The following is a 57,671-nucleotide window of genomic DNA, read 5'->3' on the forward strand; positions in this document are numbered from 1 at the left end:
AAACTAAACGTAGTTCCTTTTTATCAGGGAGAGGAGCATTATCTGCGTTTACCCAAAGAGAAAATTGCCACCTTTGTTTCAAACGAAGACAAGATTTATGCCTATGTGGCTTACCAATCGCAGAACAAAACCATTCCGGTTCAACTGGCGATGAGGACAGCCCCAAGAGCCAAATACATGGCGAAAGCCAAAGAAAAAGAAGAATCCTCTAAAGAAATTCAGTTTTACAAAGTTCGGAAAGGTGATAATCTGGGAGCAATTGCCGAAAAGTATAACGTAAGCATTGTAGATCTGAAGAAGTGGAACAATCTGAAATCAAACTCAGTGGCCTTTGGAAGAAATTTAAAAATTAAATCTGAAATAGAGGCAGTTGTTAAAAATCCTAAAGAAGCTAAAGCAACATTGGCAATAGATAAAAAATCAGAGGAAGCTATTGCTTCAGCAGATGATAAAGATAAAAATAATGCACAACCACAGGAGTATGTAGTAGCTGCCGGAGACAATTTAGGCAGCATTGCAAAGAAATTCGGTACGACTATTGCGGAGTTGAAAGAACTTAATAGTCTAACTTCAAATAATATTGGTTTAGGGAAAACATTAGTGATTTCTAAAGCAGTTCCTGAAATTGTAGAGGAGAATGCTGTAACAACCGCTATTGCGTCAAACAATTCAATTGATTCGTTTAAGAAAAAAGCAACGTCAAAAGCTTTGGGTGAAGACTATTATGTTAAAAAAGGAGATTCGTTGTATAGTATTTCTAAAAAATATCCAGGAGTGACTATTTCTGATATTAAAAAATGGAATAATATTAAAGACGGAGACATTAAACCCGGAATGAAACTTAAAATAAACGGATAATTCAAAATCTTATATAAATTTGGGTTTTATTTCATAACTTAAGAGAATGAATAAAACCCATTTTTTATTAGTACTACTTCCGCTGCTGTTCATTTCATGTTTTAAAAATGACAAGCAGACTGAAACTGTGTCTGGAAAAACCAATACCATTTCCGTCATTATAGACGATCAATTGTGGTATGGCGAAGTGGGCGACAGCATTCGAAATAAATTTGCCTCACCGGTTTTAGGACTTACACAGGAAGAACCCATATTTACCATCAATCAGTATCCGGCTCGTTTGCTGGAAGGTTTTGTTACCGACAGTCGTAGCATTATTGTGGTAAAAAAAGCCACCGCTGATAAGTTCGAAGTCACACACAGTGCCTCGCTGCCTCATAATACTTTTAGAATTTACGGAAAATCGGTAGATGATATCATTTGCAGTATCGAACTCAATTCCGCACAAATTATCAAAATAATCCGCGATACCGAGATCAAAAAAATTCAGGAGGACAACAGTAAATCCCTGTTGAATCCGGCCATTATAAAAAACAAGTTTCATATCGATCTTCAGATACCCGTTGGATATGAATACATGTTGCACAAAAAGAACTTTATCTGGCTTAAAAAAGACATCATTAGCGGAAATACCAGTCTGCTCATCTATCAAATTCCGATTCGCAGTTTTGAGAAAAGTTCAAATGTAGTAGACAACATTATCCGAATGCGGGATTCGGTTGGATATTATATCAAAGGGAAAGAACCCAAAACACGTATGATTACAGGAGAGGCTTATGCTCCCTATTTCTCGACGATTTCATTAGATGGAAAAAAAGCTTTTGAAACCAAAGGTACCTGGGAACTTAAGAATGATTTTATGGCCGGACCCTTTATTAACTATGCCATTGTCGACGAAATGTACAACCGAATTCTGGTAATCGAAGGATTTTGTTATTCCCCCTCCAACGAAGAACGTGATTTAATGCTGGATCTGGAAGCAATTATAAAATCGGTTAAAATTGATAAAAGGTAAATCCGTCGCTCCGAAAGAGCTTCAGCTAAAGCATAGTGCAACGCGCTATGAAGCATGTAAAAGTTTGTTTACGCCCTGAAAGGGCAAAAGCCCAATACCAAAATTATCAATTTGTAGCTTTTTATAGAAATACTGTTAAGTTTTTAGTAATGAGGTGACAAACTAATTTTTCTTAATTTTGTTTTACAACTAACATTAAAACAGAACATTATGAAAAATTTAATTGCAGTATTAGTACTAGTCATGTGTTTTGCCTCCTGTAAAAAAGAGGCCAAGACAGCAACTGAAACGGTCGGCTCTTCTGATAGTATTAAAAAAGAAGAACCAATAGCAGAACAGCCGGTTGATTCGGCTGCGCAAATGAAAGCCTGGCAGGAGTATGCAACCCCGGGGGCTCCTCATAAATTAATGGCCGATGAGGTTGGAACCTGGAATTGTGACATGACTTTCTGGTCTGAACCAAACGGGAAACCCGAAAAAGCCACTTCAACAGCAAACGTTAAAATGATTCTTGGAGGACGTTATCAGGAATCGAACTATCAGGGAACCATGATGGGACAAGCTTTTGAAGGTAAAAGTACATTAGCTTATAACAATGCCAGTAAAGAATACACCACCACTTTTATCGACAATATGGGAACCGGTATGCTGGTGGCCATGGGTAAGTACGATGAAAGCACCAAAAGTATGGAGCTAAAAGGAGATATGATTAATCCCGTAAACGGTAAAAAGACCCCCTACAGAGAAATTTATACCATTGTGGATGCTAAAACACGTAAAATGGAAATGTTTGATGTAAAAAATGGTGAAGAGTTCAAGAGCATGGAAATCATTATGAAGAAAAAATAAGATTCTCCTTCCATCATAAAGTATAAATCCCGATTGCAGTTTGTAATCGGGATTTATAGTTAAGAATATTTGGTATAATTTTGTTTTTAGTGTAAGTTAGAACCGTAAACAATAAGACAAAACAATAAACAAAGATCAAATGGAGCTAAAATGGAAAATAAAGCCTTTTGAGGCGTTAAATGTAAACGAGCTATACGATTTGCTCAAATTAAGAAGTGAGATCTTTGTAGTCGAGCAAAACTGCGTTTATTTAGATCTTGACGGTAAAGACAAGAAAGCATTACACCTGATTGGCGAGTACGATGGAAAAACAGTAGCGTATGTGCGTTTATTCGATGCGGGGATTAGTTTTGACAATGCTTCGATCGGACGTGTGGTGGTAGATGCCAATTACCGCGACCGAAAATGGGGACACGATCTGATGCGCGAAGCGATTGCGGCTATAAAATCAAATTTTGATAAAGATGCGATTACGATTGGAGCTCAATTGTATTTAAAGAAATTCTACGAAAGCCACGGATTCGTGCAAACCAGTGAAATGTATCTGGAAGATGATATTGAGCATATTGAAATGGTAAGAGGTTGACCAAAGACTCAAACTACCGATTATAGTAGTGGTATCTTTATCTTTTAAAATTCTATCAGGAGTATAAACCCTTATTTACTTACTTAAGTAGATAAGGGTTTTTTTTATGATTTAGATAACAGTTTCGAGTACTGGATTTATTTAATTTAGGTTTTGGTAGAGGTTTAGTAAAAAGAATAATAAATGAAAAGAAAAGTACTGGTGTTTGTGTTTTTAGTTTTTGGTGTCTTGAGCTTTGGGAACGGTAAAGGGATAAGTAGCAATGAAAATCAACGTATCGAAAATCTATCGAGTCTGGCAAAAATTTGGGGATTTCTAAAATACTACCACCCTAATGTCGCTAGAGGCAATTTCAATTGGGATGAGCAATTGATTATGATGATTCCAAAAGTGGAAGGGGCAAAGAACAGAGAAGATTTATCAAAAATCTATCTGGATTGGATTACAAGTTTGGGGGTTGTCAAAGAATGTAGATCATGTCAGAACATATCTGGAAAGAGTTATTTTGATAAAAACTTCGATCTTTCCTGGATGGATAATTTAGCTGTTTTTACACCAGAGCTTTCTCGAAAACTTAGATACATTGAAGAAAATAGAGCACAAAGTAATAGCTTCTATGTCACCAAAAGCCCAAGAGAAAATGTTGAAGTCAGAAACGAATCAAAATATAAAGATTTTGAATATCCGGAAAAAAATTATCGGTTACTAAGTTTGTTCAAATATTGGAATACCATTGAATATTTCTTTCCGTATAAATATTTAACGGATCAAAAATGGAGTACAGTTCTGGAGGAAATGATTCCAAGGTTTGAAAAAGTTAATAACGCAACTGAATATCAATTGGTGTTGCTTGAAACAGTTATTAAAATCGACGACACACATGCAAGTTTGTATACGAATAAGAATTTTGAGTTTTTTGGTAAAAAGTACATTCCGGCCTTCAGTAATGTGATAGAGAATAAAGTCGTTATTGTTGGGATTTACAATGATTCACTCGCGAGAATAAATGATATCAGAAAAGGTGATATTATTGAAGAAATTGACGGTAAGAATGCATTGGAAATAATGGCTGACCGAAAAAAATACGTAAACGGTTCAAATAGTAATACCAAAGCTAAGAATTATAACTACCAGTTGTTTAATGGTTCAACGGATTCAGTAAAAGTTAAAATAAGAAGAGATAATGATTTTGTATTAAAAACAGTAAAACGGTATAAAGGATCAGATTTAAAATCAAATTTGAGCCGCACCAAAGAAAAATTTAATCTGGATGCAAACGACATTGGATATATCAATTTGGCTAATATAGAAGTAAATGATCAGGAAGAAATTATGGATAAGCTGAAATCGACAAAAGCTTTAATCATAGATCTTAGAAACTACCCTCCATTGATGCCTTACAGAATCGCCAGAAGATTAAGTTTTGAAAGTAAGGAGTATGTGAAGTGTATAGCGCCAGATTTAAAATATCCGGGAAGATTTTTTTGGAAAAAATCTCTTGTGATAGAGCCATTAAAAAAATCATATTATAGAGGAAAAGTAGTTTTGCTAGTTAATGAAGAGACCCAAAGCAGAGCAGAGTTTGTGACTATGCTTTTACAAGCGGGTGATAATGTTACTACTATTGGTAGCCAGACCGCAGCAGCGGATGGTGATGTGTCCCGACTTGAATTTTCTGGCTTTGTAACGGCTATAAGCGGACTAGGTGTTTTTTACCCCGATGGAACTGAGACACAAAGAAAAGGGGTCAAGATCGATATAGAGGTTCGTCCAACAGTTAAAGGAATTCAGGAAGGGAAAGATGAGGTTTTGGAAAAAGCAAAAGAATATTTAGTAACAGAAAAGAGCTAGAAGATTATTGTTTTTAAATCTTAGTAATCAAAAATTCAACACGACGATCTAGATTTTCACCTTTTCCCAGCGGGTATTTATTTCCGCAACCCTGATAAGTCATTCGGTTTTTGGAGATTTTTTTTGAGCTGAGGTAGTGAAAAACAGTTTTGGCACGGTTCCAGGAAAGTCTTCTTTCATTGGTGGCTCGGTCAATTCCGTCGGAGTAGATATCAGGGGTACAGCAAACATGACCTCTGATTTCGAATTTTAAACCCTTTTGTTTTTCTAAAATTGCGGCAACTTTATCTAATTCTTTTTTAGAATTTGGAGTAAGTTTTGAACTTCCAATATCAAACAAAATATTGTCTAAGAAGATCTTGTCACCAATTTTAAGTTTGTTAGGGAATGAGTTGTAAATTCCTTTACCAAAGCTGTTTTTCTTTACAGCAATTAAGTCAACCCGCCGATTTCGGGAACGGGTTTCGTGTAAATTTTCGATAGTGTCAGGCCTTAGAATCACACGGCCTTTGCCTTCTAAAATAACAATTTTGCCATGGTTGAAGCCCGCGCGAACCAAGAAGTTCTGAATGGTTGCCGCCCGATTGTTAGACAAACGAAAGTTGTATTCGTCGTTTCCGCGATCATCACAATAGCCATATATTTGTACCGACTCAACTTTAGAGGTGTCGATATTTTTAATAAAACGGTTTACAACTTCGGTTTGTTTTGGTGTAAGATCGAACTTGTCAAATTCGAAATAAATGGTTTCAATAGGTTTTTGCTGTGCCGATAAATTGTAAATAAGAAACAGAAATAGGGGTCTGTAAAGTTTCATTCTTTTACATTTTTAAAATCGTTTTATACTCGGTTTGGTTATTTAATACATTTACTGCTTTTTTAATTTCTGAATTATTTTTAATGTAATATTGATACAAGCCTTCCTGATACTGATATCTTTTAATCAGTTCTTCCAGTATCAGGTTTCTGATTTCCTTTTGATTTTTATCCAGTAAAGTACTTTCACTTTTTTCAAGAGCTGCCTGTAACTGTTGGTATTCTGTAGCAATAGTTTCGTCGATTTTTTCATTTTTGGCTGCAGCCATCATATTTTTTAACGCCACTTCTGATTCCGTGTCAAAACTAATTTTGTTGGTTTTCAGGAACTGCTTGAAACTACTGTAATCAGCATCAGTAAGGATTGGTGTTTTGTCTCCTAAGTTTGGATTCTTGTAATAGTACGTAGTAGCATAATCAAAGATCCCGTCATTTTTTAGCAAGGCCGTTGTAATCGGACTCATTTTAGTTTCGTCCAGTTCGATATCCGGTAAAACACCACCACCATCATAAACCGTTCTTCCTTTTCGGGTTTTAAAAGCATTAAAGTTTTTAGCATCCGTTTTTTGCGCTACACCATTTTTGTCTTTGTGAGCATAATCCAATGCCTGAATACAACGTCCGGAAGGCGTGTAATAACGGGAGATTGTCACTTTCAACTGAGTTCCGTAAGTTAAATCAACAGAGCGCTGTACCAAACCTTTTCCGAAACTGCGGCTTCCCAGAATCACGGCACGGTCTAAATCCTGTAAAGCTCCAGAAACAATTTCTGAGGCTGAAGCACTTCTGCCATTGACTAAAATGGCCAAAGGAATCGAAGTATCAACAGGTTCTTTAGTTGTTTTATAAATGTTGTTGTGCTTTTCGATTCTTGATTTTGTCGTTACAATAACCTCATTCTTCGGAACAAATAAATTACAAATATCAATAGCTTCATTGAGCAAACCACCCGGATTCCCTCTTAAATCAAGTACGATTTGTGTAGCGCCGTCCGCTTTCAGTTTTTCCAATGCATCTTTCACCTCATTGGATGCCTTTCTGCTAAAGTGCGCCAGAACAATATAGCCTGTTTTAGCATCGATCTTTCCAAAAAACGGAACCGACTTAATATCCACTTCGTCCAAAACCAGTTGAGTGGTGAAGGTTTGTCCTTGTCTGAGGTATTTGATGTTGATTTTCGTGTTTTTAGTTCCCTTCATTAATTGCGAAGCGTCATCTTTAAAGTCGGCGATCAAAACATCACCGATCTGAATGATCTCATCTCCGGCTTTCAGTCCGGCCTTGTCGGCAGGATAGTTTTTATAAGGTTCACGAACAATCAAACGGTCTTTTTTTCTTGAGATCAAAGCTCCAATTCCGGTATATTCTCCCGTATTGTTGATTTTAAAATTCACAACATCCTGTTCGTTAAAATAAACCGTATAAGGATCCAGACTGCTCAGCATGCTTTTAATGGCTTTGTCCATCAGGTCACCCGGGTTGGTCTCGTCAACATAATTTGTGTTTACCGCTTTAAACAGAGTCGTGAAAATTTCGATTTGTTTGGCAATTTCGAAAAAGTCGTCTTTGAAACTGGTTCCGATAAATAAAAACCCTGCAGCAACAGCAGGTATGATGAATTTCTTCTTGAAATAAGGATACATGATTATATTTTTTTTCTTTTAAATCTTTTTCTAATAAAGTAGACAAGTACGCAAAATACGATTATAAACGGCCATATACTAATGATCGAAATTAAAAAATCGGACAGGCTGAAAAATCCGGATTGAATAGCAGTCCATATTTTGGAACCATAAGAAATCTTAACGCCTTGTTTTTGAGCTATGGTTTTGTAAAATGATATCGTTACAGTACTTTCTGAAACGCGGCTTTCGAGATATTTCAATTGCCCTTCTTTGGCTTCAATTTCTTCACGAATAGCCGAAATCTGTTTTTCAATTTCCAGAATTTCACTAATCTTAGTGGCTTTTTGTAAAATCTCCAAATAGCGGGCTTCAAGTTTGCGTTTTGTGTTTAATCTTGAAGTTAAGTCAATGTATTGTTCGGTAACATTTTCTGCAGAAATCTCTTTTTGTTCAAAGTACGAAACACCCTTAGAAACCGCATTTATAAAAGAATCAAAGTTTGCACTGGGAACGCGAATCGTTAAGGTTCTGTAAATGTTGTCATATTCTTTGCCTTCAGAATCATTTTGAATGGAGGCTTTATTGGCAACAATCGCAGTTTGGATTTGTTTGAAAGTATCTTCTAAATCATTGGTTTCAAATCGAAGAGAAGCCTGTTTGATAATTTTTTGTGTAATCTCCGGAGCAGCAGGGTCATACTGTGCATCTGACGCTGGAGCGGATTCATTTTTTGGAGTAAGCTTGACAGCGCTAATCCTCATATTAGCAGAAGGTTCTTCATTTTTACTGCAACTCGAAAAGCCTAAAAAAAGCAAGAATAAAAAGAAAATATAGCGCATAATATTTCAAATTAAATTTAAAACTACAATTTTTTTATAATTTTTCGTATAATTTGATAAATAAAGTTGTCGTAAACGAATTACAATTCTGTTTTATTTTCAGAATCAGAGCTTTTGTTTACTTGCTGAAGGAATTTTTCAAACAGCTGAATGGTCTTGGTGTTGATTTCTTCATAAGGCAGTCTGTCTTTCGTTTGATAAAAAAACATCAAGGAGTAGGGCTGTGGAATGTTATCCAAAAGTAAATGTTTGTTGAGTCGGTACGTTTCTCTTAGAACGCGTTTGAAGTAATTTCGGTCTACGGCTTTTTTGAAGTATTTTTTAGAAACCGAAACGCCAATTTTGATTTTTTCTGGTGAATTTTCTTCCACCGGAGCATAAACCAAACGCAAAGGATATTTTGAAACCGATTTCCCTTCAGAAAACAGTAAACTTATTGTGGTTTTGCTCTTTAAGCGTTCATTTTTAGGGTAAGTGAAGTTCATTTAATTCAGAAAAAATTTGCAAATTTTAGGGCAAAGGTACAATAGCTGTTTTTATATGAAGTGATTTAATACAAATTCTTTGAACCAATTTGGAAAATCTTCTTCATTTATATGAAGTTTTAATGAATTACCATTGTTTATTTCAGCTATTAAAGTGAGTTTTTCGCCAGAATTATCAAATAAGAAGGTCTTGTTTGAAATTTCGATTGCGGGAAACAAATTGTTTAAAGTTCGTTTGTATCTGTTTTTTATAATTTCACTGTCAACGGCGTGTCCACCTTTTTGAACTCTGTTTTCAACACGAGAGATATTTACTTCCGGATCGTCTATACACACAAAATATAAGTATGAAGTATAGCCCAGAGCATTTGCTATACTAATATCTTCTAGTTTTGAAATATGGCTCATAACCGTTTCAAAGCAAAAGCTTTTATTTTCTTTAAGAAGTTTTTCTCTTAGAAAAGAGGAAATAAGTGAGCCTTCATAACTATTAGGATCTTTAGAAACTGATACTATAAAGTTTTCTTTTATCTCAAGAGATATTTGAAAACCTTTTTCATTGGCAGTATTTATTAGCGTTTTTGTGTTTTCTTTTTTGTAGAAATTTTGTAATTCTTTCTGAGAAGATTTTAGTTCATACGAATCTAAATCTATTAAGCCTTTAGTTCGCAAGATCTTTTCGAGGTAATCTGCATTTATAAAATAGCCCGTATTGTAATGTTTAGAAAATTCTTCAAAAAGAGTGCTTTTTCCAGATCCGTTCGGTCCGGCAAATATTCTCAGTCTTTTCTTTATTTCCTGCATAAAATCATTCCTTTTTTCAAACCTTTATCAGTATCTTTCTTTTGTTGAAGATTTCGAATGATCTTAATTTCTCCATTTGGGAGCCTTTCAATTATTTTTCTGTCTGATATTGATTTTATAGTTAGTCCCAAAGCTTTAGATTCTCTAATGGCATAACTTGAACTTCTCGAAGCAGATCTTATTAGAATATCTGTTTCATTAGCGCTAAGTTTTTCTTTATGTTGCTTTATTACAAAGCGGGCGATCTTATTTCTCATGACTTACTTAAAAAGAAGTTTATTGTCAAATTTACGATTTTTTTATCTGATTCTAAACAATTAAACAACGTGTAAGAACTCCATTTAATTCAGAAAAAATTTGCAAATTTTAGGGCAAAGGTACAATAGCACCAGAAAAACGGTTATTGTTTTCAATTTTTATACCGCTAAATATTTATTTATTACTTTTGGGCATTAATTTTTTAAGCATGCAAAAGATAATTTCGTACCCCATTTCCGTAATTTATTACTTGTGTTTTGGTTTTTGTCTGGCGGTATTTCACCCGATACAATGGTTCTGCCTGAATGTTTTTGGGTACCAGGCGCATAAAAAAAGCGTAGATTATCTGAATTTCTTCCTGTTAAGATGTACCAATCTGGTGGGAACAAGGTACACTGTTACCGGAGTAGCCGATATACCAAAGGGAGTTCCAATCATTTTTGTTGCAAATCACCAAAGTATGTACGATATCGTAACAATGATTTGGTACTTTAGACGATTTCATTGTAAATTTGTAAGTAAGAAAGAGTTAGGAAGCGGAATTCCGAGTGTGTCTTTTAATTTACGCCACGGAGGATCTGTCTTAATCGACCGAAAAGACCCTAAACAAGCGATTCCGGTAATCAAAGGCTTGTCTGAATATATCGAAAAAAATACCAGAGCTGCTGTAATTTTTCCTGAAGGAACAAGAAGTAAAACAGGAAAGCCCAAAGAATTTGCACAAAGCGGTTTAAAAATCTTATGTAAATATGCACCGTCTGCTTATGTAGTGCCGGTAAGTATCAATAATTCATGGAAAATGGTTCGTTTTGGAATGTTTCCGGTTGGATTAGGAAATCATTTAACCTTTACAGCACATAAAGCAATGGCCGTAAAAGATTATGATTTTGCCGATTTAATGGCTTTGACAGAAAAAGCGGTGGTAGAAGGAGTAAATGAGTATAAATAGATTTTTGTTGTAGTACAAACGAAAACTTAAATCCCAATCTTAAATAAGTAATGTCTATAAAAAACATTAGATTAGAAGTAATGCAGTTTTTGGAAAAAAACGTGGATAGCTTCGTTGAACAGTATTTAATTCCAGTGGAAAAAATTTGGCAGCCGTCAGACTTTTTGCCTAATTCTGAAGGAGAAAATTTCTTTGAGGAGGTAAAAGAGTTACGTGAAATTGCTAAAGAATTGCCTTATGATTTCTGGGTAACTTTAGTGGGGGATACCATCACTGAAGAAGCTTTGCCAACATATGAGTCATGGTTAATGGATGTAGAAGGAGTCAATCAGATAGAAAACGGTGGAAATGGCTGGTCGAAATGGATCAGACAATGGACCGGAGAAGAAAATCGCCACGGAGACCTTTTAAATAAATACTTGTATTTGTCCGGTCGTGTAAACATGCGTGAAATCGAAATGACTACTCAGCATTTAATCAACGACGGTTTTGATATTGGAACCGGATCTGATCCGTACAAAAACTTTGTGTACACCAGCTTCCAGGAATTGGCTACTTATGTGTCGCACAACAGAGTGGCACAAATGGCAAAGAAATTTGGTGATAACAAACTGTCTAAAATGTGTAAAATGATTGCAGGCGACGAAATGCGTCACCATCATGCTTACAGCGAGTTTGTTACCCGTATTTTTGCTGTTGATCCAAGTGAAATGATGTTGGCGTTTCAATACATGATGAAACAAAAAATCGTGATGCCGGCGCACTTTTTAAGAGAATCAGGTCAGAAAATAAGCAGTGCTTTTGAGCAGTTTTCAGATTCAGCACAACGTATAGGGGTGTACACCGCTAACGATTATGTTGATATTATGCAAAAGCTAATCAACAAATGGGAAATTGATAAAATTTCAAATTTGACAGACGAAGCAGAGAAAGCGCGTGATTACCTGATGAAATTACCAGCTCGTATGGCAAGAATTTCTGAAAGACTTGTAATTCCTGCAGAATCTCATATCTTTAAATGGGTTGAGCCTGCCAGATTGTAAAGTACAGATTTCTGATTTTAGAGTTTAGATTTGTAAAACTTTAAGCAGAATAGCTGAAAAACATATTGTTGATTGTTGAAGTTTCAAAGCTTTGACAATCAACAATTTTTATTTAAAGTACAAAATACCAGAGTAAATCTTTTTCACCTGCTTGAGGTGTATGACATTTACCGCAAACTATAAATACTATGAATAACTCCGAACTTATAAATAAAACGATTGCTTTTGTAAAAGAGAAATTAAACGATGCCGAAGGTGGGCACGATTGGTTTCATATTGAACGTGTTTATAAAAATGCACTTTTAATTGCCAAAGGAACTGACTGTGATCTTGCCATAGTGCAATTGGGAGCTTTGCTTCATGATATTGCCGACAGTAAATTCCACAATGGAGATGAGACCATTGGCCCTAAAACAGCTCGTTTATTTCTGGAATCAGAGAAAGTTGCAGAGGAAATAATTCAACATGTGGTAAACATCATCGAAAACATCTCCTATAAGGGCGGAAATTTTGAAAAGAGGTTTTCTTCTGTAGAATTAGATATCGTTCAGGATGCGGACCGTTTAGACGCAATTGGAGCCATTGGAGTAGCAAGAGCATTTAACTATGGCGGATTTAAAAACAGAACGCTTTATGATCCTGCAATTGCACCCGTAACCAATATGACAAAAGAGGAATACAAAAAGAATACGGCACCAACGATCAATCATTTTTATGAAAAGCTTTTGCTTTTGAAGGATAAGATGAATACCGAAACCGGTAAGCAAATTGCCGCAGAAAGACATCGTTTTATGGAAACATTCCTGGCACAGTTTTATGCGGAATGGGAGGGGGCTAAGTAGAGATTTTTTTCCGCCGAGACACACTAAGAAAACACAAAGCTTCACAAAGGATTTACAATCTTTGTGAAGCTTTGTGTTTATTTGGTGAAGCTTTGCGAAATAATTCACTCATGAACATCCGCAATTATGATCCCCACAGTCTTTTTTCTTCTTAGATTTCCAAAAGAACTTTTTGATGAGGTACCCAACGGCAATGAATAATATGATAAAAGCGATAATTTCCTGTACCATGATCGTTTATTTTAAAAGTTGATACGCTATTAATGCAACAAAATAGGCAAGACCACTCATCAGGACAAGCTGCATGGCAGGCCATTTCCAGGAATTGGTTTCCTTCTTGGTGATGGCGAGCGTACTGGCACATTGCATCGCAAAAGCATAAAAGAGCAATAATGAGATACCGGAGGCAAAATTAAATATTTTATGACCCGTTTCCGGATTGATCTCTTCCTGCATTTTACTTCTTATGGTAGATTCGTTATCCGTGTCTCCAACACTGTATATGGTTGCAAGAGTTCCCACGAACACTTCACGCGCGGCAAAGGAACTGATTAACGCAATTCCGATTTTCCAGTCGTAACCTAAAGGCGAAATAACAGGCTCTATGGCTCTTCCCATCAAACCGATATAGGAATTTTCCAGTTTTTGAGAAGCGACTTCATTTTCAAACTGAGTTTCGTCTAAAGTAGTATCTGCAAATCTCTCTTTTACAATAGTCTCGGCTTCATTAAAATCTTTTCCGGGACCATACGAAGCTAAAAACCATAAGATCACAGATATGGCTAAGATAATTTTACCGGCACCCACTACGAAAGCTTTTGTTTTCTCCACAACATTAATCGCAACGTTTTTGAACAGCGGCAATTTATAACTTGGCATTTCTACCACAAAATAGGTCTTCGAACTAATCTTCAGTATTTTGTCCAGGATATAAGAAGCAAGAATTGCAGTTGCAAAACCTAGTAAATACAATAACATCAAAGCTAATCCCTGCATGTTTAAGATTCCAAAAAGGCGTTCGTCCGGAATTACCAATGAAATAATGATCGTGTAAACAGGCAGTCTGGCCGAGCAGGTAGTAAAAGGAGTTACCAGAATTGTAATCAGTCGTTCTTTCCAGTTTTCGATATTTCGGGTAGCCATAATGGCCGGAATAGCACAGGCCGTTCCTGAAATTAAAGGCACGACACTCTTTCCGGACAAACCAAATTTTCGCATGATTTTATCCATCAAAAAGACCACACGGCTCATATAACCACTTTCTTCTAAAATCGAAATGAACAGAAACAGAAAGGCAATTTGTGGAATAAAAATGATCACACCGCCAATTCCCGGTACAATTCCCTGAGAAAGTAAGTCGGTGAGAATTCCGCTTGGCAGTTCTGCGGCAACCCAGCTGCTTAAGGAAGCAAAAGAGCTGTCTATGAAATCCATAGGAATAGTTGACCAACTGAAAATAGACTGGAAGATCAGAAATAAAATAGCCAGGAAAATGACATAACCCCAAACTTTATGGGTTAAAACACGATCCAGTTTCGCTCTGATATCCTTCGCCATTGAGGCATCTACTTTTAAACCTTCTTTTAAAACATCGTTTATAAACTGATATCGCTTGATCGTTTCTTTTTGCTGTAAGCGTTTTAGTTCCGAATGCGACTTGGTAAAAGTACTTCTGATTTCATTACGATCCAGGTTCGAAAAATTCACATCCTGCGTAATTACCAGCCAAAGTTTGTACAACAACTGATTCGGAAAAGCTTCCTGTAGTTTTTCAAAATACGCCTGATCAATAACTGATGCGTTCAGGCAAGGCTCGTGCGGAATATTTTTATACGAAACAATTAGTTCTTTCAGTTCTTCAATTCCCAAACCTTTTCGGGAACTTACCAAAGCAATTTTTGTTTTTAGTTTTTCCTCCAGATACGGAATATCCAAAGTAATACCCTTGCTTTCCATGCGGTCTGACATGTTAATGACCAGAATTGTCGGAATTTCAAGATCTTTAATTTGAGTGTAAATCAGTAAATTACGTTTCAGATTTTCGACATCTGTAACCACTACCGCTACATCCGGATATAATTTGTCGTTTTTGTTCAATAACAATTCGATAACCACACTTTCGTCCATAGAACTGGCATTCAGACTATAGGTTCCCGGCAAATCCAGAATGTTGGCTTTGATATTGTGTGGTAACTTACAGAAACCGATTTTTTTCTCAACGGTAATTCCGGGATAATTCCCAACCTGTTGATTTAATCCGGTTAGCTGATTGAAAACAGAAGTTTTTCCGGTATTCGGATTCCCAATAAGGGCGACGTTGATATTTTGAATGCTCATTACAAATTGGTTTTGATAAGTTCAACTTCAATTTCACGAGCAGTTTCAACGCGAATGGCTACATGTGAGCCATTAATGTCTAAATACAGGGGGTCGCCAAAAGGCGCAATTTGCAGTAATTCAACTAAGTTGCCCGGCAAACAACCCATTTCTAGTAGTTTTAGAGGAATAAGATCGATATCAAAATCTTTGATAATGGCTTTTTCGCCTTTTTTCAGAGTGTGGATAGTATTTTGCAAGCTTATTTAGATTGAATTTAGATTGCAAAAATAGGCAATTATTCTTTATTTCAAGGTATTTAACACTTGCGGAAATGCTAAATCTTTCTAAAAATAAGGGATTTTAGACTGAATTTAATGAATTTCGCGATTGTTCTTTTGAGGGACTACTCCTGGCACAGAAAATTAATGTCTTCTAAAAGACGTTTAATTTCTTCTTTATTTGTTCCGTCATAAAAACCACGAACACGTCTTTTTTGATCCACCAAAACAAAATTCTCGGTATGCACCATATCGTAAAGCTGATCAGGACGTCCGAGTTTTACAGCTAGATATGATTTTCGTGCCATCGTATAAATTTCTTTTTTATCGCCCGTAACCAGATTCCATTTACTGTCGACCACAGCATGTTTTATAGCATAGGCTTTCAGTACGGGAATACTGTCAACCTCAGGAAATACTGTATGAGAAAGCAGCATCACTTTCGGATTGCTTAAAACTGCTTTTTGAACATCCTCCAGATTGGTCGTCATTTTTGGGCAGATTGAACCGCAGGTGGTGAAAAAAAAGTCGGCCACATATATTTTTCCTTCGTAATTCTTCTGGGTAATAGTATCTCCGTTTTGATTCACAAACGAAAAATCGGCAATTGTATGGTATTTGCTTTTATATTGAACCGTGCTGTCTACCAGTTCCGGATTTACATCGGCAGGATTGTAAATAGGTAACGTTTTTTGCGGTTTTAAAGCCGAGTAAAATAAAGATATTGTAACGGTTGAAAATACAATAAGAACAATAAAGAATTTACGGTATTTGTATAGAAAAGATTTCATAAAAGCAATTTGGGTGCAAAAATACGAAAAGCACTTCTCAAAATCCTAAGAGCGCTTAGTTTTTAACAGGTTATAGGGAGTAAAAAAGGGCTGAAAGCCCAAAAGCACGAGCATGGCGCAACGCGCTATGTATGAATAATAATAATACCCAATGCCCTGTAAGGGCTAAAGCAGATTGACACCAATAAACAAATTTTTTATTTTTTGGTTTTCCGAATAGTCTTATTTACCAAATACAGTCCCGTTAAGGTTACGATGGTACCAATCGCGATCGCCTGCGTAAGGGTTTCTCCAAAGATGAACGAGCCTAAAATCATCGCAACAATTGGATTGATGTACACATAAATACTGCTGATCTCTGTTGGAAGATGCTGCAGCGAATAGATAAAAGCGATGAAAGTTAAAACCGACCCAATAAGAACCAGATAGGCAATAGACCACAAAGAAGGCAGTGGAATTTCGCTTAGGGGAATATTAACTCCTGCAGCTTCCGTAACTCCAAAAAGAAAAACACTGGAAATCAGCATTTGCAACCCTAAACTGAAATAGGGGTTAAAACTGGATGCTTGTTTCTTTGTTTCGAGTATTCCGAAAGCCCAGGTTATGGTAGAAGCCGTCATCAGTATAATTCCAAATTGAAAATCAGGTCGGAGAAAATCAGAGATATAGTCCATAAAAATAATACAGACCCCTCCAAAACTGATCAGGATGCCTATCAAAGCCATTTTGGCAATTTTTTGACCGTTAAAGAAGTTGATGATAATAATCCAGATCGGAAATAAAGCACTAATGATCGCTCCAAGTCCACTGCTCATGTATTTTACACCCCAGGTGCTTAAACCGTTGCTGCATACAAAATTCAAAAAGGACAAAATTAGGATCGTACGCCACTGTCTGCCTTTTGGCCAGGGCTGTTTTTTCAGAAGAAAATATCCGACATATAAAATTCCGCCTAAAAACTGACGAATGGTGGCCAGCTGTAAAGCAGGCATGTGTTTTACGCCTTCTTTAGAGGCCAGCCAGGTGGTTCCCCAAAAAAAACTTACCCAGCATAAAGCCAAAATCGGTAATCCGATAGCTTCAATTTTTCCTGAAACGGCATTTTGAATTTTTGCTTTCACTTTTATTTCAATTCGGTGTAACAAATATTCGAAAAAGTATTCTAATATAGAGTTAAAAACCGATGATAAAAACATGAAAATATTTGAGAAGATCTATTTTGATGTTATAATATTGGAGTTTTTACAATTATTTTAAAAAATTTAACATTACGTTCCGGATATTAGGAATACGTTTGTACAACCACCAAAACTTAAATATAAATGAAAAGACAATTTAGCAGACCTTTGTTCTGCGCCCTTTTTTCAGCAGTTTCATTTACAGCAGTCAATGCTCAGAATGCAACTTCCAAAGAACCAGGTATTAATGTTTCGTACATGAATCCTAAAATCAGTGCCGGTCAGGACTTTTTCCAATATGTAAACGGAACCTGGCTTGACAAAACTCAAATTCCTAATGATCGTACCACATGGGGAAGTTTCAATGAGTTGATCAAAAAAACAGATAAAGACGCGATGTCTATTCTGAAAGAGGCTTCTAAAAATCCAAAGTACAAATCAGATACTGACCAGGGTAAAGCCGTAAACTTGTTTTCAACAATTTTAGATACAGTTGGGAGAAACAAAGCGGGCATAAAACCGCTGCAGCCTTACTTTAAAAAAATTGATGCGATTAAAAATGTTGCTGATCTTCAAAAATACCTGACTGAAATCGGACAGGAAGGGAATAGCGTATTTTTTGGAATTTATATTGGAGCCGATGAGAAAAATAGTTCTAAAAACTCCGTAATGCTTTATCCAAACAGATTAGGATTGCCGGATCAGGATTATTATATCTCTGAGGATAAAGATTCTAAAGAGAAGCGTTCAAAATATGTACTTCATTTGGCGAGAGTGATGCAGTTTACTGGCGAATCGCCGGAAAAAGCAAAGCAAAGTGCTGCCGGAATTTTAGCCTTAGAAACACAATTGTCAAAACCAAGACTGAATCGTGTAGAAAGCAGAGACAGTCGTTTGCAATACAATCCAATGACCGTTGCTGAACTTCAAAAATTAACGCCTGCTATTAATTGGGATGCTTATCTCTCAAGTCTTGGTTTGGCAAAATTGCAGAGTATAGTAGTGACGGAGCCTAAATACATGAAAGCTTTACAAACTGTTTTTACAGAGAATAAAGTAGCACTTTGGAAAGAATACCTGAAATGGGATTTGCTTAACTCTTATTCAAGTGAGTTGTCAACAGATTTGGAGACGGCTAATTTTGATTTTTACAGCAAGACCTTAAGAGGTGCGATCAAACAATTGCCACGTGAAGAAAAAGCATTGCAGGTGGTAAATTCAAGTGTTGGTGAAGCATTGGGTAAGTTATATGTAGAGAAAGTGTTTCCTGCTGAAGCAAAAGCAAAAGCGGTAGACATGATTCATAACGTAATTCAGGCATACAAAACCCGTATTAATAATTTGACCTGGATGTCTGCGGCTACAAAGATAAAAGCGATTGAAAAACTGGATAAACTTACTGTAAAAGTAGGGTATCCGGATAAATGGAAAGACTACTCGGCCCTTGAAATTAAAGGTGTAGCTGAGGGAGGAAGTTATTTCGAGAATATGGTAAATCTGTCTAAGTGGAATTTCAAAAAAGGAATCGACAAATTATACAAACCAGTTGATAAAACCGAGTGGGGAATGTCGCCACAGACTGTAAATGCTTATTTCAATCCATCGTACAACGAGATTGTATTCCCGGCAGCAATTTTACAGCCTCCGTTCTACAATTATCAGGCAGATGAAGCGGTGAACTACGGAGGTATCGGAGCGGTTATTGGTCATGAAATCTCTCATGGTTTTGATGATTCAGGCGCACGTTACAATGCCGAAGGAAACCTGGTAGACTGGTGGACACCGGAAGATTTAAAACAATTTACGGCACTTGGTACTGCTTTGGCAGATCAATACAGTGCTTTAGAGCCTTTACCGGGTATTCACGTTGATGGTAAATTTACGTTAGGCGAAAATATCGGTGATTTAGGTGGTATTAATGCTGCTTACGATGGTTTGCAGTTGTATTTAAAAGCGCATGGGAATCCGGGATTGATTGACGGATTTACTCCGGAGCAACGTTTCTTTATCTCATGGGCAACGGTGTGGAGAACCAAAACGAGAGACGAAGCCCTTAAAAATCAGGTAAAAACAGATCCGCATTCACCTGGAATGTACAGAGCTGTTGTTCCGGTTCAGAACGTAGATGCCTTTTACGATGCTTTCGGAATTAAAAAGGGAGACAAAATGTATGTTGATCCTGATAAAAGAGTAAAAATCTGGTAATAAATAAAACCATAGAAAACGACGCTAATTTAGCGTCGTTTTTGATTTCTGTAAAGATCTTTATCTGTTTTTTTCTCATGCAGATTTAGGAGATCTTTAATTTTAAGGATGTACTATAAAAATAAAGGAGTGTAAACCATCTAACTAATCATGGGTATAGAAGCAGGCCATAGTCTGAAGGCATTCCGGGAGTCAATTTTATGTGAAAAATTTAACATGACGTTTGGAATAATTAGAATATGTTTGTGTATATACTAAAAACTACAAATAAAAATGATCAAACAACTACGAAAACCAATGTTTTGTGTTGTTTCTGCAATGGTTACCATTACCGCAGTAAACGCACAAAGTGCAAAACCAAAAGAGCCCGGTATCAATCTGTCTAATATGAATACCAAAGTAAGTCCGAAAGAAGATTTCTTTAAGTATGTAAACGGGACCTGGTTAGACAAAACTGAAATTCCTGGTGATAGAAATTCCTGGGGAAGTTTCAATGAACTACGTCAGAAAACGGACAATGATGCACTTGCTATCTTAAAAGAAGCATCAAAAGATCCTAAGTACAAATCCAATACAGATCAGGGTAAAGCGATTGCTTTATTCAATACGATTTTAGATACTGTTGGACGCAATAAAAGAGGAGTTACACCGCTTCAGCCTTTCTTAAAAAAGATCGATGCCATTAAAAATGTAACAGATCTTCAAAACTTCTTTATCGAAATGCAGCCACAAGGCGGTATTGGTTTCTTTGGTGTTTTTGTTGGTGCTGATGCTAAAAACAGTAACAAAAACACGGTTAACTTAAGTCCGGGTGGTTTAGGATTATCGGACAAAGATTATTACAACGCTGATGATAAAGATTCAAAAGAAAAACGTGAGAAGTATGAAGTACACGTTGCCAGAATGTTACAGTTTATTGGTGAATCTCCTGCAAAAGCAAAAGAAAGTGCCAAGCAAATTCTGGCTTTAGAAATCGAATTGTCTGCTCCAAGATTAGATCGTGTAGAGCGCAGAGACCGTAGAAAACAGTACAATCCAACAGCAATTGCTGATTTAAAAAAGAACACGCCTTCTATCCAATGGGAAAAATATTTTACCGGAATTGGAATGGCAAAATTGGATAGTGTAAATGTGGCGCAACCGCGTTATATGATCGCTTTGGAAAAGACATTTTCGGAAAAGAAAGTAGAGGCCTGGAAAGAATACTTAAAATGGTCTTTATTAAACAGAACCGCTTCAACTTTGAGTACAGATATCGAAAATGCTAATTTTGATTTCTACGGAAAAACGTTGACAGGTGCTTTAAAACAACGTCCTCGTGAAGAAATGGCGTTACAGGTAATTAATACTGCTACCGGTGAAGCCTTAGGAAAATTGTATGTAGAGAAATTATTCCCTGCTGAAGCAAAAGACAAAGCAAAGAAAATGATTGCTAATGTAATGTTAGCTTACGAAAACAGAATTAATGCATTGCCTTGGATGTCACAACAAACCAAAGTAAAAGCCATTGAGAAATTGAAGAAACTAACCATTAAAATCGGATATCCTGATAAATGGAAAGACTATTCAGCATTAGAGCTTAAAAATGTAGGGGAAGGCGGAACCTATTTTGACAATATGAGAAGCATCTCAAAATGGGCTTATGCTGAGAACCTGGCTAAATTAGGAAAACCGGTTGATAAAACAGAATGGGGAATGTCTCCACAAACGGTAAATGCTTACTTCAACCCATCTTACAACGAGATTGTTTTCCCGGCAGCGATCCTTCAACCGCCTTTTTACAATTATCAAGCGGACGAAGCTGTGAACTACGGTGGAATTGGAGCAGTAATCGGACACGAGATTTCTCACGGATTTGATGATTCAGGAGCACGTTACAATGCTGACGGTAATCTTGTAGACTGGTGGACTCCGGAAGATTTAAAACAATTTACAGCTCTTGGAGCAGCCCTTGCAGCACAGTACAGCGCTTTAGAGCCTCTGCCTGGAATTCACGTAGATGGTAAATTTACTTTAGGTGAAAACATCGGAGACTTAGGTGGAATTAATGCAGCTTACGATGGATTGCAATTGTATTTGAAAGCCAATGGAAATCCGGGATTAATTGACGGATTTACGCCAGAGCAGCGTTTCTTTATTTCTTGGGCTACGGTATGGAGAACGAAATCTAGAGATGAGGCTATAAAAAGCCAGGTTAAAACAGATCCGCATTCACCTGGAATGTACAGAGCTGTAGTGCCAATTCAAAATGTTGATGCTTTTTACAAGGCTTTCGATATTAAAAAAGGAGACAAAATGTATATTGATCCTGATAAAAGAGTTAAAATCTGGTAACAGAAGATCCATAAAAAACGGCGCTAATTTTAGCGCCGTTTTTGTTTTTGTATTTATGAGATCGCAATAAATATATCTACTGCCGCATCTTCAGGATTTTGAGCCTGTTCCCCGTAAATTTCAAAATCTTCGGTATAAAGTCTGTCTAAATCCGAGTTCCAAATTTTCATCCATTCGTTAATCACAATACCATCGGCCAGATTGCCTTTGGCTGTAAACTTTTGGTAATGAACTCCGGAGATTGTTTTGGCAACCATTCCTTCCGGGATAATAGTTAGATTTTCTACTACACAGCCCAATATAGTGGTATAAGGACGTGTATAATCCTTCTCATAGTCCGTATAGATACAATAGATCGCATTACTAGTTTTATTGGGAATTTTTTGAAGAATTCCTTCTGACATAAATCGATTCCAAAGTGCCGGAATATCTGTTCCCGATTGGCCATTTTCGTTAGTCGTTCGTATTGAAATACCAATCACATTGAATTTTTGTTCCATCTTAGCTGTTTTTTGTTAAGCTGTAAAGGTAAAATGTTGCAATGACAACAGTATGTCAGCAGGAAACGATAATTTTACTTTAAATGGCTGTAAATATAGGTTTCAATTGCTTTTAGCTCTTCATCCGACATTGCCTGTGTTACCGGAAAATTAGTCTTCATAACAGCAAACTGACTCGGGTCAACAATAGGGTCGGCATTTCCTTTCAGGAAAGTAACAATGTCTCCGTTTTTGTCTTTGTATATTTTGGCTATTTCCTGAATACTTGGGCCAATTACTTTTTTGTCTGGCTGGTGGCAGGAGAAACAATTTCCCTGTCCTTCAAAAATTTGTTTTCCAAATTCTTCCGGAGTTTTGGCTTTTGCTGTTTCTCCTTCTGAATAGGCTTCCGTTGTAGTTTCAACTGGCGTTTCTGCAGTTTCTTTTTTACAGGATGCAAACGCTAAAACGGCTGATAAGAATAGTATTTTTTTCATATTATTTATTTAGTAAGACTGCTGCTTCTTTTGCAAAATAGGTTGTGATAATATTGGCACCTGCGCGCTTAATGCAATAAAGTTGCTCTAACATAATTTTGTCGTGATCAAGCCACCCTCTTTCTGCTGCGGCCTTTACCATAGCGTACTCACCAGATACTTGGTAAACAGCAACCGGTACCTGAACGGCATTTTTTACCTCACGAACAATGTCTAAATAAGCAATTCCCGGTTTTACCATAACGATATCTGCACCCTCTTCAACATCTAATAAAGCTTCACGAATTCCTTCAATTCGGTTGGCATAATCCATTTGGTACGTCTTCTTATCTTTTGGGATATTTTGAGAATCTACAGGAGCAGAATCTAATGCGTCACGAAATGGTCCGTAAAATGCCGAAGCATATTTGGCACTGTAGCTCATGATTCCCACATTGTGGTGTCCGTTTTCTTCCAATGCTTTTCTAATAGCTAAAACCCTTCCGTCCATCATATCACTTGGTGCAACAAAATCGGCTCCGGCTTCGGCGTGGCTTAAACTCATTCGGGTTAACGCATCAACCGTAGGATCATTCAGAAGCTGTCCGTTTTCTATAATTCCGTCATGACCATAAATTGAGTAAGGATCGAGAGCCACGTCCGGCATTACAATCATTTCAGGAACAGCATCTTTTATCGCGCGGATGGTTTGTTGCATCAAACCGTCTTTGTTCCAGGCTTCGACACCTTTGTTGTCTTTTAAATGATCGCTGATTTTTACGTAGATGTTCACCGCTTTAATGCCTAAATCCCAGGCTTCTTTTACTTCTTTAATGGTGTTGTCGAGAGAATGACGGTAAATTCCCGGCATAGACGGTATGGCTACTTTTACATCTTTTCCTTCAGTAACAAACATCGGAAGCATAAAATCCTGTGGACTTAAACTGGTTTCACGAACTAAAGAACGAATGGATTCATTGGTTCTTAAACGGCGGTTTCTTTGTAATGGGAACATAAAAATTTAGATTTTAGATTTTAGATTTTAGATTGCAACCCATTTCTTCGAAATATGATGGAGAATCCTACTTTCTAAAGTGTATTGTTTTTTGTTTTTTTGAAGATTGTGTTACTTTTTAATAAGTGGCACAAAGTTAAAGAAAAAGGAACAGAATTAGGCATTTAGCCTCCGGTGGAATCCGTTAATATTATCTAAAAATTTGTGGAATATGGCAGTTACATCTTCGTTCGTTAAGTTTTAAAAGCAATTGGTGATCTAAATTTAGAATTAACTTTCAGACTCTGGTTTTTTTGAATATTTACCTATAAATTTGTCTAATGAAGAAATTTCTCGCATTATGCTGTTGTTTACTGCTAACCAGCTGTTTTGAAATAACAGAAAGAATCAAACATCACGAGGATCAAAGTGGAGAATACACACTCATGGTTGACTTTTCGAAATCATGGTTTAAGACAAAATCGGCCATGTGGATGGAAGAGGTTGATGGTGTAAAAATCCCAAACGAACAGGAAATCACCAAAAAACTGGAAGATTTTAAAGTCAAAGCCTTAAAAATTGACGGTATTACCAATGTAACCACTAAAACTGATTTTAATCAGTATGTTTTTATTATCAAACTCAATTATGCCAATTTGAAAGCACTCAATGCTGTTGTTAATACGATAAACAATCAGAGCAATCAAGTTCATTTTAGCAGCAATACCAAAAGTTTTGAAAGGATCGCCTCTTATCCGGTTCCTGAAAAAGTAGTAAAAGATCCAAAGAAAAAGGAAGATCTGGAAGCGGCAAGTATTACAGCGATTTATACTTTTGATAAAGATGTTAAGGCCGTAGAGAATCCGAACAGCAGAATTTCACCAAACAAAAAGACCGTTTTCTTAAAACAAAGTATGTACAGCGTACTTAAAAAATCGGCCCTAATGAACAATACAATCCAATTAACCCCTTGATTTATGAAGCAATTTTACATTTTATTTTTAATATTGGCCACCCATTTGACTTTTGGACAGATCAATTCAAAATCCTACGATTATTTTGTGCAGTTTAACGGAGATCAGCTTTCGAAAAAAGTAAGCGTTGATCAAATATTAAATCATCCGTTAATTAGCAAATACAAAGAAGGTAAAGCCAGTCTCGATCTTAAGAAATATACCGCTCTTTTTAAGTTGGATCAAAAGATAACCGTTCATGGTAACTTCACAGACAGTATTCCGTATTATCAGGTGACACTTCCGATTAAAAACAAAGAAGCAGTGAAGCAGTTTTTAATTGAAGAGCATACAAAGAATAAAAACACGGATTCAGTTGAGGTTCCCGTAATTCAGGATTATGGCAAATACGCTGTTTTTACACCAAAATATCAAAAGACTTCATTTGTCTGGAACGATAATTATCTGGTGTTGATTGAATTGACTAAAAAATACAAGCCAAAATCATACGATTGGGAAGACAGAACGCAGGATTCTATTGCGATAGATGAACCTTATCAGGAAACTTCAACGGAAACAACAGCAGAACCTGCGCAATCGGCTGAAGAGGCTGCGGCGAGTGCTGCAAAAGAAACAGAAGAAGCTGTAGCGGTGTCTAATGCCGAATACGAGAAAGCAGAGGCCGATTTTAATCTTTTGCAGAAAGAACAGCAAAGTCTTTTTATCAAGTCATTGTTCGAAAATGGATTCATGGCTCCGGTTTCAGAGAAGGTAAACGCCGCGGCAGATATTTCGTCCTGGCTGAATTACAGTTCGGCGATGACCAGTTTAAATTCGGCTTATGGTCTTTTATCGAAATTCACCAGTTACAATAAGTTTTTACCCATGCAGAATAATGCGGCAAATATGGTAAAAGGAATTAATCTGGATTTTTATTTTGAGAATGACAACGCCCGTATTGAAGAAGTGATTGAATATGCTGAACCAATGGCGGCTATCGTGGGAAAAATGACGGACAGAAAAATCAACAAAAACATTTTTAATTATTTTCCGGATGAAAAACCTTTAGGATATATGTCTTATCATATCAATACGAAGGCGGCACTGGAAAAATTTCCAACGTTAGTGGCAGATTTATTTCAAAGTCAGTATTTAGTAAAAGAAGACTTGACGATTATTACGGATTTAATTTCGACGATCGTGGACGAAGAAGCTACAGCGACGCTTTTTGATGGTGATTTAAGTATGTTTTTGTATCATGTAAATGAAGTTGAGGTAACTAAGAAAATATATGGGTATGATGAAAATTATGAAGAGAAGATCACAGAGGAAAAAGTGAAGAAGAACATTCCGTTATTCTCTATGGTATTTACTTCAACCCATCCTACTTTTGGTGATAAGTTAATCCAATTAGGACTGCGCAAAAAATTCCTGGAACAAAAGGGAGATTTTTATGAAATTTTTGGAACGGAAGACTATGGAACTATTTTTATTAAAAAAGACAAAGATGTGGTTATGATAGCCAATACTTTAGATTATTTTAATGACGGAAAAGGAGTTTTTGTTAAGGAAGCAAAAAAGGAATTAAAGAAAAATTACATCTCCGGAAAGTTAAATTTTGCAAGGGCATCATTTGCTTATGAGAATTCTGGTAAAGCAAAAGGAAAAGATTCAGAAAAATTGAAACGATTGTCAGAGCAGTTTAGTGATATTGCCGTGCAGTCTCCTAAAAAACTGATCGATAACAAATTGAAATTTGAGTTGAAATTAAACGCTTTAAAATCAGATAAAAATATCATCTTGCAAACGTTGGACTTGGCAGAAGAATTGAGTAAATAATCTAAAGCTCACTATAAAATCAAAATCCCCGAAAGAGATCAAATCTTTTTCGGGGATTTTTTATTCTGATTTTAGAGGATTGATGCCTCATAAATTCCCTTAATGGATTTTTCAAGTTTTGTATTAAATTCATCGTCAGACTGGCCAAATGTTAATCCCTCAGAAAGTGCTCGCGAGAAGCTGGCAATCAATCCGTGATTTAGAGCCAGTTTTTGGTTGGCCTCTTCCTGCCCATAACCTCCGGACAATGCCACTACACGTACGACATGCGGATCAGACATTAATTCTTGGTAAAAATCATTTACGGTTGGAATCGAAAGTTTCAGCATTACTTTTACTTCTTTGTCCAGTAAATTAAGCTGCTTGATGATTTCTGCTTTTAGAATTTCTTCTGATTTTTCTTTGTCGATGCTATAAATATCAACCTCCGGTTCAATAATTGGAACAAGGCCTTTGTTAAATATTTGAAGTCCTACTGCAAATTGTTGTTCAACGACTTCGCGAATTCCCGTAGCATTGGCTTCTTTGATTACAGAACGCATCTTGGTTCCGAAAACATTGCGTTCTACAGCGCGAGTTAACAATTCGTTCAGATTAGAAATGGGTTTCATGAGTTGTACCCCGTTTGCGAGCTCAGCAAGACCTTTGTCTACTTTTAGAAAAGGAACGATATTTTTATGCTCCCACAAATAATCCGCAGTCCATTGCCCGTTGATTTTGCGGTCCATCGTATTTTCGAACAAAATAGCTCCCAGAATATATTCGCTGCTAAAGGCAGGACTTTTAATAATTCGGGTTCTCATTTCATGTACGAGGGTGTACATTTCTTCTTCGTTTGTATAACTGCTTTCCTGTACACCGTATTGTGCTAATGCTTTTGGTGTACTTCCGCCACTTTGATCTAATGCAGCAATAAATCCTTTTCCGGTCTGCATGCGGTTCAATTGTGTGGTATTCAATGCCTCTCTCTTTTTCATAATAATGATTTTAAGATAAATTACTTATGTTGAATCCGTTTGTTGTAACTCATTCGAACACATAGAAATATAGATTTTGCATCGATAAAAAAGAAATACACTTCATTTAAATACACATATCCGTCTATTTGAAAGAAATAGATTTCTTTTTTTGTTCTCTTTTTTAAACCTATAAAATCTATGTTTCTATGTGTTAAATCAATTTTTCGTATTATGCCGATGCAGTTTATGTTGAGTGTTTTTGCTGCCGTTTTTTCCGGACAATTTCAGAACGTATTAAAGTCCGGTTTTCTGATTTATTTTTTCGTAAACCTCTTTTACTTTTTTCGGAGGATCAAAACGATAGCCAATACTTAGCTTTAAAGTTGAAATATTGTCATTCAATAGGGCATCCGTATTGTTGTTCTGAATGAAATTAACCGTGTTTAAATTCACAAAACCGAAAAAACGATCCCTATTGTAGGCAAGCTTTAAATTAAAGTCTAATTCAAGCAAAGCAGAGGTTACTTTATCAATATTGTTAATTCCTGCACCAACTGCGATTCCTGCACCAATTAAAACGTGATCACTTATCACAAAATTATAAAAGTAGGAGGGGGCTAACGAAAAAACATAAATTTCGCCATCTGAAGAGTCTGGCGTATTGTTCAGATTGATATTGGTATAATAAAAGGAGAAAGTCGGAATGAAACTTCCGGAGCTTTTGGTCTGCCATTCGTTTTGGTTGACTAATGTTTTATACGAGAAATTATCATTAAAGATGTAAGATGTCGCTCCTCCAATTTTGGTGGTGCGCATATGCGGATAGGCGATCTGAAAGTTTTCATCACCGACATAAAATCCTTTTTGATTGATAAAAGTAAAAGATTGCATCCACTTTTTAAAATAAAAACGGGTGTTGAAACTGAACAGCTTGGAGCCTGAATTGTCTTTGTTTACAGTAAAAAATTTCGGTGCAAAGCCAAAACTGATGTCTATAAATTTGTAACTTAAACCGATCCCCAGTTGTTCTCGTCGATTGGGACTTAATTCAAAATATTTTTTTTCTCCTTCGGAATCAGAACCAATCTGAAAATTGTTTGATGTGTCTAAATAATAAACAGTGCTGGTGACTTTATCGTCATAAGACTTAAAATAAGGGTTGTGCGATGTATCATTTTGAGCAAAACACCCTAAAAAGCTAGCGAGGAATACGATATAAATCAGCTTTAAGTTCATTGGTTTAAAATTGCAATTATCTGGAATTTAACGAAGAGGAATTACTATTTTTTAATATGTCACCCCTTCGGGGTTTAAAAACTAAATCTACAAAAAAATATATAAATATGTCGTCCCGTTGGGACTCTGATATGTATTGGTTTAGATTTTTTTGAGGTATTGTGTTAGTTTTAGAATTCCATTATTTTTTACAGAGCTCCGAAGGAGCAGCATATCTATAGAATATGAGCATTAGATTTTTTAAGCTCCGGAGGAGCGATATATTTATTGCGGTATGTTTGTAATGATATATTATTCGTTGACATCGTCAAACAAATATTCGTTTTTAAAATCAACGTTAAACGATTTCAAAAAACCGATATATTCCTCTTTGAATGTTTTTGTTTTGTGATGTTCTTCTTGATTTTCAATGTATCGTATAACATTTGTCAAATGGGAATGACTGTACGAAAAGGCTCCAAAGCCGGTTTGCCATTCAAATTTTCCATTTACCCACTTGCTGTCATTTATGAATTTTGAAGAATTTGCTTTAATATCTCTTACTAAATCCGATATCGACTTATCTGGTTTTAATCCAATCAAGATATGAATATGATCCGGCATTCCGTTAATAGCAATTAGTTTTTGACCTTTATTGCTAATAATACCGGTCATGTATTTATAGAGTTCGTCTTTCCAATTTTTGGAAATCAGATTTTGCCGGCCTTTAACGGTGAAAACAATATGAATGTATAATTGAGAATAGGTGCTTGCCATACTAACAGATTTTTATAGATATCGTCCTTATGGGTTTAAAGACTAAATCTACAAAAATCTATTGACGGGATATTATTTTTTGAAAGAATTTTTTTATAAAAAAAAACAAATAGAGTCTAGTGTAATTCAACCCAGTCAACAGGGTTTTCCAATACCTGAATCAATTTTTCCTCAACACTTCCGGCTTCTGCATGATGATCGTAAACCCACTGCACATGTGGAGGTAAACTCATTAAAATGCTTTCAATTCTTCCGTTGGTTTTCAAACCAAACAAGGTGCCTTTATCATGAACTAAATTGAATTCGACATAACGACCACGGCGGATTTCCTGCCAATTTCTATTTTCGGCTGTGTATTCCAGATTTTTTCTTCTTTCTACAATCGGAACATAAGCTTCCAGGAAACTGTTCCCCACTTCGGTTACAAAACTGTACCAGTCTTCCATTGACATGGTTTCGGTTGCTTTGCAATAATCAAAAAACAAACCGCCAATACCTCGTGCTTCGTTTCGGTGAGCATTCCAAAAATAGGCATCACATTGTTTCTTATACTTAGGATAGAACTCCGGATTATGTTTGTCACAAGCCGTTTTACAGGTCTGATGAAAGTGAACAGCATCTTCTTCAAATAAATAGTAAGGAGTTAGATCCTGTCCGCCGCCAAACCACTGCTGAATTACTTTTCTTGGACCTGTACTGGACGAAGACGAAGTATCATACATTTCAAAGTAACGCCAGTTCGCATGAACTGTTGGAGCCATTGGGTTTTTAGGATGAAGAACCAGACTTAACCCGCAGGCAAAAAAATCGGCTTCGTCTACATTAAACATTTTCTGCATGGCCTCCGGCAGTTTTCCGTGAACGGCCGAAATATTGACACCGCCCTTTTCGAAAACGGCTCCGTTCTCGATTACACGTGTTCTTCCACCGCCACCTTCGGGACGTTTCCAAAGATCTTCGCGGAATTTTGCAGTTCCGTCAACCGCTTCTAATCCGGCACAAATCTGATCTTGTAATTGTTGTATGTAAGCGTAAAATTTATCTTTCATGGGTATTGTATTCTGATTTGAGTAATCCAAAGTAAACAACATCCTCCAGTGTTCCGTCGCTGTTTTTGAATTCGTCTCTTAATATTCCTTCTTGTTTAAAATGATGTTTTAAAGCGATCTGCTGACTTGCCTTGTTGATTTTTGAGGTACAGATGAATACTTTATTCATGTTTAAAGTATTGAAGCAAAAATCTAAGGTTTCGGAAACCATTTTTGAAGTAATACCTTTTCCCTGATAATCCTCATCAATAAAATAGCCCAGTTCACATTTTGAAATGCGATTGTCAATGCTTTTGATGCACAAATAGCCAATTAAAGCATTGGTTTTGTTGTCTCTCGGATAGAAAAAGTATCCTTCTTTATGATTTTCTTTGTCTTGGTTAAAAGCAAGAAACTGCTTTGTTTTTTCGAGATCCGGACAGTAAGAAAGTGTGACAGGAAACGTTTTTTGAATGTGGTCTCTATTCTTTTCGATGAGGTGGTAAAATTCCTCAGGAAGAATATGGGCAATCGTATCTGTTTTCCAATCTGTAAAAACCATTAGGATCTGTTTTTGGCCGAAGCAATTTTAGTATTTATCCCGAAAGAGAAAACCTTACTTTCTTGTTGGATATATTCATAAATAGCCAAAGCTTTATCGATAAGATTATAATTTTCAGCCTTAGAAAGTTCGATTAAAATATCCCCGAATTGTTCTAAATGTTCCCAATCAAAATGAAGCTGCATTAATAATGCGATCAAATCTTCATTTTTTTGACGGGATAAAGTTTCAAAGTCTAGCCTGATTTCTTTCAGCTGATTTTCAATATTTTCTTTTTCCGTATTATTCAAAGGATAAGGAACAAAAACAAGTGATCGTAACGTCTTGAGGACGTTATCAATTCTTATTTTTTCTTCGTCTCTTAAACCTTTGTTCAGCATTTTTTAGTTTTTGGCCTCAGTCCCAGTTTTGGTCTCAGTTTTCAGTTTGCTGGTAGGCAGCTGAAAACTGAGACTGCGTACTGATAACTAGTTTCCGTATTCTTTAACCGCGTCAATAAACGCTTTAGCATGATCTACAGGGATATTTGGTAAAATCCCATGACCTAAATTTACGATATATTTGTCTTTTCCGAATTCGTCGATCATTTCGTGAACCATTTTTTTGATGGTTGGAATTGGAGAAAGTAATCTTGAAGGATCGAAATTACCTTGTAAAGTAATATTTCCACCTGATAAATAACGAGCATTTCTAGGAGTACAAGTCCAGTCTACACCAAGTGCTGAAGCTTTACTTTTACCCATTTCGCCTAAGGCAAACCAGCATCCTTTTCCGAACACAATAACAGGAGTAACTTCTGCCAACGCATCGATAATTTGGTTGATGTATTTCCAGGAGAATTCCTGATAGTCAACCGGAGAAAGCATTCCTCCCCAGGAATCAAAAATCTGAACGGCATTAACCCCCGCTTTTACTTTTTCTTTTAAGTATAAAATCGTCGTATCTGTAATTTTTTGTAATAAAGTGTGTGCTGCAACCGGGTTTGAAAAGCAAAATCCTTTAGCAGTATCAAAACTTTTAGAGCCTTTTCCTTCAACAGCATAACAAAAGATGGTCCAGGGTGAACCCGCGAAACCAATTAAGGGCACTTCGTCGTTCAGCATTTCTTTAGTCAGTTTAATGGCATCAAAGACATATCCTAAAGTTTCATTTACATCCGGCACAAAAACCTGATTTACCTGCTCCATTGTACGAATCGGATCCGGAATAATTGGACCTAAATTGTCTTTCAATTCTACATGAATACCCATTGCACGTGGAACCACTAGAATATCCGAGAATAAAATAGCAGCATCAGGAGCAATTCTGCGAATAGGCTGAACAGTAATTTCGGCAGCCAGTTCCGGAGTTTCACATCTGGTGAAAAAATCATATTTATCACGTAAAGCTCTAAATTCAGGTAAATATCTCCCAGCCTGACGCATCATCCAAACAGGTGGACGTTGAACGGTTTCTCCTTTTAGTGCTTTTAAAAATAGGTCGTTTTTTAACATTGTTTTTTTGCTTTAGGCTTTAAGCTTTAGGCTTTAAGCGATGTTTGTTTTTTATTTTTTGTGTTTGCTTGCAGCCTAGAGCTTAAAGCATACGGCGATTATTTATATTCTTGTAAAACATCTTCAATCACATCCTCAACGGTAGGCTGATCTGCAATAACGATATTTTTGGTAATTTTTTCTAGAGCTTCCGCAGTAGTTTCACCAATGCAAAAGCAGATTTCTTTTTTAATCGAATTCTCTTTCAGATAACTTTGTACACCTGATGGACTGAAAAACAGAATAGCATCAATAGGAGTCTTTATTTTCTGAGGGGTCAAAGAAGTATTATAAACCTGAATTTCATTGAATTTTAGCTCCGCTTCTTTTAAGGCTTTGGGTAAAGTTTCTCGGCGAAGATTTCCGCTGAAAAAAGTATAACTTTCACTGCGGTATATTAAAGTGATAATTTCGGCTAAATCGGCAGCATAACCAGTGTAAGCTACTACATTGAATCCGTTTTCTGATAAGAGGATCTTGGTTTTTAAGCCAACGCAAAATACATTTTTACTTTTCAGTTCTTCCGATTTGGGATGGGAGAGAACACTATGAACGGCATTCTGACTTGTAAAAATCAAATTATCGTTGAGGTCTTTTATTTCGAAAGGTTTATTTTCGGTTTGAATAAAATCGGCTTCAATAACTTCAAGATGAGCGGCTGTTAAGGCTTGTCTTTGCTCTGTTGAAAGCTTTTTTGTAGATACTATTTGAATTGATTTACTCATTATTTCTTCAAAGATTCTTTAATGGCTTGCATTAATTCTGTTCCGCCGTTGTTTAGAATTTCCTGAGCAGCAAAGAATCCCAGTTTTTTCCACTCTCCTATTTCAACAGTCTTGTTGATTTCCAGTTTTTGTTTTCCATCAACCGAAAGTAAAACACCCTGAAAGTGAAGTGTGTCCTCCTCTTCATTATAGCGAACCAAAGCTCCAATTGGCGCCGTACAGCCTCCTTCCAGAGTTCTTAAAAATTGACGTTCGATATAGGTGCAAATTTCAGTTTCAATATCGTTTAATTGTGATAGAGCTTCAAGGGCATAATTGTCGTTTTCCATGGCCACAACCACCATGGCCCCTTGTGCCGGTGCGGGAATCATCCAGTCCAGATCGATATAATTTTCCGGTTTTAAGTTGATACGCTCCAAACCAGCTGCAGCAAAAACTGCCCCGTCCCAGTTATTGTCCTGTAATTTTTGCATACGGGTATTAACATTTCCGCGTAAATCGACAACAGTATGATTGGGGTATTTGTTGAACCATTGCGCCTGACGACGTAAACTTCCGGTTGCGATTGTACTTGGATTGGCAAAATCAGGATTTCCTTTATGAACCAGAATATCAAGAACATTGGCTCTTTCTAAAACTGCTGCCTGAACAATACCTTTTGGTAAAGCTGTAGGTACATCCTTCATCGAGTGAACAGCAATATTTACATCACCATTAATCATAGCAACATCTAAGGTTTTGGTGAAGATTCCGGTGATGCCAAGTTCGTAAAGCGGTTTGTCAAGGATAATATCACCTGTAGATTTTACTGCAATAATTTCGGTTTTATAACCAAGATCGTTTAGTTTTTTCTCGACAGTGTGTGCTTGCCAAAGTGCCAATTCGCTATCGCGGGTTCCAATTCTGATTGTTTTTTCTGCCATTTTTATTTTTTAACCATTAAGATATTAAGGTTCATTAAGCTTTGTGTTGATTTTTTAAGGTAATGAAGCTGTTAATCTATTAGCCTTGTAAAATATTCATTTACAAGTGGTTTCATTGATTTTGTTATATTTAAAGTGTTGAAATTAATTAATAGTCCTTGAGGTCTCTGTAATAATTTCATATAAGTTAATAATTGTGCTTCGTGAATAGGTAATAGATTTTCTATTGCTTTTAGTTCAACAACTACACAATCATTAACAAGCAAATCTATTCTTAAATCAGATTCCAACTCAAGATTATAATATTCTATTTTAACACTTAGTTGTTGTTTAACATCATATCCGTTTTGCTCTAATTCATATTTGAGGCATTGCTCATAAATGCTCTCTAAAAGTCCCGGGCCTAAGGCTTTATGCACTTTTATAGCAAAACCGGTAATTTCATAAGCCAATTGAGTAACCTCCTTTTTTGTCATAGAACTTTTTGTTTGTAAACCATTATGATATTAAGTCATAGCTAGAATTAAAAACGCGAGATCCTTAATATTCTTTAGGTTATTTTTTTGCGTAAAAACTTAATTCTCTTAATGCCTTAATGGTAAAAACCTTAAGAGGCTTTTATTTTGAAGACCTTTTCGATCCATTCGATGCTTTCATCAACCATGGTATCGTCGTCTTTTAAGTGATTGGCAAAATGAGTAGTGATTTTCTGAATGATTCGGTTACTGATAATCTCAGCCTGTTCCTCATTGAAATCAGCAATTTTTCTGCTTTGAAAATCTAATTCCGAGTTTTTAATCGCGTTTAGTTTTTCTTTCAAAGCATTAATGGTAGGAGCAAATTTACGGCCTTTAGTCCAGGTTATAAATTCTTCTTTAACTTCCTCTATAATGGCTTCGGCAGCAGGGATATGCAGTTTTCTGTTTTCCAGCGTTTCATCTGTCAACTGTGATAAATAATCCATGTGAATCAAGGTCACACCTTCTAATTCCTCAACATTTTCATTAACGTTTTTCGGAATAGATAAATCCAGAATCAATAAAGGTTTTTTAAGATTCAAGATCGCTTTATCAACCGTTGGGTTTTGAGCCCCGGTTGCTACCACAACTACATCGGCTTTTTGAAGCTCAAGATGTAATTCGGAGTAATCCTTAACGATAAGATTCAGTTTTCCGGCTAATTTCTCTGCTTTGTCTTTCGTACGGTTGATTAAGGTGATGTGCTCGTTTTTAGTATGTTTTACTAAATTCTCGCAGGTATTTCTCCCTATTTTTCCGGTTCCGAAAAGCAGAATGTTCTTGTTTCCGATATCTTCTACATTTTTAATAATGTATTGTACCGACGCAAAAGAAACCGAAGTAGCTCCTGAACTGATTTCTGTTTCGTTCTTAATTTTTTTACTCGCCTGAATCACGGCGTTTACGAGTCTTTCCAAAAAAGCATTGGCTAGCCCCATTGATTTCGAATGGGTAAAACTGGTTTTGATTTGAGAGATAATTTCAAAATCACCTAAGATCTGACTGTCTAAGCCGGTTCCTACGCGAAACATATGATTGATCGCTTCCTGATTTTTATAAACGAATCCTACTTTCTGAAAAGCATCAACAGATCCGTTACTATTATCGCAAATTAACTTTATTAATTGAAAAGGATGTTCTGCAAAACCGTAGATCTCGGTTCTGTTGCAAGTCGAAGTGACAATTAAACTTTCTATTCCCTCTTTTTTAGCCTGTTCCAACAAATGTGTTTTGGCAACTGCATCCAGACTAAATTGACCTCTGACCTCAGCATCAGCTTTTTTATAACTCAGACCAACTGAATAAAAATAAAGGTGTTTCGGTACGTTATTGTTTTCCATAAATTCACTTTCATAAAAGTGCAACAAAATTATCATTATAGTGTTTAGAAAAATAACGCTAAAAGTACTTTTTGTATCGCTACATGTTTTTTTGTTTCTAAACAGCTGTTTTTATGCAAAAAGAAGTATTTTTGTAGCAAAATCAAGTTGTTAGAAAAGGTTTGTTTAGAGTGATTCTAAATAACATTTTGCATTTACGCTAATTTTTGTTTCAAAAAAATATCGCTATGAGTTCTCAGGAAATTATTAAAATCGAAGATGACTTTACGCTGATCCGTTTTCAAAACGACAGTTCAGAGCTCTTTTTGGGGCAGCACGAAGTAGGTAGTGGTCTGATACAGTTTCATTTCGGGATAAAAGGCAATGCTAAATTTTTGTTCAATCAGGGAACTTATGCTCTAGAATTGAAAGAAGAAAAATCGCTCCTTTTGTACAATCCACAAAAAGAATTACCATTGAATTTAGAACTTTCTCCAAATTCCTGGGTGATTTCGGTAATCGTATCGATCAAAAAATTTCACGCGTTGTTTTCTGCCGAAGCAGATTATATTACTTTTTTAAGTCCTGATAATAAGGACAAAAAATATTATAACGAAGGAAATATTAGTCCCTCTATGGCTATTGTGTTGAGTCAGCTGTTTCATTACAACCTGCATCCGTCCATAAAAAACCTTTATTACAAGGGAAAAGGATATGAATTACTGAGTTTGTATTTTAACCGAACCGAAGATCCAAATGCAGAACAATGTCCGTTTTTGATTGATGAAGATAATGTTTTGAAAATAAGAAGAGCCAAAGAAATTATCATTGCTAATATGGCTGAGCCACCAGGTTTGCAGGAACTGGCGGATGAGATTGGCCTGAATCTTAAGAAACTTAAAATGGGTTTTAAACAAATTTATGGCGATACGGTTTACGGATTCTTGTTTGATTACAAAATGGATTTCGCCCGAAAACTACTCGACAGTGGTTCTTATAACGTAAATGAGGTAGGGCTAAAAATTGGTTACAGTACAGGGAGTCATTTTATTGCGGCATTTAAAAAGAAGTTTGCTACAACTCCGAAAAAGTATTTGATGTCGATTAATGCAAATGTATAGAATTGAAAAATCATGAAAAGTTTAACATTTTTAATATTAGGTTTGGGATTCTTAGGTTGCGCAAATTTAAAAGATTCTTCTCTTAAAGAAATATTAGAAAATGCTCAACACGACATTGAAGTAGATTCAGTCAAATATTTTACCGCTGGCTTACCTTTTATCAAACCTGTTCTTGCGAAAGAAGTAACAGATAAAATGTCTGACGAATCTCTTAAATCTATTTATCGCAGCGATATAATATTAGACAGTATTCAAATTAAACAAAAATTGAGGAAAAATATTTATAATAAATATGGTTTATATGAAAGGAATTTGGGATGTATGATTGACAAACAAACTTCAATTTTATCAAAAGAATATAAAAAAATTACCAGTCATTATCTTAAAAAAAGAAATGGAAAAGATTGGAGGATAAAAATGGAAAAAGAACTAAATAGTACGAGTGAAAATTAAAGAACTATTTTTTTACATCAATTTTTTACATGAGAGAATAAATAAAAAGTAATAATTATCATATTTCTAAAAAACTGCAAGCGCTACTTTTGACGAAATTTTTTAAAACAAACATATTAAAAGCTTAAAGCTTAGAGCTTAAAGCCTAAAGCAAAAAAACATAATGAAAGGCGTATTATTAGTAAACTTAGGATCTCCGGAAAGCCCGGAACCAAAAGATGTAAAACCATACTTAGACGAATTTTTAATGGATAAATACGTGATCGATGTTCCGTATTTGTTAAGAGCTTTGTTGGTTCGTGGTATTATTTTAAGAAAAAGACCGGAAGAATCAGCACATGCTTATGCGAAAATATGGTGGGATGAAGGTTCTCCTTTGGTCGTGCTTTCTGAAAGAATGCAAAAAAAGGTTCAGCCTTTGGTAAATGTACCGGTTGCTTTAGCAATGCGTTACGGAAGTATGACCATCGAAAAAGGGCTTCAGGAATTACATGAAAAAGGTGTTACAGAGGTATTGCTTTTCCCTTTATACCCACAATACGCAATGGCTTCGACTTTGACTATTTTAGTTAAGGCAGAAGAAATTCGTAAAAAGAAATTTCCACAAATGACTTTTACTGATGTTCCTGCGTTTTACAATAAACCGGATTATATCAAGAATCTGGCCGATTCTATTCAGAAACATTTGGTTGGTTTTGATTACGATCATTTATTGTTCTCGTACCACGGAATCCCGGAACGTCATATTCGTAAAACCGATGTGACGAAGTCACACTGTAAAATTGACGGATCTTGTTGCAACACCCCTTCACCGGCGCATGATTTTTGCTACCGTCATCAATGTTATGAAACAACCAGGCAAGTCGTAAAGTTATTAGGACTTTCTGAAGATAAGTATAGCTTAACTTTTCAGTCACGTTTGGCGGGAGACAAATGGCTGGAGCCTTATACGGATGTTGAAATTGATAAGATGCCAGCAAAAGGAATCAAAAATTTAGCCGTTGTAACACCAGCTTTCGTTTCGGATTGTTTAGAAACTTTAGAGGAAATCGCTATGCGTGCCAAAGAAGATTTTGAAGCAAACGGAGGCGAAGAGTTTTTGGCAATACCTTGTTTGAATGACGACGACGAATGGTGCCAAACGGTAGGTAACTGGATTAACGATTGGGTTTCTAAATAAATTTATCGGTGGAGAACTTACCTGTTAATTACCATGAAACACTTCTTCTGCTAAAAGAAAGAATTAAATTGGCTCAGTATAAGAGTCTATCTTTAGTTAATACAGAGATGATTTTGATGTATTTAGACTTTGGAAAAGTGCTCTCTGAAAGGTCGAAATTGGGTTGGGGTGAAAGTATTGTGGATAACTTATCTAAAGACTTACAGATTGAATATTCTGGTGTTAAAGGATTCTCCTCGCGAAATTTAAGAAGAATGAAGCTTATTTATGAGGAGATAGAACGTAATTCAATTTGGACACAAGCTGTGGCTAAAATACCTTGGGGACATACAAATATTATATTTTCTAAATTGAAAGACTCTGAAAGGAGAAGTTTTTATCTGCAAAAATGTCTAGAAAGAGGATGGAGCAGAGCTGTTTTAGAAGAAGAAATACGATTTGACAGTTTTGCAAAAGCAAATGATTTTCAAAGCAATTTTTCTAGTACGATTGCTGAAAATAAATTAATTGACTATCGATTAGAATTTAAAGATGAGTATAATCTTTCCTTTTTAAATTTGGAGGATATTCATACAGAAAGAGAATTAGAGAATGCAATTGTGAATAACATTACAAGGACATTAGGACAGTTTGGAAATGATTTTGCTTTTATGGGAAAACAATTTAGACTGGAATTGGATGAAAAAGGAATATTTTATTGATATTCTTTTTTATCATCGAAAACTAAAGTCGATGATTGCAATTGAACTTAAAACGTCGGAATTTAAACCAGAACATAGTCAACAGTTAAATTGGTATTTACAATTGTTAGATAAAACAATTAAATATCCGGAAGACAATCAAAGTATTGGCATACTACTTTGTAAAACTAAAAGTAAGCTCACTGTAGAGTATGCTTTAGAGATGGCAAATAAACCAATTGGTGTGGCAACATATAATTATCGTCAATTACCTGAAAACATAGCGAAATATCTCCCGACGGAGCAAGAATTTGAAAAATTATTACAATCTAATACTGATGATAAATAATGGAATACTATAACTATTTAAAATCACTGCATCTTATTTTTGTGATTACCTGGTTTGCAGGACTATTTTACATTGTGCGTTTGTTTGTATATCAAATTGAAGCCAGTGAAAAACCATCTCCCGAGAAAGAAATTTTGCAGGCACAGTACAAAATAATGGCCTATCGTTTGTGGTACATTATTACATGGCCGTCAGCAGTATTGGCGAGTATTTTTGCTTTTTGGATGCTGCTTTTTACCGATTTAGGAAATGCCTGGCTTAAAATGCCCTGGATGCATGTGAAATTGTGTTTTGTTTTTTTACTTTATCTGTATCATCTAAAATGCCATCAGATTTTTAAACAATTACAAAACGATGAGGTGAAATATTCCAACAACTTCATGCGTTTATGGAATGAAGGCGCTACCATCATACTATTTGCAGTAGTTTTTTTAGTAGTTTTAAAAAGTGCCATCAACTGGATTTTTGGTGTGATCGGAATCATTTTATTTTCAGTTTTGATTATGTTGGGATTTAGATTTTATAAAAGAATAAGAGAAAAAAGGTAATTAGTGAAAAGTGATTAGTCTTTAAGTTTTAAACTTTTACTATTCACTAATAACTCTTCACTGATAACTAAATATGTTTAACAACTTCAAAATGTCAATGCTTTCGCTGCGTGTCAGGATTTTCCTGTCAATGATTGTATTGATTGTTGTGGCATCGTTTTTATTAGCTTCTATTTCCATTATTCAGTTTAAAAACGAGGCAAAAGAATACCATCAGGAACGTCTCGAGCGCAAAGAAAATGCCGTAAAAGAACACATCAATTATGTGCTTTCCACAACAACATATCCTTTAAAAACCGCCAACCTGGATTTGATTTTTAAAGATAAAATTCACGAACTGGCTCAGATTCATAAAATCGAAATCAATATTTACAGTCTTGACGGAAAATTATTGAAGTCCTCAAAGGAGTCTTTCGCCGTTGATAAAGTTGCTCCTCCAATTCCCGAATACATCCTGAAATTAGTGCGCTCTTCTATCGAAAAACGTTTTGTAGATATTAAAACCATTGATGGTGTTAAAAATAGATCGTCTTACAGTTTGATTAAAGACGAAAAGTTCAAACCGCTGGGGATTCTAAACCTTCCCTATTTAGAAGACGATGGGTACTACGATAATGAGCTCAATACCTTTTTGATTCGCTTAAGTCAGGTATATTCCTTCATGCTGATTGTGGCTTTTGGATTGGCTTATTTTTTATCGACTTATATTACAAAATCGCTTAAAACAATTTCCGATAAACTGGAAGAAACCAATTTAGATCAGAAAAACGAAAAGATTGTTTTAGAAGCCAACAGTAAGGAGGTTAATTTCTTAATCAAAGCTTATAACGGAATGGTGGATAAATTGGAAACCAGTGCTATAAAATTAGCCCAAAGTGAACGTGAAGAGGCATGGCGCGAAATGGCGAAACAGGTAGCCCACGAAATCAAAAATCCGCTTACACCGATGCGGTTGACTGTGCAGAGTTTTCAACGTAAGTTTGACCCAACTGCGCCGGACGTTAAGCAAAAACTAAATGATTATTCAGAGACCTTAATCCAGCAAATTGATACCATGACAGCGGTGGCTTCGGCATTCTCGAACTTTGCTTCGATGCCGGCACAACAAAATGAAACCTTAAACGTGGTTGAGGTCGTGGAGCTTGCTTTAGATATTTTCAATGAAGATTATATCGTTTTTGAAAGTGAAGAGGAGGAAATTATCTCCAAGATGGATCGTACACAATTGATACGGGTTATCACCAATCTTGTTAAAAATGCAACACAGGCGATCCCGGAAAGTCAATTTCATAAATCGATTGTAGTTACTGTAAAACGCATAGACGACGATGTCGAAATTGCTGTAAAAGACAACGGTATCGGGATTCAGAAACAGGATATCAGCAGAATTTTTGAGCCAAAATTTACCACAAAAACAAGTGGAATGGGACTTGGACTCGGAATTATCAAAAACATCATCGAAAATTACAAAGGAACAATTACCTTTGAATCAACTTACGGAAAGGGAACGACATTTAGAGTTTCTTTACCGATAACCAACTCATAAAATTAGCATCATGAACTACGAAAATCTTTTAATCTCAATCGAAGAAAAAATTGCGACCGTAACCATCAATAGACCTACCAAATTAAATGCGTTAAACAAAGCCACAATTAGTGACTTAAGCAAAGCAGTGAAGTTGTTGAGCAAAAATGATGATGTTCGTGTTATCATTATCACCGGAAGCGGGGAGAAGGCATTTGTAGCCGGAGCTGATATTTCGGAATTTGCCAATTATACCATCATCGAAGGAGCGCAATTAGCGGCTGAAGGACAGGAAATTTTATTTGATCTTATTGAAAATTTGAAAAAACCTGTAATTGCGGCTGTAAATGGTTTTGCTCTTGGTGGAGGATTGGAATTGGCAATGTCTTGTCATTTCAGAGTAGCCTCAGACAATGCTAAAATGGGCTTGCCGGAAGTAACTTTAGGATTGATTCCTGGTTATGGAGGAACGCAGCGTTTGCCACAATTAGTAGGGAAAGGCCGTGCGATGGAAATGATTATGACCGCTGCTATGATTGGTGCAGAAGAGGCCAAACAATACGGTTTAGTGAATCATGTAGTGCCACAAGCAGAGCTTTTGGATTTTACTACCGGAATCGCTCAGAAAATTATTAAAAATGCACCATTTGCAATCGCTAAAGCCATAAAAGCGATCAATGCGAACTATGCCGATGGTAAAAATGGTTTTGACACCGAGATCAAATCATTCGGAAAATGTTTCGGAACTCAGGATTTCAAAGAAGGAACAACGGCATTTTTAGAAAAACGTAAAGCTGAATTTACAGGGAAATAATTTTTTTTCATAACCGCTAAGACCGCAAGGGTTTACACAAGGTTCGCAAAGTTTTTAATTTTCCTTGTGCCCTTTGCGTAAATCTTAGCGAACTTTGCGGTAAAAAACCTCAGCATCTCAGAACCTTAGAACCTTAAAAAAATGTACGAACCAATATTTGCCCTTTTTTGTGAACGGGTTAAAGAAAGCATCCAGGCGGGAACCTTCGCAAAATTGACTTTGGCCAAAACAATGGGCGATACCGAGATTAAGAATATTTATTTTCGTTTAGTTTTAAATGAGGATAATACTTTCTCTATTTCTTTAACAACCAGATATAAAACCGAAGAAGTTGAAAGCGTTCATACCTTAGACGAAGCACTATTGGTATTAGGAACTTATATTAAAAATCCATTTTTAACAGCTTTATTGTTTACCACAGATAATGATTTGACGTTTAAGGTGAACAAGAAGAATGCTGGAAGTATTATCGAACAGCCACCAACGTTTAAAAACGCTTCTCCGGTTATGCTGGAAATGATCGAGAAAGGGATAGTTTAAAGGATACTATTTATCGTTACGGTTATTTTGTAGAGAAATGGTTTGAAGCAAAGGCCTGGTTCCGATGGAACTATATTGTTTTTTTGCATTTTTTGGGTCAACGGATTAAAATCCGTTGCTACAATATGTTCCGTTCCTTTGGAACTTTAATTGTATGGTGTGTTTCCAGATTATCGAATTAAAATCTATTGCGACATCATTTATCATTTCTCTGAAGTTTTCTGAAGATATGATTAAAAGAGAGCCATAGGCTCGTTCTTTAATTTTGTAGGGACGGATTTTAATCCGTCCAAACGATAAATTCCCACAGAATTGAGAGCCATAGGCTCGGCCCATTTATGGAGATCTAAAAAAATCTTTATCCATAGCGAATAATAAACCTCTAAACCAGCTTTACAAACAAGTTTGAGGCAATTTTATTCGAAATAGACAATTCCCGTCCATCAACCTTAATTTTAACGGACAAATCAAACGATTCTTTCGATAAAAGATCAATTTTAGAGCCCAAAGCAATTCCTTGTTTGTCCAGATACTTTAAAAACTCTGAGGAAGTATCTTTTACTCCCACACAAACTCCGGTTTGATATTCTGTTAATTCTGAAAGCAATTGTTTCTCGATTTTGACGATTCGTCCGTTGGCATCGGGAATTGGGTCTCCGTGCGGATCTTCTGTAGGGTTTCCCAGAAAATCATCCAGACGATTAATCAGTTGTTCCGATTTGATGTGTTCCAGCTGTTCGGCAATATCATGAACTTCATCCCAGGAAAAGCTGAGTTTTTCTACTAAAAAAACCTCCCATAAGCGATGTTTTCTAACAATCATTTTGGCGGCTAGTTTCCCGTTTTCAGTCAATGAAACTCCTTGATACTTTTTGTAATTCACTAAATCTTTCTCCGACAATTTTTTAAGCATATCGGTAACTGATGAAGCTTTGGTTTCCATCATTTCGGCAATGGCATTGGTGCTCACTTCAGCATCGTTTGAAGCCGTAAGGTGGTATATGGATTTAAGGTAGTTTTCTTCTGAAAAAGTCATTTTTTTGAGGTTCTAAGGTTCTAAGGTTCTGAGTTGCTAAGTTAAAGGACTCTAAAAACCTGAGGACCTTAGCGACTCAGAACCTTAGCCACTTTATTTAACAATTAGCAAAGGTATAGAAATTTTGTGTCTCAATTTGTCTACCGTTGTGCCAAACAAAATATCTTTTAGTCCGGTGTGGCCATGGGTTCCCATTACTAAAATGTCGAAATTACCAAGATTGATGATTTCCGGAATCACACTGTTGGGTTTTCCAAAGCCTAGTTCCGTTTCGATTTTGAAACCTTTTGAGGACAGCATCTCTTTATATTCTGATAATAGTTTTTCGTCGATAGTCGTTTCATGATCGTCGACATTGCCTCCATACATCAAAGCTCCAACAGTTTCAACGATGTGAATTAAGGTGTATTGCGCGTCGATTCCGCCCAGTTCAAAGGCATTGTTTAGTGCAGCTTCATCGGCCTTAGAAAAATCGACTGTAATCGCTATATTTTTCTTGCCATAACTTTCTTTGGGCGTATAGACCAATTTTAAATGATGCGGGGAATGATTCTCGATATTTGATTTTATTCTAGTGACAAAAGGCTTGAAAATAATGTACAGCAATAAAGTCAGAAATCCGAAGGCAAGCGGAACGACTGTCAACCAGAGTACGGTTGGGTTATCAGAGTTTTGCAGCCACGAAGTGATTTCGTCATACACCAGCTTTGCATTCAGAGTTACTATAATCGAAGCAATAATCCATGCGGCGACCTGTGTCGTTCTTGAAATATGAAAACCTTTCATTTTGGTTTTATCGCTCACGAAATGAATCAGCGGAATAATCGCGAAACCAAGCTGTAAGCTCAGGATAACCTGACTTAAAATCAATAATTTCCCTGTTACGCTTTCTCCATAAATTAAAATCACCACAACGGCAGGTACAATAGCGATTAGTCGTGTTATAATTCTTCGAACCCAAGGCTGGATGCGTAAATTCAAATATCCTTCCATTACAATCTGACCCGCTAAAGTTCCGGTCACGGTTGAGCTTTGCCCCGCAGCAATTAAAGCCACCGCAAATAAAATAGGCGCCCATTTAGTTCCCAGTAAAGGTTCGAGAAATTGATGCGCATTCTGAATTTCAGCCACTTCAAACATTCCGTTTTTGTAAAAGGTAGCAGCTGCAAGGATCAGAATGGCCGCATTCACAAAAAAGGCCAGGTTTAAGGCGATGGTCGAATCTATAAAGTTGTATTTCAATGCCTGTTTGATTCCAGCCGGAGTCCTGTCGAATTTTCGGGTTTGTACGAGTGACGAATGTAAATACAAATTGTGAGGCATCACCGTGGCACCAATAATTCCGATGGCAATGTACAAAGCTGCAGAACTTGGAATTGAAGGAACCAGACCATAAATAACTTTATCCAGTTCAGGTTCTGCAAAAATCATTTCAAATATAAAAGAGAATCCAATGATCGCCACCAGTACAATAATAAAAGCCTCCATTTTTCGGATTCCTTTGTTAATCAGGAATAGTAATAAGAAAGTATCCAATACCGTGATTAAAACTCCTTCGATTAAAGGGATGTCGAAAAGAAGATTAATTCCAATTGCCATTCCCAGAACCTCTGCAAGGTCACAGGCTGCAATAGCAATTTCGGCTAAAAAATATAAAATGTAATTGATAGACCTGGAGTAAGTCTCCCGTGATGCCTGAGCCAAGTCACGTTGGGTCACAATTCCAAGCCTTGCACTTAAGCTTTGAAGCAGCAACGCCATCAAATTACTCATTAGTAAAACCCAAAGTAAAGAATACCCAAACTGACTTCCGCCGGCAATATCTGTCGCCCAGTTTCCGGGGTCCATATAACCGACACTTACCAGGTAGGCCGGTCCTAAAAAGGCTAATATTTTTCTAAATCCTGTTTTTTTATGTTGTGTAGCAACCGATTGGTGTACTTCTTCTAAAGATTTGGTCATTGTAAAAATGTTGTTTGAACAAATATAGGGATAAATTATATCTGCACAACAATATTTTTAGACAAGTCTAAAACTTAATTGTTTGAATTCAAACAGTTCGGACACAATCCTGACAAGGTGAAGTTTATCTCATTTACTTTATAATTGTGCGGAATAATGTAGCTAGGTTTTACATTTTCCAGACAAGTGACCTCGAGACATTTTTCACAGCTAAAATGAGCGTGGTTGTGAATGTGTACTCTTTGAGCATGATGATGGCATTTGGCATACTTTACGGTACCGTCAAGATTCACAATTTTATGAACGATATCTTCATTTACTAACCGGTCTAATATTCTGTAAACGGTCACACGGTCACACAAATCATCAATCTGTTTGTGAATTTCGGTGTGGGACAAGGCTGTTTTAGATTTGTCAAAAATCTCTAAAACCGCTGTCTTTGCTGCTGTATTTCTTGTTGTTTTCATTTTTAAAGCATTAAAAAAAATTAACGCAACAATGTTGCATTAAAAATAAAGTTCTATATTTGCAACATAATTGCATTAAGCAAATGTACTGAAAATGAAGAAAACAACGACGCCTTTTTACGATATATTAGGAATCTCAAGTGCTGCCATTTGTCTGGTTCATTGTCTGATATTTCCGCTACTTACTATTTTGCCTTTGGGTATTAGTCATAATCCATTTATCGATTTGACCTTTGCCTTAATAGGTTTAATTGCAATCCTCAAAATTATTAAAAAATCAAGTCTTTTAGTCGCTACAACTTTGATTTTATCGATATCTCTGATTTGGATCAGTATTTTGAGTGAAATGATACTGGATATTCATTTGGATCTGATTTTTATTGGCGGGATCGGAATGATTATCGGACATCTTCTAAATTATAAAAAACACAAACACATTTAGTAATGGAAAAACTACCCGTAACCGTTTTAAGCGGATTTCTTGGCGCAGGAAAAACAACTCTTCTCAATCATATTCTTCACAACAAAGAAAACCTTAAAGTTGCTGTTATCGTAAATGATATGAGTGAAGTTAATATAGACGCGCAGCTCGTGAAGAAGGAGCATACCTTGTCCAGAACCGAAGAAAAACTGGTTGAAATGACGAATGGCTGTATTTGCTGCACCTTGCGGGAAGATTTAATGCTTGAAGTCGAAAAACTGGCCAAAGAAAGCAGGTTTGATTATTTGCTTATCGAAAGTACAGGTATCAGCGAACCCATTCCGGTAGCCCAGACTTTCTCTTTTGTGAACGAAGAGGAAAATATTGACTTGTCCAGATTCAGTTACATCGATACCATGGTGACCGTTGTAGATAGTTTTAACTTTTTTAAAGATTTTGGTTCGGCCAAAACACTGCGGGAGGAAAACTTATCCGATCTTGAAAATGACAATAGAACGATCGTCAACCTTCTGGTAGATCAGGTAGAATTTGCTAATGTTATCATTTTGAATAAAACGGATCTCGTTAGTATCAGATCATTAGAATTTTTGAGAGCTTCTATTCAAAAGCTAAATCCTGTGGCGAAAATAATCACTTCGGTTTCAGGCAAAGTAAATCCAAACGAAATTATGAACACCGGATTATTCAATTATGAAGAAGCCGAAAATTCAGCGGGTTGGATTCGGGAATTAGAAGGTATTCATACACCTGAAACTGAAGAATATGGAATTAGTTCTTTTGTATTTCGAGATCCCAGACCTTTTCATCCCAATCGGTTGTGGAATTTTTTTACATCCGATTTTCCCGCCAACATCATTCGAAGTAAAGGACTGCTGTGGATGGCATCCCGACCGGAACAAGCGATAAACTGGAGCCAGGCCGGTGGATCAATGAAAGCCGAAGGAGCCGGAGTCTGGTGGGCAAGTATGCCGCTAAGCGAACGAATGACCTTTAATAATTTTGTTGAATTTCAGGATATTATAGAAGAACGGTGGACTTCTAATTTCGGCGACAGACTCAATGAACTTGTTTTTATTGGTCAGAAAATAAAAGAAACAGAAATCCTGAAAGAGCTTGAAAAGTGCCTTTGTACAAATGATGAAATTGTAGATTATCAGGACGGATTTTTTCCGAAGAAAGATCTTTTTCCCATACCAAGAACTTCTTAAAAATAGAATATAGTGAGAGATAAAAATAAATACGATGTTATAATTATTGGCGGAAGTTATAGCGGGCTTTCGGCAGCGATGAGTCTGGGGCGTTCTTTGCGACAGGTTTTGGTGATAGACAGTGGTTTGCCCTGTAACCGACAAACGCCTTATTCGCATAATTTTATCACGCAGGATGGTGAAAAACCTGCCGTTATTTCGGCGAAAGCTTTAATTCAGGTTGATTTTTACGATACCGTTCATTTTTATAACGGATTAGCGATTCGGGCAATTCAAACAAAAGAAGGATTTGAAATCAAAACAGAATCCGGAAAAGTGTTCATTTCTAAAAAGTTATTGTTCGCAACCGGAATAAAAGATTTACTACCCCAAATGGACGGTTTTAGCGAATGCTGGGGAATTTCGATATTGCATTGTCCGTATTGTCACGGTTATGAAGTCAAAAAGGAAAAAACAGCGATTATCGCTAATGGTGATATAGGGTTTGAATATGCTAAACTCATTTCGAACTGGACGGAGGATTTAAGAGTCTTAACGAACGGAAAATCAACTTTTACCACAGCGCAATCTCAAATTTTACTACAACATAAAATTAAGGTTATGGAAGATGAAATTGCTGCCGTAAAACAGGAAAATGGAAATATTCAGCAGCTTATTTTCAAAAGTCAAGCTACAATTGAAGTAAAAGCTATTTATTTCAGAGCGCCTTTTGAGCAACATTGCCCACTTCCGGAAGCTTTAGGCTGTGAATTGACAGAACAAGGTTTGTTGAAAGTAGATGCGTTTCAAAAAACAACAATTCCCGGAGTTTTTGCCAGTGGTGATTGTCATATTCAGGCGCGATCTGTTGCTATGGCTGTTTCTTCAGGATCTTTTGCCGGGGCTTCGATTAATAAAGAACTGATTGATGAGTCATTTTTAGGTTAAATCGGATAAGCTTTCCATGTGATTAAAATAGCAGCAAAACCTTGAATTGAAGTTAGATCAAAGTTTTTTGCGTTAGGAACACTATTTGTCAAATTTAATTTTTAGTTTTGTCTAAATTTAATTTTATAATAATGAAAAAACTATTTTTGATGCTGCTTTTCTTTTGTCTGCAGTTTTCATTTGCTCAGGAAACCAGTTCTGTTTCCGGAATTATTTCAGGTGATGGCCATGAATTGCAGTTGGCAAACGTACATTTATTGGGAACAAAATACAGATCGGTTACGGATAGTTTAGGATATTATAACTTCGAAAATGTACCGGTTGGAAATTATACGCTTCAGGTTTCACTGGTAGGTTTTCGGACTTCAAAAAAGAAAATCGACGTTACGAAGGGCGCTGTTCAAACGTATGATTTTGAATTGGACGATACAGACAATCAATTGAATGAAGTAGTGGTTTCGGGAACTTTAAAAGCAGTTAAACGTTTGGAAAGTGCTGTTCCGGTTGAGGTTTATTCCCCTGTGTTTTTTAAGAAGAATCCAACACCGAGTATTTACGATGCGCTTCAAAACATAAACGGCGTTCGTCCACAGTTAAATTGCGGCGTTTGTAATACGGGAGATATTCATATAAACGGGCTCGAAGGTCCATATACTTTGGTTCTGATTGATGGAATGCCAATTGTGAGCAGTCTTTCAACGGTTTATGGTTTGTCCGGAATTCCGAATTCTCTGGTGGAAAGAATAGAGATTGTAAAAGGTCCGGCTTCTTCCCTTTACGGAAGTGAGGCTGTTGGGGGATTAATCAATATCATCACCAAGAATCCAACAAATGCTCCGGTTTTTTCGGCAGATTATTTTACCACTACGTATTTAGAAAATAATCTCGATCTGGGAATGAAATTTAATGCCGGAAAAAAGGCGACGTCACTTTTAGGAGTTAACTATTTCAATTACGACCAGGTTATCGATAAAGACAACGATAATTTCACCGATGTGACGCTTTCTAAAAGGATTTCGGTTTTTAATAAATGGAGTTTTCATCGAAACGACAACCGTCTTTTTACTATAGCAGCACGCGGTATGTATGAAGACCGTTGGGGAGGAGATGTTCGTTGGGAAAGAAAATACCGTGGAGGTGATGAAATTTACGGTGAAAGTATTTATACGAAAAGGGCAGAATTAATTGGAAGTTACCAATTGCCTTTTGAAGAAAAACTAATGTTATCGTTCTCGGGGAATGTACATTATCAGGACAGCCGTTACGGAACAACATCGTATATTGCGAATCAAAAAATAGGTTTCCTGCAGTTAACCTGGGATAAAAAGATAGGCAGTAATGATTTCCTTGCCGGAATAGCAAGCCGATACTCCTACTATGACGACAATACGCCGGCAACAAAAAATGCCGAAAAAACCTGGTTGCCGGGAATTTTTGTTCAGGACGAGATAACGTTTTCTCCAAAGAGTCAGGTTTTGTTAGGGGCGCGATACGATTATAATTCTATTCATGGTTCTATTTTTACACCCCGATTTGCGTATCGTTTTAAGGCAAATGAAAATACGATTTTTAGGTTAAATGCCGGAACAGGATTTAGAGTGGTGAATTTGTTTACCGAAGATCATGCAGCGCTTACAGGATCGCGAGATGTGGTGCTTAAAAGTGATTTAAAACCGGAAAAATCAGTAAACGTTAATTTGAATTATATTCAGAAAATAAACTTTGACAGCGGGGTTTTTGTCGGAATCGAAACAACGGCTTTTTATACCCGTTTCAGTAATAAAATCATTTCAGACTACGAAACCGATCCCAATAAAATCATTTACGACAATATCGATGGTTATGCTCTCAGTCAGGGAATCAGTACGAATATCGATGTCAATTTCACCAATGGTTTAAAGTTTATTTTAGGAGCAACCGTTTTAGACAATAAAAATGTTCAGGACAAAATTTCACAGAGACCTTTTTTAACCGAAAGATTTACCGGAACCTGGAGTGTCTCGTATAAAATAAACCCTTGGAATTTAGTGCTGGATTACACCGGAAATGTTTACAGTCCGATGAAATTGCCATTGTTGAATGAGTACGATCCGAGAAATCCAAATTCACCCTGGTACAGCATTCAGAATATTCAGTTTACGTTTACAGGCTGGAAGAATTTTGAACTTTATGGGGGAATCAAAAATTTGCTGAACTTTACTCCAAAACAGAATAATCCGTTTTTGATTTCGAGAACGAATGATCCTTTTGATAAAAATGTACAGTACGATTCGGCGGGAAAAGTATTGGTTACACCGGATAATCCATACGGTTTAACTTTTGACACCACTTATGTTTACGGACAAAACCAGACCATTCGAGGGTTTTTAGGATTGCGATACAGTTTTAGGTAAATTTATGATTCACAGATTCATAAATGTTTTTTTATTCGCCACGAATTCACGAATTGCCACTTTTTTTAGATAAAGATTTACAATTTAATTCGTGAATTCGTGGCAGAAGAGCAATCCTTTACAATCTGTTGAAAAAAAACAAAACAATGAAAAAGCTATTTCTACTTATTTTCTTCTTCGGTATAACTTCAACAGGATTTTGCCAGCTGAAAGGCAGAACTTTTGAGGAAGTAGATAGCTTGGCACAATTTCAAAAACGAAAAATTATTGTTTTCATTCACACCGATTGGTGCCAGTATTGCCAGAGAATGAAAAATACGACGTTTAAAAATCAGGAAGTGAGTGAAAAACTCAATTCAGACTTTTACTTCATCGATTTGAATGCCGAAGCAAAGAGAGCGATTACCTTTAACAAACACATTTTTAAATACAAGCCTTCAGGAAATAATGTGGGTGTCCATGAACTGGCTTTGCAGCTTGGCACCATAAACGGACAGCTTGTGTATCCGGTTTTATGTGTTTTGAATGAGGAGTATGAAATTATTGCTAAGTATAACAGTTACTTGAAGCCTACCGATTTTAAACTGCTTTTGGAAAAGCTTCAAAAATAAAATTCCTTATTTTTGAGGATGAATTCTTCGCAAATCAAACACTTCGATTACATTTTTACCGGAACGGGTTTAGCAGCTTTGATGACCGTTTACAAAATGGTATTGTCAGGGAATTTTGCAGATAAATCGATATTATTACTGGATCAGGACGTAAAAAAGACCAATGACCGAACCTGGTGTTTTTGGGAAAAAGGAGATTCGGTCTGGAGTTCGATTGTTCTTAAAAAATGGGATTCGGCTTTGTTTGCCAATGAAAATTTCAAACGTGATTTAAACCTCAAACCTTATCAATACAATCAAATTCGGGGATTGGATTTTTATGATTTTGTTTTTGAAGAGTTGTCCAAACATTCCAATATCACTTTTTTAAATGAGAAAGTGACTGATATCAACGAACTTGAAACCCATGTTTTTGTACGTTCAGAAGAGAATAGGTATACTTGTAATTATTTACTGAATAGTATTTATACCCCATCGACTGCATTAAGTCAAACGAAATATCCCGTTCTACAACAGCATTTTGTGGGTTGGTATGTGAAAACCGAAAAAGAAGTCTTCAATTCGGAACAGGCTACTTTCATGGATTTTTCGGTGGAACAGAAAGGGAACACTAGATTTATGTATGTACTGCCGGTTTCTAAAACCGAAGCTTTGGTTGAATATACTTTATTTTCGGAGAACTTGCTTTCAACGACAGAGTATGAAAACGAGATTCAGATCTATTTAGAAAAACGAGGTATTGAGCAGTATGATATTGTAGAGAAGGAGCAGGGAAGCATCCCGATGACTTGTTATCCGTTCTGGAAGAAGAATACTAAAAGAGTTCTAAATATTGGAACTGCCGGAGGATGGACCAAAGCCAGTACAGGTTATACTTTTAAAAGTGCTGATAAAAAATCAGCTGGTTTGGTGGAGTTTCTCTATTCTTCGACATCAATTAGGATGACCGCCTTTCATAAAAGAAGCCGATTCTGGTTTTACGATTTACTGCTTTTGGACATTCTGTATCGTCATAATGAATTGGGAAGCGGTATTTTTTCCTCATTATTCAAAAAAGGAAATCCGTCTTTGATTTTTAAATTCTTAGACGAAGAAACTACTTTGATTGAGGATGTTAAAGTTATTTTAAAGTGTCCTAAAGTGCCATTTATAAAAGCGTTATTTAGAGTGATTTTTCTGCCAAATAAATTTAACTTAAACCAATAACCTTTGAAAAACACTATTTTAGGATTCAGTTTCTTTTTTTCGATTATCTCTTTTGCACAAGTATCCAAAAATAAAGCTCAGGATGCTATTCAGGTCAAATACTTAGACAGTTGTGCCTATAAGTACAATTATACTTTTGAAATGGCGGAATGGCAGAATTGCATCGACGAAGGTCTAAAAAAAGATAGCACAATAGCTTATCTGTGGCAACAAAAAGCAATGCCGTATTTTAAATGCAAGAAATACGAAGTCGGAATGCCTTTTCTGGATAAAGCCGTTCGTTATAATAAACAAGAATGGCTTCCGTACCGGGCTTTTATAAAATGTATTTTTGCGAAAACGTATAAAAGTGCGATTGTTGATTTTGAAGAATGCATTAAACTTTACGGAAACAGTTATGTCATGGATCATACCTATAGTTTTTATTTGGGGCTTTGTTATTTGCAATTGAATGAATATGACAAAGCCGAAAAGCTGTTTGACGATTATGTAAATGACATTTATAAAAACAGACAACAATTAGAACATCCTACAGCGTATTTTTATCAGGGAATTGCCAAATACGAGCTCAAGAAATGGGACGAAGCACTTGTTATTTTTGATAAAGCGCTCAAAGTATATCCTGAATTTTCGGATGTGAAATATTATAAAGCGGTTTGCTGGTTAAAGCAGGGTAAACCAAGAGAAGAAGTCGTCGCTTTGGTTGGCATTGCGAGAGATGATGCTGCTAAGGGGTTTTCTCTTAATGAAGACAATACGATTTATGAGACTTATCCATATCAGAAGAAATTCACCAAACAATAGATTGTTTTAGGTGTTTATTTTTTATGGCTTTACAGCTTTCGACTAAATCAATTGAACTATAACAAAACTTTATACCACAAATTAAGTAGTTGCGGGTAAACTTTGTAACTTTGCAAATCAAAAGTAAAATTTAAAAATAAGAAATATGTATCCACAAGAAATGGTAAAACCTATGGAAGCTGAATTAACAGCTGCTGGTTTTCAAGATTTACATAGTGCAGAAGCAGTAGATAATGCTATCAAAGCTGAAGGTACCACTTTAGTTGTTGTAAACTCTGTTTGTGGTTGTGCTGCAAGAAATGCACGTCCGGGAGCAAAAATGAGTTTAGAAGGCGCTAAAAAACCAGATCACTTAATTACAGTTTTCGCTGGTGTTGACAAAGATGCAGTTGATGCTGCAAGACAACATATGTTCCCTTTTCCTCCATCATCGCCATCTATGGCTTTGTTCAAAAACGGAGAATTAGTTCACATGTTAGAGCGTCACCACATCGAAGGTCGTCCGGCTGAATTAATCGCTGAGAATTTGAGAGACGCTTTTAACGAGTTTTGTTAATTTAAGGGACTAAGATTCTGAGTTGCTGAGGTTCTAAGGTTTTAGACTCAAAGTGACAGAGGTATAAAGAGTTATAACAAGAAGCACTATTTTCATAGTGCTTCTTGTTGTTTTATAAGGTTTTAAAACCTTAGTGCCTTAGAATCTTAGTAACTCAGAACCTTTACGGATTCCATCCCCCGCCAAGGGCTTTGTACAATTGTACCATCGAACTTAATTGTCTTTCAGACAACTGTGAAAGACTTAATTGCGCCTGAAACAAGTTGCTTTCGACATCTAAAACTTCCAGATACGAAACATAACCGCTGTCATATCTTTCGTAGGACAGTTTATAGTTTATTAAAGCCGCATTAACCTGTCGGTTTCGGGCGTTCCATTCTTCTTTGTAGGTTTTGATGTTCTGAATAGATTGTTCTACTTCATTAACCGCAGAAATATACGTTTTTTGATAGGTAAACTTGAGTTCTTCAGCCTGTTGTCTGTATATTTCTACTCTGCGTTTGTTTCTTCCAAAAGCAAATATAGGACCGGTAACTCCCGCAGAAGCATTTTGCGAATAAGAACTTCCTAAAAACAAATTGCTTAAATCGGCGCTGGCGAATCCTGCAATTGCTGCGAGGTTAAAAGAAGGAAAGCGCATCGCCTGGGCGGTTCCGATTCTTTCATTGGAAGCTTTGTATTTTAATTCTGCCGCTTTCACATCAGGTCTGTTTTCCAGTAAAGCGGACGGAATTGATAACGGTATTTCGCTTACAATTCGCAATTCGGTATTGGATTTTCCTCTGGGAATTTGTGATGGAAGCTGACCGGTAAGAAGGGAAATAATATTTTCCTGAATCGTTATCTGTCTTTTAATGTTAGGAATAGTTGCTTCGGCGATCGCGACCTGTTGTTCGATTTGTGCTTTGTCTACCTCAGAGATATAACCGCTTTTGAATCTTTGGTTTATAATTTCATAATATTTTTCCCGGGTAGAAAGGGTATGCTGTGCGATCTCTAACTGATCGTCGAAATTTCGCAACTGAAAATAAGCTGTAGCAATATCACTCACAATATTTGAAAGTACAACTTTACGGGCTTCCTCAGTAGCCAGAAGTTCATTTTGTACCGCTTTATTTTCATGACGGTATCTTCCCCAAAAATCAATTTCCCAGGACATGTTTGCACTGACATTTGACGGCGTCAGATTTTTTTCGTTGCTGTTTATGGTTGCTCCATATTGAAAAGAGGGTAATAGATTTGTTTTAGAGTATCCTAGTTGGGCCCTAAGCTGATCAATTCTGGTAACCGCAATTTTTAAATCATAATTATTCTGAAGCCCCTTTGTAATCAGGTCTTTTAAAACATCATCATTAAATAAATCAAACCATTTTAAGTTGACGACCGTGGCGAGACTGTCTAAATTTCGTTCGTTTTGATAAGAATCAGACTTTAGCTGTTCCGGCTTTTTATACTTAGGCCCCACCATACAGCCTACAGGCAATAAGAAGAGTAAAAGGATAATGGCTATTATTTTATATTTCTTAATCATCATGGCCAGTGGTATTAGAGTCCTTATTATTTTCCGTCGTTGCGATAGTATCTTTTTTCTTTTTTCCGATGTTTTCAATCATGACAAACAAGCCAGGTACAATTAATACCCCCAAAACGGTGGCGATTAACATACCGCTAAATACTGCCATTCCCATTACAATACGTGCCTGAGAGCCCGCACCCGTAGCCGTTAAGAGCGGAACAACACCAAGAATAAAAGCAAAGGCCGTCATTAGAATCGGTCGGAAACGAAGTTTTGCAGCGACCATAGCCGATTCGTACAGCGGTTTTCCTTTTTCGTATTCTTCTTTGGCAAATTCGACAATAAGGATCGCATTTTTGGCAACCAATCCGATTAAGAGCACTAACCCAATCTGAGCAAAAACATTGTTGACGTAGGCATCACTTCCGATTCTGGCTAATAGCAGTCCCAAAAAGGCACCAAAAACGGCAAAGGGCGCACCAAGCAAGACACTGAAAGGTAACTTCCAACTTTCGTACTGTGCGGCCAGAATTAGAAATACAAATACGAGTGCCATGATAAATACAGAACTTCCGCCGGGAGAATGTTTTTCCTGATACGAAAGGTTGATGTAATCGTAACCCATATCCGCCGGCAGGGTTTGTTTGGCGACTTCTTCTAAAGCTTCTAAAGCTTGCGCACTACTGTAACCGTCATTCGGACTTCCGCCGATTTCGGCAGATCGGAACAGATTGAGACGATTGGTAAAATCAGGGCCCATAACCTTTGAAGCGGTTACCAATGTGGAAATAGGAAGCATATCACCATCATTATTTCTGATATAAATCAGGTTTAAATCTTCGGGTTTTACCCTATTGACGGCTTCACCTTGTATGAAAACCTTGTATTGACGTCCAAAACGATTAAAGTCATTTACATAACTTCCCCCTAAAAAGGCACCTAAAGCTTCGGTAACTTTCGAGACCGGAACACCAAGTTTCATGGCTTTGTCGTTATCAATATCCAATTTGATTTGTGGAGAACCGGCATTAAAAGTGGTATAGATTCGTTTTATTTCCGGACGCTGCTGAGCGGCGGCTATAAAAGCCTGAGTCTGTTCGGCTAAATAT

At 36.5% G+C, this 57,671-nt stretch carries 59 protein-coding genes (2 of these 59 cut by a window edge); 29 read left to right on the top strand and 30 right to left on the bottom strand.

Annotation, left to right across the window (positions count from 1 at the left end):
• The 5 genes from JO950_RS01500 to JO950_RS01520 all read left to right on the top strand — a co-directional run.
• Positions 1 to 858: the final stretch of a LysM peptidoglycan-binding domain-containing protein gene (locus tag JO950_RS01500; protein WP_202700740.1), read on the top strand. Its footprint begins 990 nt before the window's first position; only the last 858 of its 1,848 coding nucleotides appear in the window; its start codon lies beyond the left edge, outside the window; its stop codon occupies positions 856 to 858.
• A gap of 46 nt (positions 859 to 904) precedes the next feature.
• Positions 905 to 1,873 (top strand): DUF4837 family protein, encoded by a 969-nt coding sequence (locus JO950_RS01505; RefSeq protein WP_202700741.1) that lies wholly within the window; start codon positions 905 to 907, stop codon positions 1,871 to 1,873.
• Positions 1,874 to 2,083: 210 nt separating this feature from the next.
• Positions 2,084 to 2,722, top strand: a complete 639-nt coding sequence (locus JO950_RS01510) for a DUF1579 domain-containing protein (protein ID WP_202700742.1) — start codon at positions 2,084 to 2,086, stop codon at positions 2,720 to 2,722.
• Between the two features lie 139 nt (positions 2,723 to 2,861).
• Positions 2,862 to 3,308, top strand: a complete 447-nt coding sequence (locus tag JO950_RS01515; RefSeq protein ID WP_202700743.1) for a GNAT family N-acetyltransferase — start codon at positions 2,862 to 2,864, stop codon at positions 3,306 to 3,308.
• A 183-nt stretch (positions 3,309 to 3,491) separates the two neighbouring features.
• On the top strand, positions 3,492 to 5,159 hold the full coding sequence (locus tag JO950_RS01520) for a S41 family peptidase (protein ID WP_202700744.1): 1,668 nt from the start codon (positions 3,492 to 3,494) through the stop codon (positions 5,157 to 5,159).
• A 13-nt stretch (positions 5,160 to 5,172) separates the two neighbouring features.
• Here the strand turns inward: JO950_RS01520 and JO950_RS01525 are convergent, their stop codons facing one another.
• The 6 genes from JO950_RS01525 to JO950_RS01550 all read right to left on the bottom strand — a co-directional run bounded on the left by JO950_RS01525 (position 5,173) and on the right by JO950_RS01550 (position 9,985).
• Entirely contained in the window at positions 5,173 to 5,976 is an 804-nt protein-coding gene (locus tag JO950_RS01525) for an OmpA family protein (protein ID WP_202700745.1), read from the bottom strand.
• 4 nt (positions 5,977 to 5,980) lie between these two features.
• Positions 5,981 to 7,618 (bottom strand): S41 family peptidase, encoded by a 1,638-nt coding sequence (locus tag JO950_RS01530; RefSeq protein ID WP_202700746.1) that lies wholly within the window; start codon positions 7,616 to 7,618, stop codon positions 5,981 to 5,983.
• A 2-nt stretch (positions 7,619 to 7,620) separates the two neighbouring features.
• Complete coding sequence (locus JO950_RS01535) at positions 7,621 to 8,361, bottom strand: DUF4349 domain-containing protein (protein ID WP_237732257.1); 741 nt, start codon at positions 8,359 to 8,361, stop codon at positions 7,621 to 7,623.
• 158 nt (positions 8,362 to 8,519) lie between these two features.
• A complete protein-coding gene (gene rnpA, locus JO950_RS01540) occupies positions 8,520 to 8,924 on the bottom strand; it encodes a ribonuclease P protein component (RefSeq protein ID WP_202700748.1) in 405 nt (134 codons plus the stop codon).
• A gap of 51 nt (positions 8,925 to 8,975) precedes the next feature.
• Positions 8,976 to 9,596: a hypothetical protein gene (locus JO950_RS01545; RefSeq protein WP_237732258.1), complete on the bottom strand. Its 621-nt coding sequence runs from the start codon at positions 9,594 to 9,596 to the stop codon at positions 8,976 to 8,978.
• A gap of 119 nt (positions 9,597 to 9,715) precedes the next feature.
• Positions 9,716 to 9,985: a hypothetical protein gene (locus tag JO950_RS01550; RefSeq protein ID WP_202700750.1), complete on the bottom strand. Its 270-nt coding sequence runs from the start codon at positions 9,983 to 9,985 to the stop codon at positions 9,716 to 9,718.
• A gap of 209 nt (positions 9,986 to 10,194) precedes the next feature.
• Here JO950_RS01550 and JO950_RS01555 point away from each other — a divergent pair, with 209 nt between their 5' ends.
• The 3 genes from JO950_RS01555 to JO950_RS01565 all read left to right on the top strand — a co-directional run bounded on the left by JO950_RS01555 (position 10,195) and on the right by JO950_RS01565 (position 12,820).
• Positions 10,195 to 10,935: a 1-acyl-sn-glycerol-3-phosphate acyltransferase gene (locus JO950_RS01555; RefSeq protein ID WP_202700751.1), complete on the top strand. Its 741-nt coding sequence runs from the start codon at positions 10,195 to 10,197 to the stop codon at positions 10,933 to 10,935.
• A gap of 50 nt (positions 10,936 to 10,985) precedes the next feature.
• Positions 10,986 to 11,978, top strand: a complete 993-nt coding sequence (locus JO950_RS01560) for an acyl-ACP desaturase (protein WP_202700752.1) — start codon at positions 10,986 to 10,988, stop codon at positions 11,976 to 11,978.
• A 188-nt stretch (positions 11,979 to 12,166) separates the two neighbouring features.
• Complete coding sequence (locus tag JO950_RS01565) at positions 12,167 to 12,820, top strand: HD domain-containing protein (protein WP_202700753.1); 654 nt, start codon at positions 12,167 to 12,169, stop codon at positions 12,818 to 12,820.
• A 108-nt stretch (positions 12,821 to 12,928) separates the two neighbouring features.
• On the opposite strand, the gene JO950_RS01570 is transcribed toward JO950_RS01565, so the two are convergent.
• The 5 genes from JO950_RS01570 to JO950_RS01590 all read right to left on the bottom strand — a co-directional run bounded on the left by JO950_RS01570 (position 12,929) and on the right by JO950_RS01590 (position 17,329).
• On the bottom strand, positions 12,929 to 13,051 hold the full coding sequence (locus tag JO950_RS01570; RefSeq protein ID WP_083342470.1) for a FeoB-associated Cys-rich membrane protein: 123 nt from the start codon (positions 13,049 to 13,051) through the stop codon (positions 12,929 to 12,931).
• A gap of 6 nt (positions 13,052 to 13,057) precedes the next feature.
• Positions 13,058 to 15,157, bottom strand: a complete 2,100-nt coding sequence (gene feoB / locus JO950_RS01575) for a ferrous iron transport protein B (protein ID WP_202700754.1) — start codon at positions 15,155 to 15,157, stop codon at positions 13,058 to 13,060.
• On the bottom strand, positions 15,157 to 15,396 hold the full coding sequence (locus JO950_RS01580; RefSeq protein ID WP_017495803.1) for a FeoA family protein: 240 nt from the start codon (positions 15,394 to 15,396) through the stop codon (positions 15,157 to 15,159). The genes feoB and JO950_RS01580 overlap by 1 nt, the downstream gene beginning before the upstream one ends.
• Before the next feature lie 146 nt (positions 15,397 to 15,542).
• Complete coding sequence (locus tag JO950_RS01585) at positions 15,543 to 16,208, bottom strand: SCO family protein (protein ID WP_202700755.1); 666 nt, start codon at positions 16,206 to 16,208, stop codon at positions 15,543 to 15,545.
• 197 nt (positions 16,209 to 16,405) lie between these two features.
• On the bottom strand, positions 16,406 to 17,329 hold the full coding sequence (locus tag JO950_RS01590; RefSeq protein ID WP_237732259.1) for a DMT family transporter: 924 nt from the start codon (positions 17,327 to 17,329) through the stop codon (positions 16,406 to 16,408).
• A gap of 201 nt (positions 17,330 to 17,530) precedes the next feature.
• On the opposite strand from JO950_RS01590, the gene JO950_RS01595 reads away from it, so the two are divergent.
• Together JO950_RS01595 and JO950_RS01600 are read left to right on the top strand one after the other, a co-directional pair.
• The gene (locus JO950_RS01595) at positions 17,531 to 19,591 is read left to right on the top strand and encodes a M13 family metallopeptidase (RefSeq protein WP_202700757.1); all 2,061 of its coding nucleotides are present in this window, start codon (positions 17,531 to 17,533) and stop codon (positions 19,589 to 19,591) included.
• 273 nt (positions 19,592 to 19,864) lie between these two features.
• Complete coding sequence (locus JO950_RS01600; protein WP_202700758.1) at positions 19,865 to 21,925, top strand: M13 family metallopeptidase; 2,061 nt, start codon at positions 19,865 to 19,867, stop codon at positions 21,923 to 21,925.
• 53 nt (positions 21,926 to 21,978) lie between these two features.
• Here JO950_RS01600 and JO950_RS01605 read toward each other — a convergent pair whose 3' ends face one another.
• The 3 genes from JO950_RS01605 to hemB all read right to left on the bottom strand — a co-directional run bounded on the left by JO950_RS01605 (position 21,979) and on the right by hemB (position 23,895).
• A complete protein-coding gene (locus JO950_RS01605; protein WP_202700759.1) occupies positions 21,979 to 22,425 on the bottom strand; it encodes a GyrI-like domain-containing protein in 447 nt (148 codons plus the stop codon).
• Between the two features lie 74 nt (positions 22,426 to 22,499).
• Complete coding sequence (locus JO950_RS01610) at positions 22,500 to 22,901, bottom strand: c-type cytochrome (protein ID WP_202700760.1); 402 nt, start codon at positions 22,899 to 22,901, stop codon at positions 22,500 to 22,502.
• 1 nt (position 22,902) lies between these two features.
• Positions 22,903 to 23,895 carry a porphobilinogen synthase gene (gene hemB, locus JO950_RS01615; protein ID WP_202700761.1) on the bottom strand — a complete coding sequence of 331 codons (993 nt, stop codon included), beginning with the start codon at positions 23,893 to 23,895 and terminating at the stop codon, positions 22,903 to 22,905.
• A 320-nt stretch (positions 23,896 to 24,215) separates the two neighbouring features.
• Here hemB and JO950_RS01620 point away from each other — a divergent pair, with 320 nt between their 5' ends.
• Both JO950_RS01620 and JO950_RS01625 read left to right on the top strand, forming a co-directional pair.
• On the top strand, positions 24,216 to 24,848 hold the full coding sequence (locus tag JO950_RS01620) for a hypothetical protein (RefSeq protein ID WP_202700762.1): 633 nt from the start codon (positions 24,216 to 24,218) through the stop codon (positions 24,846 to 24,848).
• A gap of 3 nt (positions 24,849 to 24,851) precedes the next feature.
• The gene (locus JO950_RS01625; RefSeq protein WP_202700763.1) at positions 24,852 to 26,666 is read left to right on the top strand and encodes a hypothetical protein; all 1,815 of its coding nucleotides are present in this window, start codon (positions 24,852 to 24,854) and stop codon (positions 26,664 to 26,666) included.
• A gap of 71 nt (positions 26,667 to 26,737) precedes the next feature.
• On the opposite strand, the gene JO950_RS01630 is transcribed toward JO950_RS01625, so the two are convergent.
• The 11 genes from JO950_RS01630 to hemA all read right to left on the bottom strand — a co-directional run bounded on the left by JO950_RS01630 (position 26,738) and on the right by hemA (position 36,245).
• Positions 26,738 to 27,625, bottom strand: coding sequence for a fructose bisphosphate aldolase (locus JO950_RS01630; protein WP_202700796.1), 888 nt, complete (start codon positions 27,623 to 27,625; stop codon positions 26,738 to 26,740).
• A gap of 294 nt (positions 27,626 to 27,919) precedes the next feature.
• Positions 27,920 to 28,861, bottom strand: coding sequence for a DUF4421 family protein (locus JO950_RS01635; protein ID WP_202700764.1), 942 nt, complete (start codon positions 28,859 to 28,861; stop codon positions 27,920 to 27,922).
• Between the two features lie 291 nt (positions 28,862 to 29,152).
• A complete protein-coding gene (tnpA, locus tag JO950_RS01640) occupies positions 29,153 to 29,617 on the bottom strand; it encodes an IS200/IS605 family transposase (RefSeq protein ID WP_202700765.1) in 465 nt (154 codons plus the stop codon).
• 116 nt (positions 29,618 to 29,733) lie between these two features.
• Positions 29,734 to 30,666 (bottom strand): oxygen-dependent coproporphyrinogen oxidase, encoded by a 933-nt coding sequence (hemF, locus tag JO950_RS01645; protein WP_202700766.1) that lies wholly within the window; start codon positions 30,664 to 30,666, stop codon positions 29,734 to 29,736.
• The gene (locus JO950_RS01650) at positions 30,656 to 31,207 is read right to left on the bottom strand and encodes a GNAT family N-acetyltransferase (protein WP_202700767.1); all 552 of its coding nucleotides are present in this window, start codon (positions 31,205 to 31,207) and stop codon (positions 30,656 to 30,658) included. Before JO950_RS01650 ends, hemF begins: the two co-directional genes overlap by 11 nt.
• Entirely contained in the window at positions 31,207 to 31,587 is a 381-nt protein-coding gene (locus JO950_RS01655) for a hypothetical protein (protein ID WP_202700768.1), read from the bottom strand. Before JO950_RS01655 ends, JO950_RS01650 begins: the two co-directional genes overlap by 1 nt.
• Positions 31,588 to 31,674: 87 nt before the next feature.
• Entirely contained in the window at positions 31,675 to 32,700 is a 1,026-nt protein-coding gene (hemE, locus tag JO950_RS01660) for a uroporphyrinogen decarboxylase (RefSeq protein ID WP_017495819.1), read from the bottom strand.
• 98 nt (positions 32,701 to 32,798) lie between these two features.
• Entirely contained in the window at positions 32,799 to 33,464 is a 666-nt protein-coding gene (locus JO950_RS01665) for a uroporphyrinogen-III synthase (RefSeq protein ID WP_202700769.1), read from the bottom strand.
• Entirely contained in the window at positions 33,464 to 34,387 is a 924-nt protein-coding gene (hemC, locus tag JO950_RS01670) for a hydroxymethylbilane synthase (RefSeq protein ID WP_202700770.1), read from the bottom strand. Before hemC ends, JO950_RS01665 begins: the two co-directional genes overlap by 1 nt.
• Positions 34,388 to 34,458: 71 nt before the next feature.
• On the bottom strand, positions 34,459 to 34,863 hold the full coding sequence (locus tag JO950_RS01675; protein ID WP_202700771.1) for a GxxExxY protein: 405 nt from the start codon (positions 34,861 to 34,863) through the stop codon (positions 34,459 to 34,461).
• Positions 34,864 to 34,994: 131 nt separating this feature from the next.
• Entirely contained in the window at positions 34,995 to 36,245 is a 1,251-nt protein-coding gene (gene hemA / locus JO950_RS01680; protein ID WP_202700772.1) for a glutamyl-tRNA reductase, read from the bottom strand.
• 227 nt (positions 36,246 to 36,472) lie between these two features.
• Between hemA and JO950_RS01685 the strand changes: the two genes are divergently transcribed.
• The 9 genes from JO950_RS01685 (at position 36,473) to JO950_RS01725 (ending at position 43,434) form a co-directional block, all read left to right on the top strand.
• Positions 36,473 to 37,345: an AraC family transcriptional regulator gene (locus JO950_RS01685; protein ID WP_017495824.1), complete on the top strand. Its 873-nt coding sequence runs from the start codon at positions 36,473 to 36,475 to the stop codon at positions 37,343 to 37,345.
• Between the two features lie 12 nt (positions 37,346 to 37,357).
• Positions 37,358 to 37,798: a hypothetical protein gene (locus tag JO950_RS01690; protein WP_202700773.1), complete on the top strand. Its 441-nt coding sequence runs from the start codon at positions 37,358 to 37,360 to the stop codon at positions 37,796 to 37,798.
• A gap of 163 nt (positions 37,799 to 37,961) precedes the next feature.
• Positions 37,962 to 38,978 (top strand): ferrochelatase, encoded by a 1,017-nt coding sequence (gene hemH, locus JO950_RS01695; protein ID WP_202700774.1) that lies wholly within the window; start codon positions 37,962 to 37,964, stop codon positions 38,976 to 38,978.
• A gap of 8 nt (positions 38,979 to 38,986) precedes the next feature.
• On the top strand, positions 38,987 to 39,679 hold the full coding sequence (locus tag JO950_RS22415) for a PDDEXK nuclease domain-containing protein (RefSeq protein WP_202700775.1): 693 nt from the start codon (positions 38,987 to 38,989) through the stop codon (positions 39,677 to 39,679).
• Positions 39,680 to 39,710: 31 nt separating this feature from the next.
• The gene (locus JO950_RS22420; protein ID WP_255567592.1) at positions 39,711 to 40,007 is read left to right on the top strand and encodes a PDDEXK nuclease domain-containing protein; all 297 of its coding nucleotides are present in this window, start codon (positions 39,711 to 39,713) and stop codon (positions 40,005 to 40,007) included.
• Positions 40,007 to 40,555, top strand: a complete 549-nt coding sequence (locus JO950_RS01710; protein ID WP_202700777.1) for a CopD family protein — start codon at positions 40,007 to 40,009, stop codon at positions 40,553 to 40,555. The genes JO950_RS22420 and JO950_RS01710 overlap by 1 nt, the downstream gene beginning before the upstream one ends.
• Before the next feature lie 130 nt (positions 40,556 to 40,685).
• Positions 40,686 to 42,101 (top strand): ATP-binding protein, encoded by a 1,416-nt coding sequence (locus JO950_RS01715; RefSeq protein ID WP_017495829.1) that lies wholly within the window; start codon positions 40,686 to 40,688, stop codon positions 42,099 to 42,101.
• A gap of 10 nt (positions 42,102 to 42,111) precedes the next feature.
• Positions 42,112 to 42,894: an enoyl-CoA hydratase/isomerase family protein gene (locus tag JO950_RS01720; protein ID WP_202700778.1), complete on the top strand. Its 783-nt coding sequence runs from the start codon at positions 42,112 to 42,114 to the stop codon at positions 42,892 to 42,894.
• Positions 42,895 to 43,035: 141 nt separating this feature from the next.
• The gene (locus JO950_RS01725) at positions 43,036 to 43,434 is read left to right on the top strand and encodes a hypothetical protein (RefSeq protein WP_202700779.1); all 399 of its coding nucleotides are present in this window, start codon (positions 43,036 to 43,038) and stop codon (positions 43,432 to 43,434) included.
• Positions 43,435 to 43,816: 382 nt separating this feature from the next.
• Here JO950_RS01725 and JO950_RS01730 read toward each other — a convergent pair whose 3' ends face one another.
• The 3 genes from JO950_RS01730 to JO950_RS01740 form a co-directional block, all read right to left on the bottom strand.
• The gene (locus JO950_RS01730; protein WP_017495832.1) at positions 43,817 to 44,470 is read right to left on the bottom strand and encodes a metal-dependent transcriptional regulator; all 654 of its coding nucleotides are present in this window, start codon (positions 44,468 to 44,470) and stop codon (positions 43,817 to 43,819) included.
• A 93-nt stretch (positions 44,471 to 44,563) separates the two neighbouring features.
• Positions 44,564 to 46,432, bottom strand: a complete 1,869-nt coding sequence (locus JO950_RS01735) for an Nramp family divalent metal transporter (RefSeq protein ID WP_202700780.1) — start codon at positions 46,430 to 46,432, stop codon at positions 44,564 to 44,566.
• Positions 46,433 to 46,506: 74 nt separating this feature from the next.
• A complete protein-coding gene (locus JO950_RS01740) occupies positions 46,507 to 46,899 on the bottom strand; it encodes a Fur family transcriptional regulator (protein WP_017495834.1) in 393 nt (130 codons plus the stop codon).
• Between the two features lie 94 nt (positions 46,900 to 46,993).
• On the opposite strand from JO950_RS01740, the gene JO950_RS01745 reads away from it, so the two are divergent.
• The 8 genes from JO950_RS01745 (at position 46,994) to JO950_RS01780 (ending at position 55,046) form a co-directional block, all read left to right on the top strand.
• A complete protein-coding gene (locus JO950_RS01745; RefSeq protein WP_202700781.1) occupies positions 46,994 to 47,341 on the top strand; it encodes a MerC family mercury resistance protein in 348 nt (115 codons plus the stop codon).
• A 2-nt stretch (positions 47,342 to 47,343) separates the two neighbouring features.
• Entirely contained in the window at positions 47,344 to 48,549 is a 1,206-nt protein-coding gene (locus JO950_RS01750; RefSeq protein ID WP_202700783.1) for a GTP-binding protein, read from the top strand.
• A 12-nt stretch (positions 48,550 to 48,561) separates the two neighbouring features.
• Positions 48,562 to 49,476 (top strand): NAD(P)/FAD-dependent oxidoreductase, encoded by a 915-nt coding sequence (locus JO950_RS01755; protein WP_202700785.1) that lies wholly within the window; start codon positions 48,562 to 48,564, stop codon positions 49,474 to 49,476.
• A 131-nt stretch (positions 49,477 to 49,607) separates the two neighbouring features.
• On the top strand, positions 49,608 to 51,869 hold the full coding sequence (locus JO950_RS01760) for a TonB-dependent receptor (RefSeq protein ID WP_202700786.1): 2,262 nt from the start codon (positions 49,608 to 49,610) through the stop codon (positions 51,867 to 51,869).
• Between the two features lie 146 nt (positions 51,870 to 52,015).
• Complete coding sequence (locus tag JO950_RS01765; RefSeq protein ID WP_202700787.1) at positions 52,016 to 52,480, top strand: thioredoxin family protein; 465 nt, start codon at positions 52,016 to 52,018, stop codon at positions 52,478 to 52,480.
• An 18-nt stretch (positions 52,481 to 52,498) separates the two neighbouring features.
• The gene (locus JO950_RS01770) at positions 52,499 to 53,686 is read left to right on the top strand and encodes a lycopene cyclase family protein (RefSeq protein ID WP_202700788.1); all 1,188 of its coding nucleotides are present in this window, start codon (positions 52,499 to 52,501) and stop codon (positions 53,684 to 53,686) included.
• 3 nt (positions 53,687 to 53,689) lie between these two features.
• Positions 53,690 to 54,490 carry a tetratricopeptide repeat protein gene (locus JO950_RS01775; protein ID WP_202700789.1) on the top strand — a complete coding sequence of 267 codons (801 nt, stop codon included), beginning with the start codon at positions 53,690 to 53,692 and terminating at the stop codon, positions 54,488 to 54,490.
• A gap of 145 nt (positions 54,491 to 54,635) precedes the next feature.
• Entirely contained in the window at positions 54,636 to 55,046 is a 411-nt protein-coding gene (locus JO950_RS01780) for a BrxA/BrxB family bacilliredoxin (protein WP_202700790.1), read from the top strand.
• Between the two features lie 163 nt (positions 55,047 to 55,209).
• Here JO950_RS01780 and JO950_RS01785 read toward each other — a convergent pair whose 3' ends face one another.
• Entirely contained in the window at positions 55,210 to 56,580 is a 1,371-nt protein-coding gene (locus JO950_RS01785; RefSeq protein WP_229999142.1) for an efflux transporter outer membrane subunit, read from the bottom strand.
• A protein-coding gene (locus JO950_RS01790; RefSeq protein WP_202700791.1) for an efflux RND transporter permease subunit crosses the window boundary here: on the bottom strand, positions 56,570 to 57,671 show its end. Its footprint extends 2,075 nt past the window's final position; only the last 1,102 of its 3,177 coding nucleotides appear in the window; its start codon lies beyond the right edge, outside the window; it ends in the stop codon at positions 56,570 to 56,572. Before JO950_RS01790 ends, JO950_RS01785 begins: the two co-directional genes overlap by 11 nt.

The organism is Flavobacterium sp. UGB4466 (assembly GCF_903469665.1).
Taxonomy (GTDB): domain Bacteria; phylum Bacteroidota; class Bacteroidia; order Flavobacteriales; family Flavobacteriaceae; genus Flavobacterium; species Flavobacterium lipolyticum.

Coding starts and splice junctions, on each gene's coding strand:
- JO950_RS01505 (WP_202700741.1), top strand. CDS start 905: ATGAATAAAACCCATTTTTTATTAGTACTACTTCCGCTGCTGTTCATT.
- JO950_RS01510 (WP_202700742.1), top strand. CDS start 2,084: ATGAAAAATTTAATTGCAGTATTAGTACTAGTCATGTGTTTTGCCTCC.
- JO950_RS01515 (WP_202700743.1), top strand. CDS start 2,862: ATGGAGCTAAAATGGAAAATAAAGCCTTTTGAGGCGTTAAATGTAAAC.
- JO950_RS01520 (WP_202700744.1), top strand. CDS start 3,492: ATGAAAAGAAAAGTACTGGTGTTTGTGTTTTTAGTTTTTGGTGTCTTG.
- JO950_RS01525 (WP_202700745.1), bottom strand. CDS start 5,976: ATGAAACTTTACAGACCCCTATTTCTGTTTCTTATTTACAATTTATCG.
- JO950_RS01530 (WP_202700746.1), bottom strand. CDS start 7,618: ATGTATCCTTATTTCAAGAAGAAATTCATCATACCTGCTGTTGCTGCA.
- JO950_RS01535 (WP_237732257.1), bottom strand. CDS start 8,361: ATGAGGATTAGCGCTGTCAAGCTTACTCCAAAAAATGAATCCGCTCCA.
- rnpA (WP_202700748.1), bottom strand. CDS start 8,924: ATGAACTTCACTTACCCTAAAAATGAACGCTTAAAGAGCAAAACCACA.
- JO950_RS01550 (WP_202700750.1), bottom strand. CDS start 9,985: ATGAGAAATAAGATCGCCCGCTTTGTAATAAAGCAACATAAAGAAAAA.
- JO950_RS01555 (WP_202700751.1), top strand. CDS start 10,195: ATGCAAAAGATAATTTCGTACCCCATTTCCGTAATTTATTACTTGTGT.
- JO950_RS01560 (WP_202700752.1), top strand. CDS start 10,986: ATGTCTATAAAAAACATTAGATTAGAAGTAATGCAGTTTTTGGAAAAA.
- JO950_RS01565 (WP_202700753.1), top strand. CDS start 12,167: ATGAATAACTCCGAACTTATAAATAAAACGATTGCTTTTGTAAAAGAG.
- JO950_RS01570 (WP_083342470.1), bottom strand. CDS start 13,051: ATGGTACAGGAAATTATCGCTTTTATCATATTATTCATTGCCGTTGGG.
- feoB (WP_202700754.1), bottom strand. CDS start 15,157: ATGAGCATTCAAAATATCAACGTCGCCCTTATTGGGAATCCGAATACC.
- JO950_RS01585 (WP_202700755.1), bottom strand. CDS start 16,208: ATGAAATCTTTTCTATACAAATACCGTAAATTCTTTATTGTTCTTATT.
- JO950_RS01595 (WP_202700757.1), top strand. CDS start 17,531: ATGAAAAGACAATTTAGCAGACCTTTGTTCTGCGCCCTTTTTTCAGCA.
- JO950_RS01600 (WP_202700758.1), top strand. CDS start 19,865: ATGATCAAACAACTACGAAAACCAATGTTTTGTGTTGTTTCTGCAATG.
- JO950_RS01605 (WP_202700759.1), bottom strand. CDS start 22,425: ATGGAACAAAAATTCAATGTGATTGGTATTTCAATACGAACGACTAAC.
- JO950_RS01610 (WP_202700760.1), bottom strand. CDS start 22,901: ATGAAAAAAATACTATTCTTATCAGCCGTTTTAGCGTTTGCATCCTGT.
- hemB (WP_202700761.1), bottom strand. CDS start 23,895: ATGTTCCCATTACAAAGAAACCGCCGTTTAAGAACCAATGAATCCATT.
- JO950_RS01620 (WP_202700762.1), top strand. CDS start 24,216: ATGAAGAAATTTCTCGCATTATGCTGTTGTTTACTGCTAACCAGCTGT.
- JO950_RS01625 (WP_202700763.1), top strand. CDS start 24,852: ATGAAGCAATTTTACATTTTATTTTTAATATTGGCCACCCATTTGACT.
- JO950_RS01635 (WP_202700764.1), bottom strand. CDS start 28,861: ATGAACTTAAAGCTGATTTATATCGTATTCCTCGCTAGCTTTTTAGGG.
- tnpA (WP_202700765.1), bottom strand. CDS start 29,617: ATGGCAAGCACCTATTCTCAATTATACATTCATATTGTTTTCACCGTT.
- hemF (WP_202700766.1), bottom strand. CDS start 30,666: ATGAAAGATAAATTTTACGCTTACATACAACAATTACAAGATCAGATT.
- JO950_RS01650 (WP_202700767.1), bottom strand. CDS start 31,207: ATGGTTTTTACAGATTGGAAAACAGATACGATTGCCCATATTCTTCCT.
- JO950_RS01655 (WP_202700768.1), bottom strand. CDS start 31,587: ATGCTGAACAAAGGTTTAAGAGACGAAGAAAAAATAAGAATTGATAAC.
- hemE (WP_017495819.1), bottom strand. CDS start 32,700: ATGTTAAAAAACGACCTATTTTTAAAAGCACTAAAAGGAGAAACCGTT.
- JO950_RS01665 (WP_202700769.1), bottom strand. CDS start 33,464: ATGAGTAAATCAATTCAAATAGTATCTACAAAAAAGCTTTCAACAGAG.
- hemC (WP_202700770.1), bottom strand. CDS start 34,387: ATGGCAGAAAAAACAATCAGAATTGGAACCCGCGATAGCGAATTGGCA.
- JO950_RS01675 (WP_202700771.1), bottom strand. CDS start 34,863: ATGACAAAAAAGGAGGTTACTCAATTGGCTTATGAAATTACCGGTTTT.
- hemA (WP_202700772.1), bottom strand. CDS start 36,245: ATGGAAAACAATAACGTACCGAAACACCTTTATTTTTATTCAGTTGGT.
- JO950_RS01685 (WP_017495824.1), top strand. CDS start 36,473: ATGAGTTCTCAGGAAATTATTAAAATCGAAGATGACTTTACGCTGATC.
- JO950_RS01690 (WP_202700773.1), top strand. CDS start 37,358: ATGAAAAGTTTAACATTTTTAATATTAGGTTTGGGATTCTTAGGTTGC.
- hemH (WP_202700774.1), top strand. CDS start 37,962: ATGAAAGGCGTATTATTAGTAAACTTAGGATCTCCGGAAAGCCCGGAA.
- JO950_RS22420 (WP_255567592.1), top strand. CDS start 39,711: ATGATTGCAATTGAACTTAAAACGTCGGAATTTAAACCAGAACATAGT.
- JO950_RS01710 (WP_202700777.1), top strand. CDS start 40,007: ATGGAATACTATAACTATTTAAAATCACTGCATCTTATTTTTGTGATT.
- JO950_RS01715 (WP_017495829.1), top strand. CDS start 40,686: ATGATTGTATTGATTGTTGTGGCATCGTTTTTATTAGCTTCTATTTCC.
- JO950_RS01720 (WP_202700778.1), top strand. CDS start 42,112: ATGAACTACGAAAATCTTTTAATCTCAATCGAAGAAAAAATTGCGACC.
- JO950_RS01725 (WP_202700779.1), top strand. CDS start 43,036: ATGTACGAACCAATATTTGCCCTTTTTTGTGAACGGGTTAAAGAAAGC.
- JO950_RS01730 (WP_017495832.1), bottom strand. CDS start 44,470: ATGACTTTTTCAGAAGAAAACTACCTTAAATCCATATACCACCTTACG.
- JO950_RS01735 (WP_202700780.1), bottom strand. CDS start 46,432: ATGACCAAATCTTTAGAAGAAGTACACCAATCGGTTGCTACACAACAT.
- JO950_RS01740 (WP_017495834.1), bottom strand. CDS start 46,899: ATGAAAACAACAAGAAATACAGCAGCAAAGACAGCGGTTTTAGAGATT.
- JO950_RS01745 (WP_202700781.1), top strand. CDS start 46,994: ATGAAGAAAACAACGACGCCTTTTTACGATATATTAGGAATCTCAAGT.
- JO950_RS01750 (WP_202700783.1), top strand. CDS start 47,344: ATGGAAAAACTACCCGTAACCGTTTTAAGCGGATTTCTTGGCGCAGGA.
- JO950_RS01760 (WP_202700786.1), top strand. CDS start 49,608: ATGAAAAAACTATTTTTGATGCTGCTTTTCTTTTGTCTGCAGTTTTCA.
- JO950_RS01765 (WP_202700787.1), top strand. CDS start 52,016: ATGAAAAAGCTATTTCTACTTATTTTCTTCTTCGGTATAACTTCAACA.
- JO950_RS01770 (WP_202700788.1), top strand. CDS start 52,499: ATGAATTCTTCGCAAATCAAACACTTCGATTACATTTTTACCGGAACG.
- JO950_RS01780 (WP_202700790.1), top strand. CDS start 54,636: ATGTATCCACAAGAAATGGTAAAACCTATGGAAGCTGAATTAACAGCT.
- JO950_RS01785 (WP_229999142.1), bottom strand. CDS start 56,580: ATGATGATTAAGAAATATAAAATAATAGCCATTATCCTTTTACTCTTC.